The organism is Acidaminococcus sp. HCP3S3_G9_1, assembly GCF_052122455.1.
Classification (GTDB): Bacteria; Bacillota; Negativicutes; order Acidaminococcales; family Acidaminococcaceae; genus Acidaminococcus.
Window position 1 is genome coordinate 56,513 of sequence record NZ_JBQKCH010000006.1, and the last position, 57,521, is coordinate 114,033.

62 protein-coding genes and 1 pseudogene (2 of these 63 running past the window's edge) are annotated in these 57,521 nt (G+C 55.0%); 56 read left to right on the forward strand and 7 right to left on the reverse strand.

Features of this window, described 5'->3' with window-relative positions; genetic code table 11:
- The 33 genes from fusA to ACTQY1_RS05550 form a co-directional block, all read left to right on the forward strand.
- Positions 1-607 carry the 3' portion of an elongation factor G gene (fusA, locus tag ACTQY1_RS05390; RefSeq protein ID WP_441373899.1) on the forward strand. 1,481 nt of this gene lie to the left of the window's left edge, so only the last 607 of its 2,088 coding nucleotides appear in the window; the start codon falls outside the window, past its left edge; its stop codon occupies positions 605-607.
- Between the two features lie 29 nt (positions 608-636).
- The gene (gene tuf, locus ACTQY1_RS05395) at positions 637-1,830 is read left to right on the forward strand and encodes an elongation factor Tu (RefSeq protein ID WP_154487621.1); all 1,194 of its coding nucleotides are present in this window, start codon (positions 637-639) and stop codon (positions 1,828-1,830) included.
- Positions 1,831-2,010: 180 nt separating this feature from the next.
- A complete protein-coding gene (gene rpsJ / locus ACTQY1_RS05400; protein ID WP_012939263.1) occupies positions 2,011-2,322 on the forward strand; it encodes a 30S ribosomal protein S10 in 312 nt (103 codons plus the stop codon).
- Between the two features lie 12 nt (positions 2,323-2,334).
- Positions 2,335-2,994, forward strand: coding sequence for a 50S ribosomal protein L3 (gene rplC, locus ACTQY1_RS05405; RefSeq protein WP_012939262.1), 660 nt, complete (start codon positions 2,335-2,337; stop codon positions 2,992-2,994).
- Positions 2,995-3,019: 25 nt separating this feature from the next.
- The gene (gene rplD / locus ACTQY1_RS05410; protein ID WP_022486701.1) at positions 3,020-3,649 is read left to right on the forward strand and encodes a 50S ribosomal protein L4; all 630 of its coding nucleotides are present in this window, start codon (positions 3,020-3,022) and stop codon (positions 3,647-3,649) included.
- Positions 3,649-3,939: a 50S ribosomal protein L23 gene (gene rplW / locus ACTQY1_RS05415; protein WP_012939260.1), complete on the forward strand. Its 291-nt coding sequence runs from the start codon at positions 3,649-3,651 to the stop codon at positions 3,937-3,939. Before rplD ends, rplW begins: the two co-directional genes overlap by 1 nt.
- A gap of 21 nt (positions 3,940-3,960) precedes the next feature.
- Positions 3,961-4,791, forward strand: coding sequence for a 50S ribosomal protein L2 (gene rplB / locus ACTQY1_RS05420; protein ID WP_022486700.1), 831 nt, complete (start codon positions 3,961-3,963; stop codon positions 4,789-4,791).
- Positions 4,792-4,819: 28 nt separating this feature from the next.
- On the forward strand, positions 4,820-5,098 hold the full coding sequence (gene rpsS, locus ACTQY1_RS05425; RefSeq protein ID WP_022486699.1) for a 30S ribosomal protein S19: 279 nt from the start codon (positions 4,820-4,822) through the stop codon (positions 5,096-5,098).
- Between the two features lie 23 nt (positions 5,099-5,121).
- Positions 5,122-5,457 (forward strand): 50S ribosomal protein L22, encoded by a 336-nt coding sequence (gene rplV / locus ACTQY1_RS05430; RefSeq protein ID WP_022486698.1) that lies wholly within the window; start codon positions 5,122-5,124, stop codon positions 5,455-5,457.
- 28 nt (positions 5,458-5,485) lie between these two features.
- Positions 5,486-6,163, forward strand: coding sequence for a 30S ribosomal protein S3 (rpsC, locus tag ACTQY1_RS05435; protein ID WP_022486697.1), 678 nt, complete (start codon positions 5,486-5,488; stop codon positions 6,161-6,163).
- Positions 6,163-6,621 (forward strand): 50S ribosomal protein L16, encoded by a 459-nt coding sequence (rplP, locus tag ACTQY1_RS05440; RefSeq protein WP_022486696.1) that lies wholly within the window; start codon positions 6,163-6,165, stop codon positions 6,619-6,621. Before rpsC ends, rplP begins: the two co-directional genes overlap by 1 nt.
- Positions 6,621-6,815 carry a 50S ribosomal protein L29 gene (rpmC, locus tag ACTQY1_RS05445; protein WP_022486695.1) on the forward strand — a complete coding sequence of 65 codons (195 nt, stop codon included), beginning with the start codon at positions 6,621-6,623 and terminating at the stop codon, positions 6,813-6,815. Before rplP ends, rpmC begins: the two co-directional genes overlap by 1 nt.
- 36 nt (positions 6,816-6,851) lie before the next feature.
- A complete protein-coding gene (gene rpsQ, locus ACTQY1_RS05450) occupies positions 6,852-7,112 on the forward strand; it encodes a 30S ribosomal protein S17 (protein WP_012939253.1) in 261 nt (86 codons plus the stop codon).
- A gap of 39 nt (positions 7,113-7,151) precedes the next feature.
- Complete coding sequence (gene rplN / locus ACTQY1_RS05455; protein ID WP_012939252.1) at positions 7,152-7,520, forward strand: 50S ribosomal protein L14; 369 nt, start codon at positions 7,152-7,154, stop codon at positions 7,518-7,520.
- Positions 7,521-7,541: 21 nt separating this feature from the next.
- Positions 7,542-7,871 (forward strand): 50S ribosomal protein L24, encoded by a 330-nt coding sequence (gene rplX / locus ACTQY1_RS05460; RefSeq protein WP_012939251.1) that lies wholly within the window; start codon positions 7,542-7,544, stop codon positions 7,869-7,871.
- Between the two features lie 23 nt (positions 7,872-7,894).
- Complete coding sequence (gene rplE, locus ACTQY1_RS05465; RefSeq protein WP_022486694.1) at positions 7,895-8,437, forward strand: 50S ribosomal protein L5; 543 nt, start codon at positions 7,895-7,897, stop codon at positions 8,435-8,437.
- 12 nt (positions 8,438-8,449) lie between these two features.
- A complete protein-coding gene (locus ACTQY1_RS05470; protein ID WP_012939249.1) occupies positions 8,450-8,635 on the forward strand; it encodes a type Z 30S ribosomal protein S14 in 186 nt (61 codons plus the stop codon).
- Between the two features lie 30 nt (positions 8,636-8,665).
- The gene (gene rpsH, locus ACTQY1_RS05475) at positions 8,666-9,064 is read left to right on the forward strand and encodes a 30S ribosomal protein S8 (RefSeq protein ID WP_012939248.1); all 399 of its coding nucleotides are present in this window, start codon (positions 8,666-8,668) and stop codon (positions 9,062-9,064) included.
- 29 nt (positions 9,065-9,093) lie between these two features.
- Complete coding sequence (rplF, locus tag ACTQY1_RS05480) at positions 9,094-9,642, forward strand: 50S ribosomal protein L6 (RefSeq protein WP_012939247.1); 549 nt, start codon at positions 9,094-9,096, stop codon at positions 9,640-9,642.
- A 25-nt stretch (positions 9,643-9,667) separates the two neighbouring features.
- Positions 9,668-10,030, forward strand: coding sequence for a 50S ribosomal protein L18 (rplR, locus tag ACTQY1_RS05485; RefSeq protein WP_012939246.1), 363 nt, complete (start codon positions 9,668-9,670; stop codon positions 10,028-10,030).
- Positions 10,031-10,048: 18 nt separating this feature from the next.
- Positions 10,049-10,549, forward strand: coding sequence for a 30S ribosomal protein S5 (rpsE, locus tag ACTQY1_RS05490; protein ID WP_022486692.1), 501 nt, complete (start codon positions 10,049-10,051; stop codon positions 10,547-10,549).
- 12 nt (positions 10,550-10,561) lie between these two features.
- Positions 10,562-10,747 carry a 50S ribosomal protein L30 gene (rpmD, locus tag ACTQY1_RS05495; protein WP_154488505.1) on the forward strand — a complete coding sequence of 62 codons (186 nt, stop codon included), beginning with the start codon at positions 10,562-10,564 and terminating at the stop codon, positions 10,745-10,747.
- A 15-nt stretch (positions 10,748-10,762) separates the two neighbouring features.
- Positions 10,763-11,203 carry a 50S ribosomal protein L15 gene (gene rplO / locus ACTQY1_RS05500; protein WP_022486690.1) on the forward strand — a complete coding sequence of 147 codons (441 nt, stop codon included), beginning with the start codon at positions 10,763-10,765 and terminating at the stop codon, positions 11,201-11,203.
- Entirely contained in the window at positions 11,204-12,460 is a 1,257-nt protein-coding gene (gene secY / locus ACTQY1_RS05505; RefSeq protein ID WP_154488473.1) for a preprotein translocase subunit SecY, read from the forward strand. It abuts the gene before it with no gap.
- Between the two features lie 11 nt (positions 12,461-12,471).
- On the forward strand, positions 12,472-13,116 hold the full coding sequence (locus tag ACTQY1_RS05510; protein WP_441373900.1) for an adenylate kinase: 645 nt from the start codon (positions 12,472-12,474) through the stop codon (positions 13,114-13,116).
- A gap of 12 nt (positions 13,117-13,128) precedes the next feature.
- Positions 13,129-13,347: a translation initiation factor IF-1 gene (infA, locus tag ACTQY1_RS05515; RefSeq protein WP_009015367.1), complete on the forward strand. Its 219-nt coding sequence runs from the start codon at positions 13,129-13,131 to the stop codon at positions 13,345-13,347.
- A 29-nt stretch (positions 13,348-13,376) separates the two neighbouring features.
- Entirely contained in the window at positions 13,377-13,490 is a 114-nt protein-coding gene (rpmJ, locus tag ACTQY1_RS05520; protein ID WP_009015366.1) for a 50S ribosomal protein L36, read from the forward strand.
- A 16-nt stretch (positions 13,491-13,506) separates the two neighbouring features.
- Complete coding sequence (rpsM, locus tag ACTQY1_RS05525; RefSeq protein ID WP_012939240.1) at positions 13,507-13,872, forward strand: 30S ribosomal protein S13; 366 nt, start codon at positions 13,507-13,509, stop codon at positions 13,870-13,872.
- Between the two features lie 25 nt (positions 13,873-13,897).
- Positions 13,898-14,290 (forward strand): 30S ribosomal protein S11, encoded by a 393-nt coding sequence (gene rpsK / locus ACTQY1_RS05530; RefSeq protein ID WP_022486687.1) that lies wholly within the window; start codon positions 13,898-13,900, stop codon positions 14,288-14,290.
- Positions 14,291-14,308: 18 nt separating this feature from the next.
- Complete coding sequence (rpsD, locus tag ACTQY1_RS05535; RefSeq protein WP_022486686.1) at positions 14,309-14,902, forward strand: 30S ribosomal protein S4; 594 nt, start codon at positions 14,309-14,311, stop codon at positions 14,900-14,902.
- 64 nt (positions 14,903-14,966) lie between these two features.
- A complete protein-coding gene (locus ACTQY1_RS05540; protein WP_022486685.1) occupies positions 14,967-15,938 on the forward strand; it encodes a DNA-directed RNA polymerase subunit alpha in 972 nt (323 codons plus the stop codon).
- A gap of 14 nt (positions 15,939-15,952) precedes the next feature.
- Complete coding sequence (rplQ, locus tag ACTQY1_RS05545) at positions 15,953-16,291, forward strand: 50S ribosomal protein L17 (protein WP_012939236.1); 339 nt, start codon at positions 15,953-15,955, stop codon at positions 16,289-16,291.
- Between the two features lie 204 nt (positions 16,292-16,495).
- Entirely contained in the window at positions 16,496-17,266 is a 771-nt protein-coding gene (locus ACTQY1_RS05550; protein WP_441373901.1) for a hypothetical protein, read from the forward strand.
- Positions 17,267-17,298: 32 nt separating this feature from the next.
- Here the strand turns inward: ACTQY1_RS05550 and ACTQY1_RS05555 are convergent.
- The 6 genes and pseudogenes from ACTQY1_RS05555 to asrA form a co-directional block, all read right to left on the reverse strand.
- Positions 17,299-18,465: pseudogene (locus tag ACTQY1_RS05555) on the reverse strand (TonB-dependent receptor plug domain-containing protein); the annotation flags it as partial.
- Positions 18,417-18,560, reverse strand: coding sequence for a hypothetical protein (locus tag ACTQY1_RS05560; RefSeq protein ID WP_022486682.1), 144 nt, complete (start codon positions 18,558-18,560; stop codon positions 18,417-18,419). The gene ACTQY1_RS05560 and the pseudogene ACTQY1_RS05555, both read right to left, overlap by 49 nt.
- A 13-nt stretch (positions 18,561-18,573) precedes the next feature.
- A complete protein-coding gene (gene yfcE, locus ACTQY1_RS05565; protein WP_441373902.1) occupies positions 18,574-19,092 on the reverse strand; it encodes a phosphodiesterase in 519 nt (172 codons plus the stop codon).
- Positions 19,093-19,250: 158 nt separating this feature from the next.
- The gene (gene asrC, locus ACTQY1_RS05570) at positions 19,251-20,228 is read right to left on the reverse strand and encodes a sulfite reductase subunit C (protein ID WP_022486680.1); all 978 of its coding nucleotides are present in this window, start codon (positions 20,226-20,228) and stop codon (positions 19,251-19,253) included.
- 10 nt (positions 20,229-20,238) lie between these two features.
- Complete coding sequence (gene asrB, locus ACTQY1_RS05575; protein WP_022486679.1) at positions 20,239-21,054, reverse strand: anaerobic sulfite reductase subunit AsrB; 816 nt, start codon at positions 21,052-21,054, stop codon at positions 20,239-20,241.
- Positions 21,044-22,063, reverse strand: a complete 1,020-nt coding sequence (gene asrA / locus ACTQY1_RS05580; protein ID WP_441373903.1) for an anaerobic sulfite reductase subunit AsrA — start codon at positions 22,061-22,063, stop codon at positions 21,044-21,046. The genes asrB and asrA overlap by 11 nt, the downstream gene beginning before the upstream one ends.
- 259 nt (positions 22,064-22,322) lie before the next feature.
- Between asrA and ACTQY1_RS05585 the strand changes: the two genes are divergently transcribed.
- Together ACTQY1_RS05585 and ACTQY1_RS05590 are read left to right on the forward strand one after the other, a co-directional pair.
- Complete coding sequence (locus tag ACTQY1_RS05585) at positions 22,323-23,879, forward strand: ABC-F family ATP-binding cassette domain-containing protein (protein ID WP_441373904.1); 1,557 nt, start codon at positions 22,323-22,325, stop codon at positions 23,877-23,879.
- A 76-nt stretch (positions 23,880-23,955) separates the two neighbouring features.
- Positions 23,956-25,212, forward strand: a complete 1,257-nt coding sequence (locus ACTQY1_RS05590; RefSeq protein ID WP_441373905.1) for a [Fe-Fe] hydrogenase large subunit C-terminal domain-containing protein — start codon at positions 23,956-23,958, stop codon at positions 25,210-25,212.
- A 36-nt stretch (positions 25,213-25,248) separates the two neighbouring features.
- On the opposite strand, the gene ACTQY1_RS05595 is transcribed toward ACTQY1_RS05590, so the two are convergent.
- Positions 25,249-26,244: a hypothetical protein gene (locus tag ACTQY1_RS05595; RefSeq protein WP_441373906.1), complete on the reverse strand. Its 996-nt coding sequence runs from the start codon at positions 26,242-26,244 to the stop codon at positions 25,249-25,251.
- Between the two features lie 468 nt (positions 26,245-26,712).
- Here ACTQY1_RS05595 and ACTQY1_RS05600 point away from each other — a divergent pair, with 468 nt between their 5' ends.
- From ACTQY1_RS05600 to pxpB, 21 genes are all read left to right on the forward strand, one after another.
- On the forward strand, positions 26,713-28,170 hold the full coding sequence (locus ACTQY1_RS05600; RefSeq protein WP_022488189.1) for an aminotransferase class I/II-fold pyridoxal phosphate-dependent enzyme: 1,458 nt from the start codon (positions 26,713-26,715) through the stop codon (positions 28,168-28,170).
- A 16-nt stretch (positions 28,171-28,186) separates the two neighbouring features.
- A complete protein-coding gene (gene speE / locus ACTQY1_RS05605) occupies positions 28,187-29,068 on the forward strand; it encodes a polyamine aminopropyltransferase (RefSeq protein WP_022488190.1) in 882 nt (293 codons plus the stop codon).
- Positions 29,055-29,909, forward strand: coding sequence for an agmatinase (gene speB / locus ACTQY1_RS05610; RefSeq protein WP_154488480.1), 855 nt, complete (start codon positions 29,055-29,057; stop codon positions 29,907-29,909). The genes speE and speB overlap by 14 nt, the downstream gene beginning before the upstream one ends.
- A 262-nt stretch (positions 29,910-30,171) precedes the next feature.
- Positions 30,172-31,431, forward strand: a complete 1,260-nt coding sequence (locus tag ACTQY1_RS05615; RefSeq protein WP_154488481.1) for a saccharopine dehydrogenase family protein — start codon at positions 30,172-30,174, stop codon at positions 31,429-31,431.
- Complete coding sequence (locus tag ACTQY1_RS05620) at positions 31,431-32,645, forward strand: carboxynorspermidine decarboxylase (RefSeq protein ID WP_154488482.1); 1,215 nt, start codon at positions 31,431-31,433, stop codon at positions 32,643-32,645. The genes ACTQY1_RS05615 and ACTQY1_RS05620 overlap by 1 nt, the downstream gene beginning before the upstream one ends.
- A 174-nt stretch (positions 32,646-32,819) precedes the next feature.
- Positions 32,820-33,722 (forward strand): phosphate ABC transporter substrate-binding protein, encoded by a 903-nt coding sequence (locus tag ACTQY1_RS05625; protein WP_022488194.1) that lies wholly within the window; start codon positions 32,820-32,822, stop codon positions 33,720-33,722.
- Positions 33,715-34,644 carry a phosphate ABC transporter permease subunit PstC gene (gene pstC, locus ACTQY1_RS05630; protein WP_353844367.1) on the forward strand — a complete coding sequence of 310 codons (930 nt, stop codon included), beginning with the start codon at positions 33,715-33,717 and terminating at the stop codon, positions 34,642-34,644. The genes ACTQY1_RS05625 and pstC overlap by 8 nt, the downstream gene beginning before the upstream one ends.
- Positions 34,645-34,646: 2 nt before the next feature.
- On the forward strand, positions 34,647-35,519 hold the full coding sequence (pstA, locus tag ACTQY1_RS05635; RefSeq protein ID WP_022488196.1) for a phosphate ABC transporter permease PstA: 873 nt from the start codon (positions 34,647-34,649) through the stop codon (positions 35,517-35,519).
- Positions 35,512-36,297: a phosphate ABC transporter ATP-binding protein PstB gene (gene pstB, locus ACTQY1_RS05640; protein ID WP_441373907.1), complete on the forward strand. Its 786-nt coding sequence runs from the start codon at positions 35,512-35,514 to the stop codon at positions 36,295-36,297. Before pstA ends, pstB begins: the two co-directional genes overlap by 8 nt.
- A 13-nt stretch (positions 36,298-36,310) precedes the next feature.
- The gene (phoU, locus tag ACTQY1_RS05645; RefSeq protein WP_288310986.1) at positions 36,311-36,979 is read left to right on the forward strand and encodes a phosphate signaling complex protein PhoU; all 669 of its coding nucleotides are present in this window, start codon (positions 36,311-36,313) and stop codon (positions 36,977-36,979) included.
- Positions 36,980-37,298: 319 nt separating this feature from the next.
- Positions 37,299-38,378 (forward strand): LysR family transcriptional regulator, encoded by a 1,080-nt coding sequence (locus ACTQY1_RS05650; protein ID WP_441373908.1) that lies wholly within the window; start codon positions 37,299-37,301, stop codon positions 38,376-38,378.
- A gap of 170 nt (positions 38,379-38,548) precedes the next feature.
- On the forward strand, positions 38,549-39,481 hold the full coding sequence (locus tag ACTQY1_RS05655) for a LysR family transcriptional regulator (protein ID WP_441373909.1): 933 nt from the start codon (positions 38,549-38,551) through the stop codon (positions 39,479-39,481).
- 382 nt (positions 39,482-39,863) lie between these two features.
- On the forward strand, positions 39,864-40,385 hold the full coding sequence (locus ACTQY1_RS05660) for a 3H domain-containing protein (protein WP_441373910.1): 522 nt from the start codon (positions 39,864-39,866) through the stop codon (positions 40,383-40,385).
- Between the two features lie 346 nt (positions 40,386-40,731).
- A complete protein-coding gene (locus ACTQY1_RS05665) occupies positions 40,732-46,149 on the forward strand; it encodes an ESPR-type extended signal peptide-containing protein (RefSeq protein ID WP_441373911.1) in 5,418 nt (1,805 codons plus the stop codon).
- Positions 46,150-46,500: 351 nt separating this feature from the next.
- The gene (locus ACTQY1_RS05670) at positions 46,501-48,741 is read left to right on the forward strand and encodes a YadA-like family protein (RefSeq protein WP_441373912.1); all 2,241 of its coding nucleotides are present in this window, start codon (positions 46,501-46,503) and stop codon (positions 48,739-48,741) included.
- 807 nt (positions 48,742-49,548) lie between these two features.
- Positions 49,549-52,659, forward strand: a complete 3,111-nt coding sequence (locus ACTQY1_RS05675) for an autotransporter outer membrane beta-barrel domain-containing protein (protein ID WP_441369045.1) — start codon at positions 49,549-49,551, stop codon at positions 52,657-52,659.
- Positions 52,660-53,174: 515 nt separating this feature from the next.
- On the forward strand, positions 53,175-54,350 hold the full coding sequence (locus ACTQY1_RS05680; RefSeq protein WP_154488495.1) for an NRAMP family divalent metal transporter: 1,176 nt from the start codon (positions 53,175-53,177) through the stop codon (positions 54,348-54,350).
- Between the two features lie 145 nt (positions 54,351-54,495).
- On the forward strand, positions 54,496-55,263 hold the full coding sequence (locus ACTQY1_RS05685) for a LamB/YcsF family protein (protein WP_154488496.1): 768 nt from the start codon (positions 54,496-54,498) through the stop codon (positions 55,261-55,263).
- 24 nt (positions 55,264-55,287) lie between these two features.
- Positions 55,288-56,076, forward strand: coding sequence for a putative hydro-lyase (locus tag ACTQY1_RS05690; protein ID WP_195839646.1), 789 nt, complete (start codon positions 55,288-55,290; stop codon positions 56,074-56,076).
- 77 nt (positions 56,077-56,153) lie between these two features.
- A complete protein-coding gene (locus ACTQY1_RS05695) occupies positions 56,154-57,344 on the forward strand; it encodes an NRAMP family divalent metal transporter (protein ID WP_022487588.1) in 1,191 nt (396 codons plus the stop codon).
- A 15-nt stretch (positions 57,345-57,359) separates the two neighbouring features.
- A protein-coding gene (pxpB, locus tag ACTQY1_RS05700; RefSeq protein WP_441369046.1) for a 5-oxoprolinase subunit PxpB crosses the window boundary here: on the forward strand, positions 57,360-57,521 show its beginning. The gene runs 609 nt beyond the window's last position; only the first 162 of its 771 coding nucleotides appear in the window; it begins with the start codon at positions 57,360-57,362; its stop codon lies off the right edge, out of view.

Sequence of the window (57,521 nt, forward strand, 5' to 3'; positions counted from 1 at the left end):
ATTCGTACGGCAGTCCGGTGGTAAAGGGCAGTACGGCGATTGCTGGCTGAAACTGACTCCGCTGCAGCCGGGCGAAGGCTTCAAGTTCGAAAACAAGATCGTTGGCGGTGCCATTCCCAAGGAATACATCGCTCCTGTTGAAGCCGGTGTCAAGGAAGCTATGGAAAACGGTGTCATCGCCGGGTATCCCATGGTGGATATCGGAGTTACCGTGTTCGACGGCTCCTACCACGAAGTCGACTCCTCTGAAATGGCATTTAAGATTGCCGGTTCCATGGGCTTCAAGAATGGTGCCCTGAAAGCAAACCCTGTTCTGCTGGAACCGTACATGAAAGTGGAAGTCACCATCCCTGAAGAGTACATGGGCGACGTTATCGGCGACCTGAACTCCCGCCGGGGCCGCATCGAAGGCATGGAAGCAAGAAGCGGTGCACAGGTTATCACGGCTTATGTTCCCCTGTCCGAAATGTTCGGGTATGCAACGGACCTGCGTTCCAAGACCCAGGGCCGCGGCAACTACTCCATGGAAGTAGACCATTACGAAGAAGTTCCCAAGAACATCGCGGAAGCGATCATTGCCAAAAATAAGGGAACCGCACAGGACTAATGTCCTGGCATCACTAGGAGGATATCACAATGGCTAAAGAGAAATTTGAAAGAACCAAACCCCATGTTAACATTGGTACCATTGGTCACGTCGATCACGGCAAGACAACCCTGACTGCGGCTATCACCAAAGTCCTGTCCGAAACTCCGGGCTGCAAAGCCACTTTCGAAGCTTATGCCGATATCGATAAGGCTCCGGAAGAAAGAGAACGTGGGATTACCATCAACACCGCTCACGTTGAATACGAAACCGAAACCAGACACTATGCACACGTTGACTGCCCGGGGCACGCTGACTATGTAAAGAACATGATCACCGGTGCTGCTCAGATGGACGGTGCCATCCTGGTTGTTTCCGCTGCTGACGGCCCCATGCCTCAGACCCGTGAACACATCCTGCTGGCCCGCCAGGTTGGCGTACCTGCCATCGTAGTGTTCCTGAACAAATCCGACCAAGTTGACGATCCTGAACTGATCGAACTGGTTGAAATGGAAGTCCGTGACCTGCTGAGCCAGTACGGCTATCCTGGAGACGAAGTGCCCATCGTTGTGGGTTCCGCTCTGAAAGCCCTGGAAGGGGACAAAGAACAGGAAGACAACATCCGGAAACTGATGAAGGCTGTTGACGAATACATTCCTACTCCTGTCCATGACCTGGCAAAACCCTTCCTGATGCCTATCGAAGACGTGTTCACCATCACTGGCCGTGGTACTGTAGCTACCGGCCGTGTGGAACGTGGCGTGATCAAAGTTGGGGACACTGTTGAAATCGTTGGTCTGTCCGACGAAAAGAAACAGTCCGTAGCTACCGGTCTGGAAATGTTCCGGAAGACCCTGGATCAGGCTGAAGCCGGTGACAACATCGGCTGCCTGCTGCGTGGTATCGACCGTACCGAAATCGAAAGAGGTCAGGTACTGGCCAAACCGGGCACCATCCATCCTCATACCAAATTCAAAGGCCAGGTTTACGTACTGACCAAAGAAGAAGGCGGCCGTCATACTCCGTTCTTCAACGGCTACCGTCCGCAGTTCTACTTCCGTACCACCGACGTTACCGGTGTTGCTCACCTGCCTGAAGGCACCGAAATGGTTATGCCTGGGGACAACGTGGTGATGGATGTTGAACTGATCACCCCGATCGCCATCGAACAAGGTCTGCGTTTCGCTATCCGCGAAGGCGGCCATACCGTTGGTGCCGGTGTTGTTACCGAAATCGAAGGCTAATCCTTCCGATTCAATCTAAAGAAAGCCCATATGAGGGGCTAGGCCAAAGCCCCTCATATTCTTATGCTTTACAGGGCCCGCGATGAGGCAGAAGATGGCTTCTGGCCCGCTGGCAAAGAAGGGAACTTCTGCTGAGTATGTCCGTTCTTGGAAACGTGGCGAATGGAGGAATTAAAAACAATGGCAAAGACTCAAAAAATCCGTATACGCCTGAAAGCGTATGACTACAAAGCACTGGATCAGAGTGCTTCCAAAATCGTAGAAACGGCGAAACGTACCGGTGCTCAGGTTTCCGGCCCGATTCCCCTGCCTACGGAAAAAAACATCTATACGATTCTGCGTTCCCCTCATGTAAACAAAGACTCTCGTGAACAGTTCGAAATGCGGACCCACAAGAGACTGGTTGACATCCTGGAACCTACAGCTAAGACGATCGATGCACTGACTCGCTTGGATCTTCCTGCTGGTGTAGATATCGAGATCAAAGCGTAAGGAGGTGCGATGATGGCTAAAGGAATCTTAGGCAAAAAATTAGGTATGACCCAAATTTTTGAAGCTGACGGTACTTTGGTTCCCGTAACTGTTGTGGAAGCGGGTCCCTGCGTCGTGCTGCAGAACAAAACGGAAGAAAAAGACGGCTACAATGCTGTTCAGCTGGGTTTTGGGGATATCAAAGAAAAACAAGTCAACAAACCCATGAAGGGCTTCTTCGACAAAGCTGGTGTGGCTCCTGTAAAGGTTGTCCGCGAAGTTCGTCTGGATGCTCCTTCTGAATATAAAGTCGGTGACAAGATTGCTGCTGACATTTTCGCAGCCGGCGATCTGGTTGACGCTGTCGGCGTTTCCCGCGGTAAAGGGTTCGCTGGTACGATCAAACGCCACAACTTCGCACGTGGTCCTATGAAACACGGTTCCAAATCTCATCGTGAACCTGGTTCCAATGGTCCTATGCATTCCGGTCCTGGCGGCCGTGTTATCAAAGGCAAGAAACTGCCTGGCCGTATGGGCGGGATTAGCGCGACTGTGCAGCGCTTGACGATCGCAAAAGTGGATAAGGACCGCAACCTGATCATGGTGAAAGGTTCTGTACCTGGTGCCGCTGGTACCTTCCTGCTGCTGAGAGACACGGTTCGTCCCGATGTCGTGAAAGCAGAACAAAAATAAGGTTTAACGAAAGGAGGGCGTTTCAATGCCGAAAGTAGCAGTTTACGATATGACCGGCAAACAGACCGGTGAAGAAATAGAATTGATGGATTACGTCTTTGGCGTAGAATTCAACGAAGCCGTTGTCCATCAGGCTGTTGTTATGCAGCAAGCCAACGAACGTCAGGGCACTCATGCAACCAAGACCCGCGGTATGGTACGGGGCGGTGGCAGAAAACCCTGGAAACAGAAAGGTACTGGCCGGGCTCGTGCCGGTTCCGTCCGTTCTCCTCTGTGGGTAGGCGGTGGTACCGTCTTCGGTCCTGCTCCCCGGAGCCATGCAAAAGATATGCCCCGGAAGGCCCGTCGTCTGGCCATCCGCTGCGCACTGAGCGCAAAAGTCGCTGAAGGTGCTCTGGTTGTGGTTGACAACTTGACCTTCGATGCTCCCAAGACCAAAGATGCAGTTGCTCTGCTGAATGGCTTCGAAGCTGTCGACAAAAAAGCCCTGATCATCACTGACGGGGAAAACGAAAACGTAGAAAAATCTTCCCGCAACATCGAAAAAGTAAAGGCCCTGTCCAATGACTGCCTGAACGTTTACGATATCCTGAATGCGGAAAAAGTACTGCTGGCAAAAGATGCCGTAGCAAGAATTGAGGAGGTGCTCGCATAATGGCTGCCAATCCTCGCGACATTATCATCAGACCCATTGTGACCGAAAAGACTTCTGACATGATGAAGGACAACAAATACACTTTCCAGGTGGCAATGGGCGCAAACAAGACTGAAATCCGCCAGGCCATTGAAGCCATCTTCAATGTGAAGGTTGTGAATGTCAACACCATCCGCGTTCTGGGCAAAACCAAGCGTATGGGCAAATATGAAGGCAAGCGTTCCGATTACAAGAAAGCAATTGTAAAACTGGCTGAAGGTAATACAATTCCGCTCTTCGAAGGAATGTAATTCGTCTAAGGAGGTCAAACAATGGCTATTAAAAGCTTTAATCCGTATTCTCCTTCCAGACGCAGCATGACTGTGTCCACCTTTGAAGAGATCACTACGGACAAGCCCCATCGCCCTTTAGTTGTTAAACTGAACCAGCATGCCGGCCGGAACAACACCGGTAAAATGACGGTTCGTCATCAGGGCGGCGGTCACAAAAGACAGTATCGTATCATCGATTTCAAACGGAATAAAGACAACATCCCCGCAAAAGTTGCGACCATCGAATATGATCCCAACCGGAGCGCCAACATTGCTCTGCTGAACTATGCAGACGGTGAAAAACGCTACATCCTGGCTCCTCAGGGCCTGAAGGTGGGCGACGTTGTTGTCAGCGGTCCCGAAGCCGATATCAAAGTGGGCAACGCACTGCCCCTGCAGAACATCCCTCTGGGTACCATGGTCCACAATGTGGAACTGAAGATCGGCAAAGGCGGCCAGATGGGCCGGAGCGCCGGTGCTGCCATCCAGCTGATGGCCAAAGAAGGCAGCTATGCCCTGCTGCGTATGCCTTCCGGCGAACTGCGTCAGGTACACATCAACTGCCGTGCCACCATCGGTCAGATCGGCAACCTGGATCATGAAAACCTGACTCTGGGTAAAGCAGGCCGTTCCCGCTGGCTGGGTGTCCGTCCCGCCAACCGTGGTGTGGCAATGAACCCGAACGACCATCCTCATGGCGGCGGTGAAGGTCACTCCCCTGTTGGTCGTAAGCGTCCTGTTACTCCCTGGGGCAAGAGTGCTTTTGGTACCCGTACCCGGAAGAACAAGAAGGCTTCTTCCAAACTGATCCTGAAACGCAGAACGAAATAACAGAGTTTGTTGAAAGGAGGCATACAGAGTGTCCAGATCCGTTAAAAAAGGACCTTATGTCCAAGCTAGTCTGCTGAAGAAAATTGAAGCGCTGAACGCTGCCCAGGATAAGAAAGTCGTTAAAACCTGGTCCCGCAGCTCCACGATTCTCCCTGAATTCCTGGGTCACACCATTGCTGTCCATGATGGCCGCAAACATGTGCCTGTGTATATCACCGAAGATATGGTCGGCCATAAATTAGGCGAATTCGCTCCTACCCGTCTGTTCAAGGGCCATGGCGATAAAGCCGCTGCCGTAACGAAATAATCAGGGGAAGGAGGATAAAATAGATGCAAGAAGCTAAAGCTGTTGCCAAATACATCCGTATCGCACCTCGCAAACTGCGCATCGTGATCAACCTGATCCGGGGCAAGTCTGTGAACGAAGCCTTTGCAATCCTCAAGTTTACCCCGAAAGTTGGTTCTGAGGTTATTGAAAAAGTTCTTCGCTCCGCTGTTGCGAACGCTGAACACAACTTTGACATGAACGCTGACAATCTGGTCGTTTCCAACGCTTTCGTTGACCAGGGTCCCACCATGAAGAGAATCCATCCGCGGTCCCGTGGACAGGCCTTCAAGATCCTGAAACGTTCCAGCCATGTCACCGTGGCTGTTTCCGAAAAATAATCATCCTGACAGAAGGAGGGAATGAATAGTGGGTCAAAAAGTTAATCCACATGGTTTCAGAGTGGGCGTAATCGATGATTGGGATTCCAAATGGTTCGCCGACAAGGACTATCAAAAGAATCTGTTGGAAGACATCAAGATTCGTGATTTCATTAAAGATAAACAATTCCAGGCTGGTATCTCTCGGGTTACCATCGAAAGAACGGAACAGAAGATGCGGATCAGCATCTACACCGCTAAACCTGGTATCGTCATCGGCCGTCAGGGCAGCAACATCGAACTGCTGAAAAAAGACCTGGCCAAAATGACCGACAGCAAGCTGGACATCAACATCATCGAGGTTAAACAACCGGATATGGATGCCACCCTGGTTGCTGAAAACGTTGCTTCCCAGCTGGAACGCCGGATCGCTTTCCGCCGTGCCATGAAGCAGTGCGTGGGCCGTACCATGCGTCTGGGTGCCAAAGGGATCAAGATCCAGTGCGCCGGCCGTCTGGGCGGGGCTGAAATCGCCCGTACCGAAAGCTATCGTGATGGCAGCATTCCTCTGCATACCCTGCGTGCCAACATCGACTATGGGACTGCTGAAGCTCATACCACTTATGGCCGGATCGGCGTAAAGGTATGGATCTACAAAGGCGAAGTCCTGCCGACCAAGGCCGTGAAGAAGGAAGCTCCTGAAGCGCAAGAAGGAGGGGCGAAATAATGTTATTACCGAAGAGAGTACAGCATCGTAAACAGCATAGAGGCCGCATGAAAGGCCGTGCAATGCGGGGCAACAGAGTGGCTCATGGTCAGTTCGGCCTGGTGGCCCTGGAACCGTCCTGGATCACCAACCGGCAGATCGAAGCCGCCCGTATCGCCATGACCCGTTACATCAAACGTGGCGGTCAGGTATGGATCCAGATTTTCCCTGACAAGCCTGTAACTGCCAAAGCTGCTGGCAGCCGTATGGGTAGTGGTAAAGGTTCTCCTGAATACTGGGTAGCCGTGGTTAAACCTGGCCGGGTTCTGTTCGAAATGGCAGGCGTTACTGAAGATATCGCTAAGGAAGCTATGCGTCTGGCCGGCAACAAGCTGCCGATCAAGACCCGCTTCGTTACGAAGGAACAGCTGGATGCCGAAGTCACCGCGCGTGAAAATGGAGTAGGTGGTGAAGCTTAATGAAAACTAACGAAATCAGAGAAATGTCTGTTGAAGAGCTGGAATCCAAGCTGGCAGGCTTAAAAGATGAACTTTTTAATTTGCGTTTTCAAATGGCAACCGGACAACTGGACAATCCGATGAAGATCAGAGAAGTCAAGAAATCCATTGCCCAGATCAAAACGATCCAGCGGGAACGCGAAGTGAACGCTTAATCCGGGTTAGACCCTAAGCGAAGGAGGAAACATTCCGTGGCTGAAGAGAGAAACTTGCGTGTTACGCGTACTGGTAAAGTCGTAAGCGACAAGATGCAGAAAACCGTTGTGGTCGCTATTGAACGTCTGGTTCAACACCCTCTTTACAAAAAAGGCGTAATGCATACCATTAAACTGAAGGCTCATGACGAAAACAATGATGCTCATACTGGGGATATCGTGAAGATTGCTCAGACCCGGCCCCTGTCCAAAGACAAATGCTGGCGCGTCGTTGAAATCGTAGAACGGGCAAAATAAGATAGACTGCTGAGCATAGCTTGGCAAGGGAGGTAAACCATGATTCAACAGCAGACTGTGCTGAATGTTGGGGACAATACCGGCGCCAAAAAGATTATGTGCATCCGTGTGCTGGGCGGTTCCTATCGGAGATACGCCAACATCGGTGACATCATTGTGGCTTCTGTCAAAGATGCTACACCCGGTGGCGTTGTCCAAAAAGGTGATGTAGTGAAGGCCGTTGTGGTGCGTTCCGTAAAAGGCACCCGCCGTCCGGATGGTTCTTACATCCGTTTCGACGAAAACGCTGCGGTTCTGATCAAAGACGATAAGACCCCTCAGGGCACTCGTATTTTTGGGCCTGTTGCCCGGGAACTCCGTGATAAAGACTTCATGAAGATCATTTCCCTGGCACCGGAAGTGCTCTAAGAACAAGGAGGTGTTGCAGAAATGGCTGAAGCCGTGAAATTGCACGTGAAAAAAGGCGATACCGTGGTGGTATTGGCTGGTAAAGATAAAGGCAAGGAAGGCAAAGTGACCGCTGCTTTCCCGAAGAAATCCAAGGTGACTGTGGAAGGCGTGAACCAGGTAAAACGGCACACGAAACCTTCTCAGAGCAACCCTCAGGGTGGGATCATTACCAAGGAAGCTCCTATCAGCGTTTCCAACGTAATGCTGGTATGCCCGTCCTGCAAGAAACCGACCCGTATCAAAAAAGTGGCCGCTGGCAATGGTTTTGTCAGAGCCTGCAAAAAATGCGGGGAAGTCATCGATAAATAATCTTCGGGAAAGGAGGAAAACAGATGGCAACGAGACTGCAAGACAAATACAATTCCGAAGCTGTGAAAGGCTTAATGGAAAAATTCAATTACAAGAACGTCAACGAAATTCCGAAACTGGAAAAAGTTGTTTTGAATATTGGCTGCGGTGAAGCAGTGACCAACAGCAAGGCTATTGAATCTGCTGTGGCTGACATGACCATGATCGCCGGTCAGAAACCCATCATCACCAAGGCAAAGAAATCCATCGCTGCATTCAAACTCCGTGAAGGCATGCCCATCGGTGTGAAAGTCACCCTGCGTGGCAGCCGGATGTATGAATTCCTGGATAAATTCATGAACATTGCCCTGCCCCGGGTACGTGACTTCAGAGGGGTCAACCCCAAGTCCTTCGACGGCCGTGGCAACTATTCCATCGGCCTGAAAGAACAGCTGATTTTCCCTGAAATCGACTATGATAAAGTCGACAAAGTCCGCGGCATGGATGTTATCATCGTAACGACTGCTAAAACCGATGAAGAAGGCAGAGAACTGCTGAAGCTTCTGGGTATGCCGTTTGGGGCATAAGGAGGGAAAACCGTGGCAAAGACCGCATTGATTGAAAAATGGAAAGCGGAACCGAAGTTCAAGGTCCGCAAATATAATCGCTGCAAAATCTGTGGCAGACCGCATGCTTACATGCGCAAATTCGGCATTTGCCGTATCTGCTTCCGGAAGTATGCTTACGAAGGCGCTATTCCCGGCGTAACGAAAGCAAGCTGGTAAGAGCGGAAAAAGGAAGGAGGGCTTTTATAAATGACCATGACTGATCCGATTGCCGATATGCTTACGAGAATCCGTAATGCCAATTCGGTTCATCACGATAAAGTTGAAATCCCCTGCTCCAAAATCAAAACTGCCATTGCAGAGATTTTGAAGAGCGAAGGATTCATTAAAGATTTCGAAGTCGTAGCCGGTGAACACCAGAATGTGATCCGTGTACAGCTGAAATACGGTCCCAACAAGGAAAAAGTTATTTCCGGCATTAAGCGTATCTCCAAACCCGGTTTGAGAGTCTACACCCAGAAAGACCAGCTGCCTCGCGTACTGGGCGGCCTGGGCATCGCCGTAATCTCCACTTCCAAGGGCATGATGACCGACAAGGCTGCCCGGAAAGCTGGATTGGGCGGCGAAGTAGTGGCTTACGTTTGGTAAGATATTCCCTAGACCGGAGGTGCTTATAAGTGTCAAGAATTGGAAAAGCTCCGATTACCGTCCCTGATAAAGTTACGGTAACGGTGGAAGATAACCTGGTCTCCGTTAAGGGACCGAAAGGCGAACTGAGCCGTCAAATCAGCAAAGAACTGACCGTGGCCCTGAATGATGGGGTGATCACCGTGACCCGTCCTTCCGACGACAAGGTGCACCGCAGCCTCCACGGCCTGTCCCGTACCCTGATCAACAACATGATCATCGGCGTTACGGAAGGGTATTCCAAACACCTGGAAATCCAGGGTGTTGGGTACCGTGTAGCCAAGAAGGGCAAAGCCCTGAGCTTCACCCTGGGCTTCTCCCATCCCTGCGTGATGGATCCTCCCGAAGGCATTTCCTTCGACTGCCCGAACTCCACGGAAATCATCGTTTCCGGTATCGACAAGGAAAAAGTTGGTGCTGTGGCTGCTGAAATCCGCAGCCTGCGTGCTCCCGAACCCTACAAAGGCAAAGGGATCCGCTATGTAGGCGAACATATCATCCGCAAGGTTGGTAAAGCCGGCGCCAAAGGCAAGAAATAATTTCTAATAGGAAGGAGTGAATCTCTTGCTGAACAAGAAAGATAAAAACGCAGCACGTCAGAAACGTCACCTGCGTATGCGCAGAAATATTGTGGGAACGGCTGAAAAACCCCGTTTCAATGTATATCGCAGCCTGAGCAACATCTACGCTCAGATCATCAACGATGAAACTGGTGAAACTCTGGTTTCCGCCAGCACCGTGGAAAAGGCCAACAAAGCCAACTACGGCGGCAACATCGAAGCTGCTAAAGCTGTCGGCACTGAAATCGCCAAAAAAGCTCTGGAAAAGGGCATCAAGACTGTTGTATTCGACCGCGGTGGTTACCTGTATCACGGCCGTGTAGCAGCCCTGGCTGAAGCGGCTCGCGAAGCTGGTCTGGAATTTTAACAGAGGGAGGACAAAAGAGTGGCTAATTACGAAAAACAAGATGATGGCTTCAAAGAAAGAGTAGTCTTCATCAACCGCGTAGCTAAGGTCGTAAAAGGCGGACGTCGTTTCTCCTTCTCTGCTTTGGTTGTTGTTGGTGATGAAAACGGCAAGGTTGGCATGGGCCTGGGCAAAGCTGCCGAAGTTCCCGAAGCAATCCGCAAGGGTGTGGATGATGCCAAAAAGAACCTGATCACCGTTCCTCTGAAAGGCACCACCATTCCTCACGAAGTAATCGGTGTGTTCGGTGCAGGCCGCGTCCTGCTGAAACCGGCTATGGAAGGTACCGGGGTTATCGCCGGCGGTGCTGTCCGTGCCGTCCTGGAACTGGCTGGCGTTCGGGACATCCTGACCAAATCTCAGGGTACTTCCAACCCCAACAATGTGGTCCGGGCAACTCTGCAGGGTCTGAAATCCCTGAAGAACGCCAAAGAAGTTGCTGCTCTGCGCGGCAAAACTGTTGAAGAACTGTTAGGCTAAGGAGGTAGCATGATGGCACAGGTAAAAATCACGCTGACCCGTAGCTTAATCGGGTATCCCAAAGACCAACGCGCTACTGTCAAGGCTCTGGGTCTGACCAAGATCCGTACCAGCGTTGTGAAAGAAGACTCTCCTGCTCTGCGCGGTATGATCCACAAAGTGGAACATATGGTCAAAGTAGAAGAAGTGAAGGCGTAATAAGGAGGTCTGCAAATGTATTTGCATGAATTGGCTCCCGCTGCCGGCTCCAAAAAAGCTCGCGTCCGTGTAGGCCGCGGTCTTGGTTCCGGCCTGGGCAAAACATCCGGCAAAGGCCAAAAAGGTCAGAAATCCCGTAGCGGCGGGGTGAAACGTCCTGGGTTCGAAGGTGGCCAAAAGCCGTTGTACCTGCGTCTGCCGAAACGCGGTTTCTACAATAAATTCGGCAAACATTACACTGAGATCAATGTGGAAGTATTCAACTGCTTTGACGACGGTGCTGTAATCGATCCTGTAGCCCTGATCGAAGCCGGCCTGGTGAAAAACATCCGTGACGGCATTCGTGTCCTGGGCAATGGCGAACTGACCAAAAAGGTCACGGTAAGAGCCATGGGCTTCAGCAAAACTGCTCAATCCAAGATCGAAGCTGCCGGCGGTAAGGTAGAGGTGATCTAATTGGCATCAGCCCTTGATAACCTGTTAAAGGCTACGGAACTCCGAAAGAAAGTATTATTTACCCTTGCGATGTTCATAGTATTCAGGGCTGGTACGCAAATTCCCGTTCCGGGGGTTAACGCAGCCATGATCGAACGGCTTTTCACCAGTGGAAACCTGTTCGGTCTTCTGGATCTGTTCTCCGGCGGTGCTCTCAGCAAATTCTCCATATTTGCCATGAGCATTACTCCTTACATCAATGCGTCAATTATTACGCAGCTGCTGACAGTGGTGATCCCGACTTTGGAAGAATGGTCCAAAGAGGGAGCGGAAGGAGCAAAAAAAATCAACAAAATCAACCGCTATGCGGCGGTGGGCCTGGGCGCCATTCAGGCAATCGGGATGGCATATGGCTTGCGGGCGGCAGTCAACAACCCTGACTTCTTCTCCTTTGCCATGATCGTCATCACCCTTACCGCAGGCTCTCTGCTGCTGATGTGGATTGGGGAACAGATTACGGCCAAAGGGATCGGGAACGGGATTTCTCTGATCATCTTTGCCGGGATCATTTCCCGACTGCCCAACGGGCTGGCTGTGATCGGCCGGTACCTGCAGGCAGGAACTATCAACGTCTTCAACGTATTGATCTTCGCTGTGCTGGCTGTACTGATGGTGATGTTCGTGGTGGCCATTACGGTTTCCTACCGGAAAGTCCCCGTCCAGTACGCAAAGCGGATCGTAGGTCGGAAGATGTACGGCGGACACACCACCTACATTCCCCTGAAGGTGAATCAGGCCGGTGTTATGCCCATCATCTTCGCTTCTTCCGTATTGATGTTTCCTGTGACCATTGCGCAGTTCATCAAGATCCCCTGGATCCAGAAAGTGGCCGGCTATTTAGCATGGGGCACACCGTTGCAGACCTCGCTGTACATCCTGCTCATCCTGTTCTTCACTTACTTCTATACCGCAGTAAGCCTGAACATCCCGGATATGTCCGACAACATCAAGAAATACGGCGGCTTCATCCCCGGGCTGCGGCCTGGCAAACCGACCACGGACTATCTGGACAAGGTGATGAACCGGATCACCCTGGCGGGTGCTGTTTTTCTGGCGTTCATTGCTATTATGCCCAACATGATCGTCTGGCTCACAGGAATTTCCGGAGTATACTTCGGCGGAACGGCTTTGTTGATCGTAGTTGGCGTAGCGCTTGACACAATGAAACAGGTAGAGTCCATGACCCTCATGCGGCACTACCAGGGTTTCATGAAATAAGGAGAGAGAACATGCATATTCTTTTAATGGGACCTCCTGGCGCAGGCAAGGGGACCCAAGCGGAAAAATTAGTTGCCGATTTCCCCATTCCCCATATTTCTACGGGAGATATGTTCCGTGCGGCTGTGAAAAATGGGACGGAATTGGGGAAAGAAGCCAAGAAATATATGGACGCCGGCGGTTTGGTTCCGGACAGTGTCACGATCGGCATTGTGAAGGAACGTCTGAGCCAGCCGGACTGTGCCAAAGGATTCATCCTGGACGGTTTTCCCCGTACCAAAGATCAGGCAGAAGCCCTGGACGACATCCTGAAGAATCTCGGGATCTCCCTGACTGCTGCGGTCAACATCAGCGTGCCTGATGAAGACCTGGTAGCCCGGGTTACCGGCCGGCGGATCTGCAAAAACTGTGGTGCCACCTATCATGTGGTGTACAATCCTCCCAAACAGGAAAAGGTATGCGACAAATGCGGTGGGGAACTTTACCAGCGGGATGATGACAAAGAAACCACTGTGAAAAAACGTTTGGAAGCGTACCATAGCCAAACTGCTCCTCTCATTGCGTATTACAAGGCGGAAGGCGTGTACAGGGAAATTGACGGCACTCAGCCCATCGACAAGGTGTATGCTGATGTGGTCGCTGCTGTAAAAGGGTAAGGAGGCATAAGCGTGTCAAAACAAGATGCGATCGAAGTAGAAGGTACTGTCTTGGAATCTTTACCCAATGCGATGTTCCGGGTAAAACTGGAAAACGATCATGAAATCCTGGCACATATTTCCGGAAAAATACGTATGAACTTTATTAAGATCCTCCCAGGGGATAAGGTGACCGTAGAGCTGACGCCCTATGATCTGAACCGGGGTCGGATTACTTATCGGTTCAAATAAGAGGATTGGCAAGAGGAGGTTCAAGCAACATGAAAGTAAGACCGTCTGTAAAACGCATTTGCGAAAAATGCAAGATCATCAAACGCAAAGGCCGCGTCATGGTCATTTGCGAAAACCCGAAACATAAACAGAGACAAGGATAAGAAGGAGGTGCTTTGAATGGCTCGTATCGCCGGTGTAGATTTACCTAGAGATAAACGTATCGAATACGCTCTGCCGTACATTTACGGGATCGGTCTGACCCTGTCCCGGGAAATCCTGGCTAAAACCGGGATCAACCCTGACACCCGTGTCCGGGATCTGACGGAAGCGGAAATTGCCAAGCTGCGTGAAATCCTGGATCATGAATACAAAGTGGAAGGGGACCTTCGCCGTGAAGAATCCCTGAACATTAAACGCCTGGTGGAAATCGGCTGCTACCGCGGCCGGAGACATCGTGCAGGCCTGCCTGTACGGGGTCAGAACACCAAGAACAATGCTCGTACCCGCAAAGGCCCGAAAAAAGTGGCCGGCGCTAAGAAGTAAGTCTGTCTAAGGAGGGATTAGACGAGTGGCTGGTAAAAAAGTTGTCCGTGCCAAACGGAAAGTAAGCAAGAACATTGAAGCTGGTGTAGCACATATCCGCTCCACCTTTAATAACACGATCGTAACGATTTCCGATCTGAACGGGGCTGTCCTGAGCTGGGCTTCTGCCGGCGGTCAGGGCTTCCGCGGTTCCCGGAAAAGCACTCCTTTTGCAGCTCAGATGGCTGCTGAATCCGCTGCCAAAGCCGCTATGGAACATGGTCTGAAACGGATCGAAGTATTCGTCAAGGGCCCCGGCGCTGGCCGTGAAGCTGCTATCCGCGCTCTGCAGGCTGCAGGCCTGGAAGTGGAATCCATCAAAGATGTGACTCCCATTCCTCACAACGGCTGCCGTCCGCCGAAACGCAGAAGAGTATAATTGGAGGTGAAAGACTAGATGGCTATTGATAAGACTCCTGTTCTGAAAAGATGCAGATCTCTGGGCATGTCTCCGGCTTTCGTTGGGGTTATGAAAGAATCCAACCGGCAGCCGAAACGCCAGTTCAAAAAGAAGAGCGAATATGGTATGCAGCTGGCTGAAAAACAGAAAGCCAAGTTCATCTATGGCGTTCTGGAAAAACAGTTCCGCGGCTACTATGAAAAAGCCAAGAAAATGGAAGGCATCGCTGGTGCCAACCTGCTGATCCTGCTGGAACGCAGACTGGACAACGTGGTATACCGCATGGGCCTGGCCCATACCCGCCGTCAGGCTCGCCAGCTGGTGACCCATGGCCACATTGCCGTAAACGGCAAGCGCCTGGACATCCCCTCTGCTCTGGTTAAAGCCGGGGATGTAGTCTCCGTAATGGAAAACAGCCGCAGCTCTGCCTACTTCAAAGGCATGGCTGAAGTCCTGGGCAAGACCTCCGTTCCTGCCTGGATCTCCGTGGACGCTCAAAACCTCAGCGGAAAGGTTGACCGTCTGCCGGTTCGGGAAGACATCGACGTACCTGTTGAAGAACAGATGATCGTCGAATTGTACTCCAAGTAATCCGATACTGTTCTCCACTTACTTATACCGCGTATTGTGGTAATGCGCGAAAGGAGGCTTCCGCATGAAGGAAATCGAAAAACCTAGCCTGGTTGTCGACGAAATTTCTCCTGACGGACGTTATGGCAAGTTCGTCTGGGAACCTTTGGAACGTGGATACGGTATTACTTTAGGTAACAGTCTGCGTCGTGTACTGCTTTCTTCCTTGTCCGGCATGGCTGTGACGGGCATCAAAATCGATGGAGTCCTCCATGAGTTCTCTACCATTGAGGGAGTCAGAGAAGACGTTGCGGATATCGTATTAAACATCAAAGCCCTGTGCTTCAAAGTGGGTCTGGATGACCAGACCTCCTTTGAACCCAAGACGTTCTACATCAAGAAGGCTGGCGAAGGCGAAGTGACCGGCGCCGACGTGATCACCGATCAGGACACGGAAGTTCTGAATCCGGAGCTGCACATTGCAACCCTGGACAAGAACGGATCCCTGAACATGGAAATCTACGTTGACGTGGGCCGTGGCTACGTCCAGGCGGAGAAGAACAAATCCAAGGATCAGCCCATCGGCTTCATCCCTGTGGATTCCATCTACTCCCCCATCACCCGTGTGAAATTCGGTGTCACCGATACCCGGGTGGGCAACGTGACCAACTACGACCGGCTGACCCTTGAAGTATGGACCGACGGGAGCCTGGGGCCGGATGAAGCTGTGACTTCTGCAGCCGAAATCCTGATCAAGTATCTGGCTCTGTTCAAGACCACCAATGTGCCCCGCATCCAGGGGGACGAAGATGGTACCAAGACCAGCGATGAAGGCACCAAGTCTTCTGTGCTGCAGATGTCCATCGATGATCTGGATCTGACTGTCCGTTCCAACAACTGCTTGAGACGGGCCGGCATCAATACGGTAGAAGATATCATCAACAAGACGGAAGACGAGCTGATTTGCGTCCGCAACCTGGGCAGCAAATCCTTGGAAGAAGTCAAGAACAAAATCGAAGAATTGGGATTGCACCTGCGCAATTCTGACGAAGAATAGGAGGAAGACGAAAGATGTCCTACAGAAAATTCAACCGGAACACCAGCAACCGGAAAGCTATGTTCCGCAGCGTCTTGACCGCCTTCTTCAAAAACGAGAGAATCGAAACCACTGAAACGAAAGCCAAAGAAATCAGCGGTCTGGCTGATAAAATGATCACCCTGGCTAAAAAAGGTGATCTGAGCGCTCGTCGTCAGGTTCTGGCATTCCTCGTGGATGAAGATGCCACCAAGAAGCTGTTTGATGTAATCGCCCCCAAATACGCTGACCGCAACGGCGGTTATACCCGTATTTACAAAACGGCTCCCCGCCGCGGTGATGCTGCTGAAATGGCAATCCTGGAACTGATCTGAGTTCTGTAAAAAAGAGGCTGTTGCGCATGCAACAGCCTCTTTTTTGTCACTGGTCAACGGTCACTGGCCGATGGAAAGAACCCGTGGCTGACGGGTTCTTTTTTATTGTATCCGGATTTCACCTTATGATATACTGAGGCTGCCGGATTCATGTTTTCTCGGCAGACTGGTAAAAAATCAGAAAAAACAGAAAGGGTGAGATCCATGAAACTGCTGCAAGGCATCCGTACGCTGGTGCTGGGGGGAATCCTGACTATGGCCGGGGCTTCCGGAGCTCTGGCGGAATACACCAGCTGGCAGGATACGGACTATGATTTCAGCCAGGTGAAGACGGTGTACCTGTCGGATATGGATATGAGCGGCTACCATCTCCAGAGTGGTACCAAGGCCCAGAAAATGCTCCAGGACTACCGGAAAAAAGCCGGAAAGGCCAAGGGGGTGAAAGTGGTGCTGGCCCCGGAGATCCAGTTCCGGGCTCTATTGCCGGGAGAAGGGGAAGAAAAAGAACCCCTGGTTTCTGCTGGAAAAACAGAGAAATCAGGGGAAAAAGACGGGAAAAGTCAGGTTCAGACAACAGACGGGGAAAGAAAGGCAGTGACCATCCCCCAGGCGGCCCTGGACGCAGGGGCCCAGTTGTACATCCTGGCCGCCCTGGACAACTGCCAGGTGGATTCCTACCTGGTGCCCGCCCATACGGAATGGAAGACCCGGGAAATCGATGACAGCTACCGGGATGACAAGGGCAACTGGCATACCTATTACCGGACTGTGACCTATCCGGAATACATCCCGGATTATTACGTGCCCTATGCCAGTGTCACCGTCCGGTTCCTGTGGTTCGACACCAGAACCGGGAAACTGGTGGCCTCCAGCGAAGATGCCCGGGTACGGGACAGTGAAAACGATCCCCTGGGAGTGTACAACCGGATCATCGACCGGTTCTTCAAGAATCTGAAGGAAACGGTGAAAAAGTAAAAGGGGCTGTTGCATGCGCAACAGACCCTTTTTCACAATCGATACGTTACTCCCAGAAGGGCCGTGCGGCCGTAGGCGGGGCAGTCGCCCAGGGTCCGGGAGCCCACGTCTTCGTAACTTTCATCCAGCAGGTTCCTGAGCTTCAGCCAGGTGCTCCAGTGCTGGTTGAATCTGTAATTGACATTGGCGTCCAGGGTGAAGGCATTGCCGGTGTACCATCCCTTGTCCCGGCCCCAGGCGGCCTGGAACAGCAGGCTGTTGGTCCACCGTTTGTCCCGGTAGGTGAGGGCCGCCTTGACGGTATGGGGCGCCACTTCATCGGTGTATTGGGGATCGATGCCGCTGCCGTAGGTGGTGTCCGTACGGGTCCAGGCGTAGGAGGCGGTGAGGCCGTATTTCGAACTGAACTGGTCCTCCCAGGTGAGCTGGATCCCGTCCTTGTTCTGGCTTTCCAGATTTTTGGGTGTCCAGGTCCCTGCTGCCCTGTACCACACAATGGGATTGTTGATGTGGGATACAAAGGCATTGGCCCCCAGGGTGCTGTGGCTGCTGAGCCGGTACCGGATGCCTCCGTTCCATTTAAAGCCGGTTTCCGGCTGGAGGTGCTCATTTCCCCGGATCTTCCAGGCTCCGTCTGAATCCCGGTTGTAATTGTTGTAGTACAGTTCATCCAGGGTAGGGACGGAATAGATCCGCTGGAGGGATCCGTAAAAGGTCAGTCTGTCGTCCGGCCGGTATTCCAGGGAGTCTCCGTGCACGTATTCATTGTGGAACCGGGTGTTGTGATTGAACAGGGAAGTGCTCTGGAGGGACAGCTTGCCGTACCGGGTCTTGGTGGTCACATAGCCGGACAGATTGCTGATGCCCTGGTTGTAGTTCTTGGCAAAGTTATGGGCATCCAGCAGGTTCTGCTCCGTATCCAGGGAGGTGTGCTGCCAGGTGATCCCGGCCGTGACGGTGGAATGCTTTCCCACTTTCCAGCCGTCCCGCCAGTCCAGTCCGTTGGTGTAAGACTTCCACCGGCTGTAGCTGGGGAGTTCATCCTGCTCTTCCGTTCCTGCGGGGTAGTAAGAATCAGCCTGGTTGTAGTTGTGATACAGGGAAATCCAGCCGGGAGCCGCTGTGTCCTCTTTGTAGTTGTAGGTCAGATTCACATTGTTGGCCAGCTTTTCCGGGCGTGGGAGATTTTGGCGGCATCCTCCCGGGCCAGAGCCGGCAAAGGCCGGAACCCGGAAGAAACCATTCCCAGCACCGCCAGGAAAAGAGAAAAGGAAATTTTTCTGGAAGGAGTCATGATCCTGGTCCTCCTATTCCAAGGCTTTCCAGAGGGGCCGGTCCTCCTCCAGCACCATATAGCTTTGGGGAGTGCCGGCTTTGGGCAGGGAAACGGAGCCCGGGTTCCAGTACCGGTTGTCCTGGCCCCAGGGCTCGTTGGCGGGGATGTGGGTGTGGCCGTGGAGAAGGATGTCTCCGGGCTGGAGGAGAGGCGGGTGCTGGAGGTTGTACCGGTGGCCGTGGGTGACGAAGATCAGGTGATGGTTCCATTCCAGCAGGGCATAGTCCGCCAGCACCGGGAACTGGAGGACCATCTGGTCCACTTCCGCCTCGCAGTTGCCCCGGACGCAGAAGATCCGGTCCTTCAGGCCGTTCAGGAGGGCGATCACTTCTTTGGGGGCATAGCCTTCCGGCAGGTCGTTCCGGGGCCCGTGGTACAGCAGGTCGCCCAAAAGAAGCAGTCGGTCGGCCCCTTCGGCACGGAACCGTTCCAGCAGCTGCCGGGTGAACAAGGCGGACCCATGGATATCAGAAGCAATGAGCCATTTCATGAGTATCAGTCCTTTCATGGGTCCATTATAACAAAAAAGGAGCTGTGAAAAAATAATTCACAACTCCTATATTTGCCAGCGACAGCTGGCTTCCATCAGCTAGAGACTAGTGACTAGAGACTAGTGACAGGGTGTGAAAAGCATTTTCACACCCTTTATTACTTCAACCCCCAGTACCGGATCCCGTTCCAGTAGAGAGGTTTGTACACTTCCGCTTTTTCCGGCAGGTGCACGTCCCGGAGGATGTACCGGAGGAATTCTTCCGGACCGGTCCGGTCCACCATGTAGCCGATGTGTTCCTTGCCCCCGGGAGCTTCCGGGTCGATGTACTTCCGGGCGTAGTCATACACATTGCTGACAATCTTCACAACGCTGTCCGCATCCGCCCATTTGATGAAGTCCACACCCATCCGGGGGTTCTTCTTGCCGCTGCGGCCCAAAAGGGTGATCCGGAAATACTGGGTCCTGCTCCGGGTCCAGGCCCGATTGGGGCAGGCATGGGCGCAGACTCCGCAGCCGATGCATTTTTCCACGTTCCGCACCGGGCGGAATTTGTCCATGTGCAGGGCTTCCACGGAAAGCTGTTTGCATTTCTTCACACAGGCGCCGCAGCTGATGCACCGGGAGGGATCGAACTGGGGCTCGGTCATGCCGATGATCCCGAAATCGTGCATCCGCACTTTGCAGCAGTCGTTGGGGCAGCCGGTAAGGGCCACCTTCACATGGAGGTCGTTGGGGAAGATGGCCTTTTCGATCCGTTTGGCCAGGGCGGTGGTGTCGTAGTTCCCGAAGGGGCACACCCGGTTCCCCACACAGGCCATGATGTTCCGGGTCCCGGAAGCGGGATAGCCGGTGCCGGGGGCTTCCTGGTTGATGTCCAGTTCCTCGATGATGGGCTGGAGAGCCTTGTTCACTTCGGGAACCTTTTCAAAGGGGATCCCCAGGATCTCGAAGCCCTGGCGGATGGTCAGATGGACCTGGCCGTTGCCGTAGGTTTCCGCGATTTCCTGGATCTTCCCCAGTACATCGGCGGTGAGATGGCCGCCGGGCACCCGCACCCGGGAAGAGGTGATGCCCCGGTGCTTGGTCACCCGGTAGGCGTTCTTTTTCAGTTTTCCACAATCCATATCCAGCATGGGACGCCTCCTAGTCAATGAAGGACCGGACCTGGGTGTATTTGAACACCGGTCCATCCTGGCACACGTAGATTTCGCCGATCCGGCAGTGGCCGCATTTGCCCACGCCGCAGCACATTTTCCGGGATTCAGAGACCCAGATCTTTTCTTCGTCGAAGCCCAGGCCCAGCAGGGTCTTGATGGAGAATTTGATCATCATGGGAGGACCCACCACCACGGCAATGGCGTTGTCCGGATCCTGGAGGTTCATTTCCGGGATGTACTGGGTCACCAGGCCCACATGGCCGTCATAGTCCGGGTCGTCGTCCGCCTTGTCCACGGTGTAGATCAGGTTCATGCCGCTTTGTTTCCACCGTTTCAGGTCTTCCCGGAACAGGATGTCGTGGGGGGATTTGAAGCCCACGATCACCGTCAGCCGTTCGCATTCGTCCATATGGTCCGCAAAGTAGTCGATGACCCCGTGGATGGGGGACAGGCCGGACCCACCAGCCACCAGGATGATCTCCTTGCCTTTGAACATGTTCACGTCGAACCCGTTGCCGTAGGGGCCCCGGAGGAAGAAATGGTCCCCCACGTAGTTTTCGAAGATTTCGTTGGTGAGGCTGCCCACTTTCCGGATGGTGAAATCCAGGGAATGGTCGGTGATGCCGCTGACGGAAATGGGAGCCTCCCCGTATTTGGGGATGGAGATCTCAAAGAACTGGCCCGGTTTTACCGGATGTTCCTTGCCCCGGTCATAGGCCATCCGGAAGGTGTATTCCAGGTCCGCATGCTTGATCACTTCCAGGATCTCGGAGCGGAAGGGCAGGTAGGTGTTATCTTTCATCTTTCGTGACCTCCTTCATGCCGTCCGCCAGTTTGTCGATGCAGCGGACAAAGGAAATGTATTCCGGGCAGATGGCATCGCACCGGCCGCAGCCCACGCACATCTGGTATCCGGCCCGTTTCTTGAAGTCCAGGACCTTGTGGAGCACCTTGAAGCGCATCCGTTCCCCGCCCTTCTGGCGGAACTTCAGGCCCCCGGCCACGTCGGTGTAGCCGTCGATCATGCAGGAAGCCTGGACCCGGCGCCGTTCCCCGGCTTTGCCGTTTTCCGTGTAGAAAAGATCCTGCATGGACCAGCAGGTGCAGGTGGGGCACACCAGGGTGCACCGGCCGCATTTGATGCACCGTTTGTCGTATTCGTCCCAGATGGTACTCTGGGCCACGGCACTGGTTAGGTTCTCCGGCACCGTGACGGTGAAGTCGTTGGCTTCCACGGCGTCAGGGACCACATCCCCGCAGGAGGTGCCGGCCTTTTCCAGGGCGGCGGCCAGGAAGCTGTCGGCGGCGTCAGCCTGGTAGCCCTCTTCCCGGCGGTTCAGGGCTGCGTCCCAGCCGGCGGTACGGTTGGTGCCCATGCTGACGCAAAAACAGCCCTCAAAGGAATGGTCACAACCCATGAGGACGAATTTGATCTTGTCCCGGCGGGACCGGTAGTAGGAATCTTCCGGTCCGTTCTGGAGGAAGATGTAGTCGAACCGCTGTACCGCAGCCAGGTCACAGCTCCGGAGCAGGACGATCTTGCCCCGGTCCGGATCCTTGGCTTCCGTGACCGTTTCTTCCGTAAAGTACAGCAGGGTCTGGCAGACCGGCAGCACCGCTTCCTTCCAGGAATAGTCGGACCGCTGGTCCCAGATCACTTCTTCCGGCGCGGTCACCGTCCCGTAGCGGATCACATCCGTTTCAGAAAAGCGGCCGGTCCCTTCAAACCGTTTGGGAGCGTAGATGTCATACTCCCGGCTCCAGTCGGCGAATACCTGACGGAGGCCTTCTTGTGTCAGTTGATAACCCATGTTTTTCTCCTCTTGCAGCGCAGTTATAAGGGTCATGGGTCCGCCGCCCGTGCGGCAGACCCTTAGCGGGGACATTGTAACATACAGTCTGTACAGATGTCTGTTGTTTCTGCAACCATTGGAATCATTGAACGGGAAGAGGATTTTATGGTATACTTAACCGATTATAGAAGGATTGCCTATGGCAATCCGAGTCTCGGGCCTTACGTCTCGAGACTCGGGACCTGAGACTCGAGACCAAAGCAAAAGGAGTTCTTGCATGAGTGTTTTGGATGTTGCCCATCTTTCCCACAGCTATGGGGGACGGGAAATTTTCGACGATGTTTCTTTCCGCCTGGAAAAGGGGGAACATGTGGCTCTGGTGGGGGCCAACGGGGAGGGAAAATCCACCTTTATGTCCATCATCACCGGGAAACTGACCCCCGATGAGGGGAAGGTGACCTGGGCCCGGCGGACCAAAGTGGGCTACCTGGACCAGCATTCCGCCCTGGAGCCCGGGAAGACCATCCGGGAAACTCTCCGCACCGCCTTCCAGGAACTGGTGGAACAGGAACAGGAAATGCTGGCAGACTACGACAAAATGGAAAGCGCTTCCCCGGAAGAAATGGAACGGCTTATGGAGGAAGTGGGGGAAATCCAGGAACGGCTGGAAGCGGCGGACTACTACAACCTGGATGCCAAAATCGAAGAAGTGGCCGGAGGCCTGGGGCTCCGGGACATCGGCCTGGAACACAAGGTGGACGAACTGTCCGGGGGCCAGCGGACCAAGGTGCTGCTCACCAAGCTGCTGCTGGAGAACCCTGACATCCTGCTGCTGGACGAACCCACCAACTACCTGGATGCGGAGCACATCCAGTGGCTTACCCGGTATCTCCAGGACTACGAAAACGCCTTCATCCTGATTTCCCACGATGTACCTTTCCTCAATGCAGTGACCAACATCATCTGGCATGTGGACAACCTGAAGCTGGACCGGTATACCGGGAACTACGAGAAGTTCGAGGAGATGGCGGCCCTGAAGCGGCGCCAGGAAGAGGCGGCCTACGAACGGCAGCAGGCGGAGATCAAAAAGGAACAGGACTTCATCGCCCGGAACAAGGCCCGGGTGGCCACCCGGGGCATGGCCAACAGCCGGCAGAAGAAACTGGACAAAATGGAGCTCCTCACCAAACGGGCGGAAAAGCCCAAGCCTCATTTCCGGTTCCTGGAAGACCGGACCCCGTCCCGGTTCGTGCTTACTGCCAGCAATCTGGTGCTGGGGTATGATGTGCCTCTCACCAAACAGGTGGACCTGAAGCTGGAACGGGGCCAGAAAATCGCCATCCGGGGTACCAACGGCCTGGGAAAATCCACCCTGCTGAAGACCCTGCTGGGGATGATCCCGCCGGTGGCCGGCAGTGTGGAACAGGGAGATTTCGTGTCCGTAGGGTATTTCGAACAGGAAAGTGCCAAAGGGAACCAGAACACTGCCCTGGAGGAACTGTGGCAGGAATACCCGGGGATGACCAATTCGGAAGTCCGGGCTGCCCTGGCCGCCTGCGGCCTCACCAACGACCACATCACCACCAAAATGACGGCTCTTTCCGGGGGTGAAGCGGCCAAGGTGCGGCTGTGCAAGATCATGCAGCGGCCGGCCAACCTGCTGGTGCTGGACGAACCCACCAACCATCTGGATGTGGAAGCCAAGGAAGAGCTCCGGCGGGCCCTCCGGGAATACAAGGGAACCCTGCTCCTGGTGTCCCACGAACCGGAATTCTACGAAGACTGGGTGGACCAAGTGTGGAACATCGAGGGATGGTCCACGAAGATTGTGTGAATTGTCAATTGTCAATGGTCAATAGTCAATGGCCGAAGGAAGCCAGCACTGCTGGCCATGAATAAGGGGAGAAAAAATGGAAGACAGCAAAGCGAAAAACCTGACTTTGGATGAACTGTATCACAAGATGCTGAAACGGGCGGCGGAAGGGAAGAATGTGGAAGACATCGACAACGCCGATCCCAAGATGATCGAATGCCTGGCCCATCCGGAAGAAACCAGCCTGGTGTGGCGGGTGAAGCCCTGCACCTGTTCGGAAGACAAGCAGGCGGACTGTGTGAAGGTCTGCCAGTGGGATGCCATGCATCCCAGTGCTGACGGGGTCCAGATCGATCCGGACAAATGCGTGGGCTGCCAGGCCTGTGTGGATGCCTGCAAACTGGAATCCCTGAAGACCAAAAAGGACATCATCCCCGTGGTGGAAGAACTGAAGAAGGGAGATACCCCCATCTACGCCCTGGTGGCTCCCGCCTTCTCCGGCCAGTTCGGCCCGGAAGTCACCGCCGGCAAACTGCGGACGGCCCTGAAGCTGCTGGGCTTTTCCGGGATGCTGGAAGTGGCGGTGTTCGCCGATATCCTGACCCTGAAGGAAGCCCTGGAGTTCGACAAGAACGTCAATAAAGAAGGGGACTTCCAGCTCACCAGCTGTTGCTGCCCCATGTGGATCGCCATGATCCGCCGGCTGTACCACCAGCTGATGCCCAATGTGCCCGGTTCCGTATCTCCCATGATCGCCGGGGGCCGGACGGTGAAGGTGCTCCATCCGGAAGCGAAGACCGTGTTCATCGGGCCCTGCATGGCCAAGAAGGCGGAAATGAAGGAACCGGATCTGAAGGGAGCCATCGACTATGTGCTCACCTATGAAGAGCTCCGGGATCTGTTCTCCACCACCCAGCTGGATCTGACTTCCCTGGAAGAAGACAATGTGCCTCACGCCTCCAAGGCGGGGATCCGCTACGCTTACGCCGGCGGGGTGGCGGCAGCTGTGGACGCCACCGTGAAGAAGCTGAACCCTCACCGGAAGATCGAAATGAAGATCCGCCGGGCGGACAGTGTGCCTGAATGCCGGGCCATGATCGACAGCATCCTGAAGGGGAACCACGAAGGGAACTTCTTTGAAGGCATGGGCTGCAAAGGCGGCTGCGTAGGCGGCCCCAAAGCCCTGGTGAACCGGGAGGAAGGCAAGAAGAACGTACAGGCCTACAGTGATGAGTCCCAGTACAAGACTCCTGCGGAAAACCCCTACGTAATCGAGCTGCTGAAAAAGCTGGGCTTTGCCACGGTGGAAGAGTTCCTGGCCAAGAGCGATCTGTACGACCGGAAGTTTGACTGATCAAAAGGAGCTGTGAAAAAATGATTTCTCATTTTTTCACAGCTCCTTTTCCTTTTTCTCCTTCCCAAGCCCCGGCACCGTATCCACATTGGGTCCGTGGACCGTGTGGCCGGCGCCGGCAGGGGCATGGGGTGCGTCCGCCAGGCTTGGCTGGGGATGGGGACCGTGGTAGGACAGGTTGTTTTCCAGGATCCCGTCCGGATTGGTGGCCACATGGGGCTGGACATAGGTGGTGCCTCCCCCGGGGGTGGAACGGATATAGCCGTTTACGTGGTGGACGGGAACCGGGGGATCGCCTGTGGGAGCGTATCCGTCCCCAGTGCCGTGGAAACCGTCCGTTCCGTGGAACCCGTCTGGAGCCATATGGCCTCCATGGCCGGCGTCGGTAAAGGCGGCTCCGTCGAAGGCCCCTAAAATCTTCAGGAACGGCAGCAGGAAGGAAATCACCACCAGGGGCAGGCCGAACAGCACCGTAAGAGCGTTGCGGCTTTCATACCCTTTCCGGTAGGCCATCCAGAGAAACAGATGGACCAGGAGCACCGGCAGCCCGGCGGCCAGGAGAATGGCCAGGTAGGCCAAAAAGTGCCGGAGCTGCCAGGACAGGGCAAACAGGTGGTTCAGGGTCACCAGCTTGTAGCAGGCTTCCACCAGTTTCCAGCCCAGGTGCATGTGATCGGCGAAGAGATAATAGTACACCAGGTACACCAGGAAGCCGCTGGCCAACAGCTGGGCGTTCTGGATCACGTACCGGATCCGGAGGATGAAGAACACGATGCCGATGATGAGAAAGATAATGGCCGCCGGTGGAAATATCCGGGACAGGAACAGCATGGCTCCCGCAAAGGCCAGCATGGTCCAAAGCATGGAGGCGGTTTCCACCAAAAGGAAAAGCCCCCAGCCTGCCATGGCGGCGGTCATATGCCCCCGGCCTGCCCAGCCCAACGTGTAATATCCCAGTCCCCACAGTGCCAGCATACTCCCCCAGTGCCAGGGGCTCCGTATCTGGCTCCGTACCCATTCTGCCCTTGTCATTTCAACAGCTCCCTTTGAAAAAGTCTGTCCCCATGGTAGCACGGGGAGGAGGGGAAAACAAGATGAAATTGACAACGGGGTGGGGGTATGTTAAAATTTTTACGGTTTGAAGATTCGTTCATGGATTTTCAGAAATTTCACGGACCACTGGACAGGGGTCCTGCCCTTTCGGGGCAGCTGTCCGGTCAAGGCCATACGGACAGCCGGGTCCACTGCCGAACTGGCGGCAACTGGTTTGCAGCCTTATTGATTGAACTTTTGGGTTCAACTTTTATAAGTTGGTTACTTCATAACCGCAATGCGTCTGTGCGCAGACTTGTGAAACGGTCAATAAGAGTCGTTCGTAACGGGGGATCCCCTGATAGAAGCAAACCGAAATACCGGATGAGACCTTAAAACGCAAGCTGCAAGGGGGCAGCTTGCGTTTTTTTGTACAGAAGTAAAAAATGAACTGGGGAGGGAAAAAGCTTGGAAAAGCAATATCGGTTGAAACAGGATCGGGCGCCCATCTACGAAGCTCTGGAAAAGTTCCGGAAAATGCGGGTGGTGCCCTTTGACGTACCCGGCCACAAACGGGGCCGGGGCAACCCGGAACTGACGGAGTTCCTGGGCGAAAAATGTGTGGGGGTGGATGTGAACAGCATGAAGCCCCTGGACAACCTGTGCCATCCGGTGTCGGTGATCCGGGAGGCGGAACAGCTGGCCGCTGACGCCTTCGGAGCCAGCCAGGCCTTCCTGATGGTGGGGGGCACCACCAGTGCCGTCCAGTCCATGATCCTGTCCGCCTGCAAACGGGGCGACAAGATCATTCTGCCCCGGAACGTCCACAAAAGCATGATCAACGCCCTGGTGCTCTGCGGAGCCATTCCTGTATACGTGAACCCGGACGTGGACAAGCGGCTGGGGATCAGCCTGGGGATGAAGCGGGATGCAGTGGCCAAGGCCATCCGGGAGAACCCGGACGCGGTGGCTGTGGTGGTGAACAACCCCACTTATTACGGAGTGTGCAGTGACCTCCGGGCCATTGTAAAGATGGCCCACGATGCCGGGATGCTGTGCCTGGCCGATGAAGCCCACGGCACCCATTTCTACTTCGGCAGCGGGCTGCCTGTTTCCGCCATGGCCGCCGGGGCCGACATGGCCGCCATTTCCATGCACAAAAGCGGGGGCAGCCTGACCCAGTCCAGCTTCCTGCTCACCGGTCCCAAGGTCCACGCCGGCTATGTGCGCCAGATCATCAACCTGACCCAGACCACCTCCGGCAGCTACCTGCTCATGTCCAGCCTGGACATCAGCCGCCGGCGGCTGGCTCTCCACGGACGGGAAATCTTCCACAAAGTGGTGGACATGGCGGAATACGCCCGGCAGGAAATCAACAACATCGGAGGCTACTATGCCTTTGGCCGGGAACTGATGAACGGAGATTCCGTGTTCGACTTCGACAACACCAAACTGAGCATCCACACCCTGGATATCGGTCTGGCCGGCATCGAAGTGTACGACATCCTCCGGGATGATTATGACATCCAGATCGAATTCGGGGATATCGGCAACATCCTGGCCTACCTGTCCATGGGGGACCGGATCCAGGATCTGGAACGGCTGGTCAGCGCCCTGGCGGAAATCCGCCGCCGGTATCAGAAGGATCCCACCGGCATGCTCACCCAGGAATATGTGGAACCGGTGGTGGTCACCAGTCCCCAGGAAGCTTTCTATGCCGAGAAGGTGAGCCTGCCTCTGGAGCAGTGTGAGGGCCGGGTGTGCAGCGAATTCGTCATGTGCTATCCTCCGGGGATCCCGCTTCTGGCCCCTGGGGAAAAAATCACCAAAACCGTGCTGGAACATATCCGGTACGCCAAAGAAAAGGGCTGCAGCATGACCGGTTCGGAAGATCCGGAACTGCTCCACCTGAATGTATTAGCATAAGAGGGGGATACAACCAATGGAAATGTGGTTCAGTGAATTCCATACCCCGGATGTAAAACACAGCCTCCGGGTCAACCGTCACCTGTTCTCCAAACAGAGCGACTTCCAGCGGATCGATATTTTCGAGACGCCGGAATTCGGCCGGGTGCTCACCCTGGACGGGAACGTGATGCTGACGGAACGGGATGAATTCATCTACGACGAAATGATGACCCATGTGCCCATGGCCGTCCACAAGGGCATCAAGGACATCCTGGTAATCGGCGCCGGGGACGGGGGCGTGGTCCGGGAACTGACCCGGTACGACCGGGTGGAGAAAATCGACCTGGTGGAAATGGATCCCATGGTGGTGGAAGCCTGCCGGAACTATCTGCCCGGGAACGCCTGCCGGATGGACGACCGTCGGGTGCACATCTACTTTGAAAACGCCCTGAAATTCATCCGCCACCGGGAAAATTCCTACGACCTGATCATTGTGGATTCCGTGGATCCTTTCGGTCCCTCCGAAGGGTTCTTCACCCGGGAATTCTACGGCAGCTGCTACAATGCCCTCCGGGAAGACGGGATCATGGTGAACCAGCAGGGGAGCCCCTTCTACAAGGAAGACGCCATTGCCATGCAGCGGAGCCACCAGCGGATCGTCAGCACCTTCCCCATCAGCAAGGTATACCAGGCCCACATCCCCACCTATGCGGCAGGGTACTGGACCTTCGGCTTTGCCAGCAAGAAGTACCATCCCATCAACGACCTGGACGCTCCCGCCTGGGAAGCCCTGAACATGCACACCCGGTACTACACCACCCGGCTCCATGTGGGAGCTTTCTGGCTGCCGGCTTTCCTGGAGGAAATGCTCAAAGAAGTGGAAACGGAAGAAGGCTGCAAAAATGCTGACAAATAATGTGGAAACCTTCCTGGCCTGCGACGCTCCTTACGAAAAGGCCAAAATCGTCCTGTTCGGAGCCCCCTTTGATTCCACCACCAGCTATCGGCCCGGCACCCGGTTCGGGTCTTCCGCTATCCGCCACGAAAGCTTCGGCCTGGAAACCTACAGTCCCTACCAGGACAAGGATCTGACGGACTATGCAGTGTTCGACAGCGGGGACCTGGAACTGTGCTTTGGCAGTTCGGAAATGGCCCTGAAGGACATTGAGGACCGGACTGCCACTATCCTCCAGGACGGGAAGCTGCCCTTTATGATCGGAGGCGAACACCTGGTGACCCTGGGCGCCTTCCGGGCAGTGCTGAAAAAGTACCCGGACCTCCAGATCGTCCACTTTGATGCCCACACGGACCTGCGGGATGACTACCTGGGGGCGAAACTGAGCCATGCCTGTGTGATCCGTCGGTGCCACGACCTGATCGGGGACGGGAAAATCCACCAGTTCTGCATCCGCAGCGGGGAACGGGAAGAATGGCAGTTCGCCCATGCCCACACGGACCTGCATCCCTTCAGTTTCGGAGGGCTGGAACAGCTGGTCCGGGATCTGGAAAAGAGCCAGGCTCCGGTGTATTTCACCATCGACCTGGACTGCCTGGATCCTTCCGTGTTCCCGGGCACCGGGACCCCGGAAGCCGGGGGCATCACCTTCATGCAGCTGCTGAACGCCCTGCGGCTGGTGGCCAGGACCAATGTGGTGGCTGCCGATGTGAACGAACTGGCCCCCATGCTGGATGCCAGCGGAGCCTCCACAGCCGTGGCCTGCAAAGTGGTCCGGGAACTGCTGCTGGCGCTGTTGTAAAGGTATGCTGCAAAAGCAGCATACCAGCTGTAGAGCCGCACAGCGGCTCAAGTCTGAAGTCTGGAGTCTGGAGCCGAAGGATAAATTTGCAGGCAAATTTATGAATGTGTAAATCGGATCCGGTTTTACAAATTACTGAGGACCCGGCCATAAAGACGGGTCCTATCCTGGGGCTTCAGACTTCCGACTCCAGACTTCCGACTCAGGTCTGCTGCTTGTGCAGCAGACCTCTTAGACACAATATTCCAAGGAGGAAAATATCATGAGCAGAGTCCTTGTTATCGGCTGCGGCGGAGTTGCTTCTGTAGCCATCCAGAAATGCTGTCAGGTCAGCGATGTGTTCACCGAGCTGTGCATTGCCAGCCGGACCAAATCCAAATGCGATGCCCTGGCGGAAAAACTGAAAGGGAAGACCGCCACCAAAGTCACCACCGCCCAGGTGGATGCGGACCATGTGGACCAGGTGATCGCCCTGATCAAAAGCTACCAGCCGGACCTGGTGATGAACATTGCCCTGCCTTATCAGGATCTGACCATTATGGATGCCTGCCTGGCCTGCGGGGTGAACTATATGGACACCGCCAACTACGAACCGGAAGACACGGACGATCCCAAATGGCGGGCCATCTACGAAAAACGCTGCAAGGAAGAAGGATTCTCCGCCTACTTCGACTACAGCTGGCAGTGGGCCTACAAAGAAAAATTCGAAAAGGCCGGCCTTACCGCCCTGCTGGGCTGCGGCTTCGATCCGGGGGTGACCCAGGCTTACTGCGCCTATGCCCAGAAGCATGAATTCGATACCATCGACACCATCGACATCCTGGACTGCAACGGCGGGGACCACGGGTACGCCTTTGCCACCAACTTCAACCCGGAAGTGAACCTGCGGGAAGTGTCCGCTCCCGGCAGCTACTGGGAAAACGGCCACTGGGTGGAAATCCCGGCCATGAGCATCAAACGGGAATACAACTTCGACCAGGTGGGAGAAAAGGACATGTACCTGCTCCACCACGAAGAAATCGAAAGCCTGGCCAAGAACATCCCCGGGGTGAAACGGATCCGGTTCTTCATGACCTTCGGCCAGAGCTATCTGGATCATATGCGCTGTCTGGAGGATGTGGGCATGCTGTCCACCACCCCCATCAACTTTGAAGGCCACGAAATCGTTCCCATCAAATTCCTCAAGGCCCTGCTGCCGGATCCGGCCAGCCTGGGTCCCCGGACCAAGGGCAAGACCAACATCGGCTGCATCTTCACCGGGAAGAAAGACGGGAAGGAAAAGACCTACTACATCTACAATGTGTGCGACCATCAGGCCTGCTACCGGGAAGTGGGCAGCCAGGCCATCAGCTACACCACCGGCGTGCCGGCCATGTGCGGCGCCCTGATGCTGCTTACTGGGAAATGGACCACTCCCGGGGTCCACACGGTGGAAGAATTCGATCCGGATCCCTTCCTGGATGCCCTGGACAAGCACGGCCTGCCCCGGAGCGAATCCCATGATCCGGCCCTGGTGAAATAATGGACTGGAACAAGGTGCGGGAAGAGCGGCCCGCCTTTGCAGGGCTCCGGGGGAAGACTCCGGAAGCCGCCTTCGGAGGGCTGACCACTCCCTGTTACATCCTGGACAAGGCAGCCCTCCGCCGGAACGGGGAGATCCTGAAAGGGGTCCAGGACCGGACCGGCTGCCGGATCCTCCTGGCCCAGAAGGCTTTTTCCAACTACGACCTGTACCCGGTGCTGGAGCCCTACCTGGCCGGCACCGAAGCCAGCGGCCTTTATGAGGCCAAACTGGGCCGGGAAGCCATGCCCGGGAAGGAAGTCCATGTGTTCTGCGGGGCCTACCGGGAAGACCAGATGGAAGAAGTGTGCCAGGTGGCGGACCATATTGTGTTCAATTCCCCCCGGCAGCTGAAGACCTGGGGCCCCATGGCCAAAAAGGCCGGGAAAAGCGTGGGGCTCCGGATCAACCCGGAATGTTCTACCCAGGAAGGCCATGCCATCTATGATCCCTGTGCCCCCGGCAGCCGGATGGGCACCACCCGGGCCCAGTGGGATGCTTGGATGACCCCGGATCTGGTGGAGCTTCTGGACGGGATCCACTTCCACACTCTGTGCGAACAGGATGCCCAGGACCTGAAAAAGACCCTGGATGCTGTGGAAGAAAAGTTCGGGGATGTGCTGCCCCACATGAAATGGGTGAACATGGGGGGCGGCCACCACATCACCCGGCCAGGGTACCATATTCCCCTGCTGGAGGAATGCATCCGCAGGGCCCAGAAGGCCTGGGACGTTACCGTGTACCTGGAACCGGGAGAAGCCTGTGCCCTGAACGCCGGGTACCTGGCCACCCGGGTGCTGGATGTGGTGGAAAACGGAGAGGTGAAGATCGCCATATTGGACACCAGCGCCGCCTGCCATATGCCGGATGTGCTGGAAATGCCTTACCGGCCGCCCCTTTACGGAGCCGGGGAACCGGGAGAGCGGCCTGTGACCTGGCGGCTGGGCAGCGGTACCTGCCTGGCCGGGGACGTGGCCGGAGACTACAGCTTCGACGGGGAACTGGAAGTGGGGGACCTGCTGCTCTTCGGAGACATGGCCATTTACACCACCTGCAAGAACAACACCTTCAACGGCATGCCCCTGCCGGATATCGACGTGCTGGAAGAGGACGGGACGGTGAAGGTGCTGAAACGGTTCGGCTATGAAGATTTCAAGATGAGGTTGGGAAGGTAAAGGGCGGCGCCCTTTGCCTGTCAATTGACGAGAGTGTTGCAAAAGCGACACTCTCTTTTTTTACAATTCTTTACAAAACCCTGCTCTTACTTTTTACATGGCTCTGGTATCTTATAGCCATAGACAAAAGCAATACTACTGTCATCATGGATTTTCTGTAAGGGAGCGATGAAGATGATCTTGAAAAACAAATGGAAAAAACTGGCTGTGACAGTCCTGGCTGGGATGATGGTCATGGGCGCTTTGGGGTGCGGCGGCCAGAAGGCTGCTGACACCAAGAAGCCGGCTGCGGTCAGCGGAAACATCACCGGGTCCGGTTCTTCCGCCCTGCTGCCTCTGGTCAAGGATGCTGCCGAAAGCTTCAAGAAGCAGCATAAGGAAGTGAGCATCAGCCTGAACGCCGGCGGTTCCGGCATGGGCCTGAAACAGGTGTCCGACGGGTCCGTGGATATGGGGAACTCCGACGTACCGGCGGCTTCCAAACTGCCCAAAGACAAGGCTGACAAACTGGAAGACCACAAGATCTGCGTTATGACTGTGGCCACCATCGTGAACAAGGATGTGGCTGAAAAAGTCAAGAGCCTGACCAAACAGCAGCTTACCGACATCTTCACCGCCAAAGTCACCAACTGGAAAGAAGTGGGCGGCCCGGATGAACCCATTACCCTGGTAACCCGGCCCAAGACCTCCGGTACCCGTGCCCTGTTCGCCAAATACGCCATGGGCGGTGCGGAAGAAGCTTCCAACAAATCTCTGGAAACCGATAACTCCGGCCTGCTGGTACAGAGCGTAGCCCAGAACAAAGGGGCCATCGGTTATGTGGCTCTGCCTTACCTGACCAAGAATGACACCGTAGCCACCATCTCCATCGACGGTGTGGCTCCCACCCTGGAAAACACCTACTCCGGCAAATACAATGTGTGGGGTTATGAACACATCTACACCAGCAAGAATCCGAAAGCTGCCGTCAAAGCCTTCCTGGATTACATCCTGTCCGCCGACTACGGCAAACGGATCGAAGAACTGGGTTATGGTGTGAGCAGCAAGATGCAGGTTAAAGATACCGCTCATGATTAATGAAAAAGGTTTACAAAAGCTGGTACAGGTTCACCGCAAAGAGTCCTTGTCACAGACTGTAATCACGGCCTGCGGCATTGCAGCGGCCCTGCTGCCTTTCCTGATGGCCGCTTTCCTTCTCGTGAAGGGAAGCGGCACCTTTTGGGATTTCGGCCACAGTATTACGGAATTCCTGTTTTCCGCCCAGTGGAAACCCAGTGATACCATGGAGGGCGGCGGCCAGGTAGGGGCGGCCATGTTCATCAGCGGCTCCCTGGTCACCTGCTTCCTGTCCCTGGTATTTGCCCTGCCGGTGAGCCTGGCAGCGGCCATCTACATGTCGGAAATGGCATCTCCGGCGGTACAGCGGCTGATCCGCCCAGTGGTGGAAATGTTCACCGGGATCCCTTCTGTTATTTACGGCTGGGTGGGCCTTACCGTACTGGTGCCCTTCCTCCGGAAAATCTTCCCCATGCCCTTCGGGTTCTCGGTACTGGCCGCGTCCCTGGTGCTGGCGGTGATGATCTTCCCGGTGATCACCACCATGGCCGCTGACGCCATGCTGGCGGTACCCAAGAGCTGGCGGGATGCTTCCTACGGTCTGGGAGCCACCCGGTGGGAAACCATCCGGAACGTGATCCTCCCGGCTGCCCAGCGGGGCATCTTCACCGGCGTGGTGCTGGGCCTGGCCCGTGCCCTGGGGGAAGCCCTGGCCGTGGCCATGGTCATCGGCCAGATGAAACGGTTCCCCACGTCCCTGTTCCTGCCGGCGTCCACCATGACCACGGTGATCGCCAACGACATGGGAGGTGCCATGGAAGGCGGGGAATACAGTGCAGCCCTGTGGACGTTGGGTCTGCTGCTGTTTGTGATTTCGTTCATCCTGATCTTTATCATCCATACCTTTGGTAAAGATCCCCTGAAACTGAAAGAGGAGGACTGACCATGGGAGACATTGCCAAGAAAAAGACCATGGACCGGTTCATGAGCCTGCTGTTCACCGCCGGCGCAGCCGGGTCCGCAGTCCTGCTCTTCGCCTTTATCCTGGATGTGGTGGGACAGGGCCTGGGAGCCCTCAGCACGGATATCCTGCTGAGCCTCCGGGACATGTTCTTCAACACCCTGTACCTGGTGTTCCTGGCCCTGGTGATCAGTGCCCTGTGGGGCATTCCCGCCGGGATCTACCTGGCGGAATACGCCCAGGACGGGAAACTGACCAACTGGGTGCGGATGGCGGTGGAGACCCTGTCTTCCCTGCCTTCCATCGTAGTCGGCTTGTTCGGCTACCTGGTGTTCATCGTCATGACCGGTTCCCAGTGGAACCTGATGGCCGGCGCCCTGTCCGTTTCCATCCTGACCCTGCCCCTTATGGTGTCGGTGACGGAAAACGCCCTGAAGGACCTGCCCCCTGAATACACCCTGGGCAGCCTGGGACTGGGGGCTTCCAAATGGCAGACCATCTGGAACGTGCTGCTGCCGGCCTGCCTGCCCCGGATCATGACCGGCCTGATCCTGGCAGCGGGCCGTGGCTTCGGGGAAGCCGCCGCTTTGATGTTCACCGCCGGGATGTCCACGGACATCGATTGGGGCAACTGGGACTTCAGCTCCACCACCTGCCCTTTGAACCCCTTCCGTCCCGGGGAAACCCTGGCCCTCCATGTGTGGGTCATGCGGACAGAAGCCCTGAGCCCGGATGCGGGGAAGATCGCCGGGGTCACTTCCGCCATCCTGATGCTGGTGGTGGTGCTGTTCAACGTACTGGCCCGGTACATCAGCTGGAGACTGGAAAAGAAGATGGAGGGAACTGCCGATGAGTGAGCAAGGAAACGGACCTGTTTCTCCGGAAACACTGGTCTTCGATATCCAGCACCTGAACCTGTTCTACGGGAAGCACCAGGCCCTGAAGGATATCAATATGAATGTGAAGCGCAATGAAATCACCGCCCTGATCGGGCCTTCCGGGTGCGGCAAAAGTACCCTGCTGAAGACCCTGAACCGGATGAACGACTGGGTATCCGGCTGCCGGGTGGAAGGGAAGATCCTGTTCGAAGGAAAGGATATTTTCAAGGAAGTGGATCCTCTGGCCCTCCGGTACCGGGTGGGCATGGTGTTCCAGCAGCCTTCTCCTTTCCCCAAGAGCATTTTTGACAACGTGGCCTACGGTCCCCGTGTCCAGGGCATCACCAACAAGGCCCAGCTGACGGAGATCGTGGAAAAGAGCCTGCGCCAGGCGGCCATCTGGGATGAACTGAAGGACCGTCTGGACAAAAGCGCCCTGGGCCTGTCCGGCGGACAGCAGCAGCGGCTGTGCATCGCCCGTACCCTGGCTGCCCAGCCTTCGGTGATCCTTATGGACGAACCCACCTCCGCCCTGGACCCCATTTCCACCCAGAAAATCGAAGACCTGGCCCTGGAACTGAAAAAGGATTACACCATCGTCATCGTTACCCACAACATGCAGCAGGCCAGCCGTATTTCCGACAAGACCGCCTTCTTCTACCTGGGAGAACTGGTGGAAATGAACGATACGGAAACCCTGTTCACCAATCCTTCCGAACCTCGGACGGAATCTTACATCACCGGCCGGTTCGGCTGAGAGAGGAGCCATTATGAGAGATGCCTATGTAAAGACCCTGGTGGAAATCCAGGACGATGTGCGGGTGCTGATCACCAGCCTGGAAAAGACCCTGGAAGAGACCAAGACGGCCCTGTTCAGCCAGGACCTGGACAAAGCCCGGATGGTCCGGGACGGGGACGACAAGTTCGACGAACAGATCCGGGGAATCATGCGGAAAGACCTGACCGTCCAGGTGCTCCAGTCTCCGGTGGCTTCCGACTGGCGGAGCCTGATGGGGACCTTCCGGGTGCTCAGCGAACTGGAACGGATTGCGGACCACTGCTCTGACATGGCCCTGTACATTGCCCGGATCCTGGAGCGGAATCCGGTGGTGAAGCCTCCTGAAGGGTTCAAAGAGATGTACGAGGACATGCAGTCCCTTTTGGAAGAAAGCTTCCGGTGCTACCTGGAAGGGGACGACGAAAAGGCCCGGTACATCGGGGACAAGGACGACATCGTGGATGCGGATTTCGAACGGCTGCTGCCCAGACTCACCGACGAGATCAAGAAAAATCCTGATGACGTGGCCTCCTACGTGGACTACGTGCTGCTCCTGAAATACATGGAACGGACCGCCGACCACGGCACCAACATCGGCAACTGGGTGCTGTACATGAAGAAGAACCTCCTGAAGGGGGACAATGGATTTACCATGGACTGAGGAAAAAGGGGAGTGTGGAACGTGGAAAAACGCACGTTCCACACTCCCTTTTTATCAGCTGTCAATAGTCAGCGGTCAGCGGCCGGTGGTAGGCCTCTACCTGCCTTCCTTTCGGCTGGAGGAGGGGGAAGCCTGGGGGGTGGAAGGCCCTTGTGGCAGGGCTTCCTGGCCCCGCTGCTCCTTGTGGGAGACGGCACCCTGGGCGGGCTGGTCCCCCTGTGGCTGCTGCGGAAGAAGGATATTGCCCCGTATCTCTAAGGGGCTATGGTATAATGAGAACCATACGGACGGAAGAAATCGAAAGAAAGCAGGAAAAACCATGACTTTACAACAATTGCGCTATATTGTGGCCATTGCCGAAGCCGGAACCTTCAGCGGAGCGGCCAAAACCCTGTTCATCACCCAGCCCAGTCTCACCAAGATGGTACGGGAACTGGAACGGGAAATGGGCATCCAGATCTTTGAACGGACCAACAAGGGAGTCCACCTGTCCCGGGACGGGGAAATCTTCCTGGGCTATGCCCGGCAGGTGCTGGAACAGGCAGATCTCCTGGAATCCCGGTACAAGAAACAGGCCGGGGGCAAGCAGGAATTCACCGTGTCCACCCAGCACTATTCCTTTGCGGTGAACGCCTTTGTGGATCTGATCAAACAGTACGGGGGCGATACCTACGATTTCAGCCTCCAGGAGACCCAGACCTACACCATCATCGACGATGTGGCCCACATGCGCAGTGAAATCGGCATCCTGTACTACAATGCTTTCAACAAAGCCGTCCTCCAGAAAATCTTCAAGGCCAACGACCTGGTGTTCCGGGAACTGTTCGTGGCCCGGCCCCATGTGTTCCTCAACGCTTCCCATCCCCTGGCGGGACGGGACAGCGTTTCCATGGAAGAACTGGCTCCCTATCCCTACCTGTCCTACATCCAGGGAGACCACAACGCCTTCTATTTCTCGGAAGAGATCTTCAGCACCCTGGTCCGCAGCAAGAACATCCGGGTCACCGACCGGGCCACTTTGTTCAACCTGCTCATCGGTCTCAATGGATACACCGTGTGCAGCGGGGTCATCGACCAGAAGCTGAACGGAGCCAGCATCATCGCCGTGCCCCTCCAGAAAGAAGGGGATATGCACATCGGCCTCCTGACCCATAAACAGACCCATCTCAGCCGCCTGGGCAAGGCCTATGTGGAGGCCCTGGAGCGGTATATCGCCGGGCAGGTGGGGGAGGAGACAGTGAAGAGTGCAGAGGGAAGAGGAGGACGGCGAACCCTGAGAAACCATTGCGGGTCCGCAGGGGCTCCACGCCGGGAGGCCCGCACCAGGCAACAGCCGGATCTGCACGGATCCGTAGGGGCCTCACGCCGGGAGGCCCGCCTCATCATAGCCAATATGTAAAGATATATTGAAAAATAATCCATACATCAATATGGATACATGTAACAAAATACATGGATTTTGCCATATTATCAGTTTTATTGTATAATACCTTTTATAGAACTATAAGAGAAACCAATACTCCTTATGAGGAAAATAAAAGGGAGACACAGCACAAGGTGGGAGACGCAATGGAACTGAAAGAACAGCGGTATGTGTGTACGCTGGCGGAATACGGAAACCTGACCCGGGCGGCGGACCGACTGTATATTTCCCAGCCGGCTCTGAGCATCTACATCAGCAATCTGGAAAAACATCTGGGGACCCCTCTTTTCGACCGGGAAGGCAAAAAATTCGAACTGACCAAAGCCGGGGAACGGTATGTCCTTCATGCCCGGAAAATCCTGGAAGAATCCAACCAGTTCAATGAAGAACTGAACATGATACTCAGTGACGAAGTGGGACGGCTTCGGCTGGGGATTTCCCTGCTCCGGGGCCCCTGGCTGCTGCCCCGGGTACTGAAGGCCTTCGGAGAAAAATGGCCCCATGTGGAACTGACCCTGCGTCAGGGGAACATCATGTTCCTGAATGAACTGCTGAACAACCATGAACTGGACATGATCATCGTCAACGGAGAAAACTGGGACCGGACCATGGAGTTCCGGGAACTGTTCGAGGAGGAATTCCTGGTGGCTGTGCCCCAGGGCCATCCTCTCAACAGCCAGGCGGTGTTCCGGGAAGGCCATCCCTACGGGATCCTGGAGCCGGAAGCCCTGAACGGCCAGGTGCTTCTGTCCACCACCCAGGAACAATCTTCCCGGGACCTCCAGGACAGGATTTTCCGGAAGTACCAGATCCATCCCAGCCAGATCTATACCATCCGGAGCATCGAACTGATCCTCCAGATGGTGGCGGAAGGGTTCGGTATCACCCTGGTCCGGGAAGCCTATACAAAAACCTTCCGGTATTCCAAACCGGTGAACCTGTACCAGCTGGATGTGCCGGAACACCGGCGGAAGGTGGTGGCCGCCTTCCACCGCCGGGAAAAAGTGCCCCGGTACATGGAGGACATGATGGAAATGCTGAAAAAGAGAGGGCTGGAAATCATGGCCGGAAGACTGTAACGGAAAAGAACCTTTTTAGTTTTTAAATATGACTCTTAATAAAAATATATTTCGAAAAAATCCATTTTACTGCTATCCTTTAGTTGGGTAAAGGGGGCAGTGAAATGGATTTTTTTGCATTTCAGATGAGGACGAATGTCTAGTCATGTGAACCTGGAACAGGAAAAGAGATGGTCAGTAGATGGCACGGAACCAGACATGGATATTTACATAATTATTAAATAAAAAGTATAAAAACTAAATGAAATGTATCAAAAACCATGGTATAATTTGAAATGTTTTTATGCAAGAAATACTTGTTCTTAATTTAGAAACAACTTTATGCATGCAGGTATCTTTGCCAGGAGAAATCCTTTTAGCAGGAAGTAAGGAAGGGGAAAACATGGACAATCAGACGAGAAGAGAAAAACTGTATGAAATGCTGGAAACTGCGGAAGCACCATTGACCGGGGTGGCCCTGTCCAAAGCCCTGAACGTGACCCGGCAGATCATTGTGGGAGACGTGGCCTTGCTCCGGAGCAGCGGGAAAAAAATCATTTCCACCGCCCGGGGATACCAGCTGGCATGGGAGGTCCCGGAAAAAGGCTTTCACCAAGAACTGCCCTGCCAGAGCCAAAGTATGGATGAAGCAGAACTGGAAGCGGAACTGAATGTGGTAGTAGACAATGGGGGCATCGTCCATGGCCTGGTCCTGTCCCATGAGGTCTACGGGGTGATCCGGGTGTCCATGAAACTGTACAGCCGGCGGGATGTGCGGCAGTATATGGACCGGATTAGAGAGGAAAAGGGGCCCCTGATTGTGGCACTGACCCAGGGACGGCACGTACTCCAGGTGGAAACCCGGAATGACGAGGACATGGATGCTCTGGAAGAGGGCTTAAAAGAGATGGGTGTACTGGCATAGGAAACGCGGGACTGTTGCGCAGGCAATGGTCCTGCTTTTTTATATAAAAAATCAAATAATTCCATTTATTATCTTTATGCTTATTGATTCAGCTGCAGACCGACCTGCAACAACTGTTTTTTCGGCACAAGACAAATCTGGGATAAATCATTATAAAGAAATATTACTGTAAGGACAAATTATATGTAATTTTCAAAATAACTGTCTGCTGATAGCATGAAAATGAAGATTGAACTTTTTCTCAGGACATTTGGGATATTTTGCACTTGTCTGATGATAATTTTTATCATTGGATAAATACTAGCAAGCAATTAATTTTTAGAACCGGAAGGGAAGGACAGATTGTATGAACAGAATCTACAAAGTTATCTGGAGTAAGGTTCGGAATGCCTATGTGGTGGTATCTGAATTGGCCAAAAGCCAGGGAAAGGACAAAAGTGAAAAAAATGGCTGTGCTGGCAGAAATGGTTTGAAAGCAGGCCTGCTGGCTTTCTGCATGGCAGGCGGCCTGATGGTGGGAGAAATCCAGCCTGTATGGGCAGCTTCCGTGGATGCCGGGACTACGTCTAATGGGGACGCCAATACTTTGGCAGTGGGGAGCGGATCTTCTGCTACTGGAAAGGGAGCCCTGGCCGTGGGCGGCGGCAGCCAGGCTTCTGGAGACACAGCAGTGGCTCTGGCCTGGGGAAGCCAGGCGCTGTCCGACTATGCCATAGCCATCGGTCATTCGGCCCATGTGGGGGGCAGTTATACGTACGCCCAGGATGGCAGTACCTCCGGTATCCGGGGGACGGCCCAGAATGCCATTGCCATTGGCAACACCGCTGTTGCCAATGGGAAGGACGATGTAGTCATCGGGGCCAACAATACAGCTGAGACGCCCACGGCTTCCTATGTGGAAACCAATAAAACCGGAGCTTATGCCCAGGGCGGCCGGGTCATTGTGGGCCATGACAACAGTATCAATGGGCGTTCCGGCAATTCCACCGCCATCGGATCCGCCAATACCATCAATGCGGTCCATGGAATTGCCCTCGGCCAGAATGTCCAGGTCGGGCAGAAATCTGGGGCTACAGGAACAAAAGCTGATAAGACGTCAGTGATGCTGGAGTATGAAAACAGCATGGGTATCGGTGTGAATGCCAAGTCGTTGTCCAGCAACTCCATTGCTTTGGGAAATGGGGCAGTCGCCGGAAATGAGCGGACCACCGATATCGATACGGATTGGAATGGCAAGGGTGCCATTGCCATTGGAGAAACAGCGCAGGCAACGGGATATTATGCCCTGGGCCTGGGGGCAGAGAGCCAATCTACAGGCGACAGAACGGTCGTATTGGGCCATGGAACTCAGGCTTCGGCGCAGTTGGCCACAGCTCTTGGTTCAGAAGCTACTGCCAGTGGGGCCCGCAGTACCGTTGTAGGGGAAGAAGCCAGCGCTACGGCTACCCGGGCCATTGCAGTAGGCGCCAAAGCAAAAGCAGCTGGGCGTTTTGCAGTAGCGATAGGCGAAGAAGCAGATGGCAGTGGTGAAAATGGAACGGCTGTGGGCCCGGAAGCCAAAGCACAGGGAAAAAACAGTGTGGCTGCCGGTTATCAGGCGGCGGCTCTTTCCGAAGGGGAAATTGCCATTGGCACCAGTGCCGGTAATGGCGATAACCGGAGCAATGTAAACAATGCCGTTTCCATCGGTACCAGTGCCCATTCCCGGGAAGCCGGCGGTGTGGCTTTGGGGAATGCAGCCCTGGCCAATCTGGGGAAATCCGTGGCTATTGGTGACAGTGCCAAGGCCAACAATGCGGACAGCATCGCCATCGGCAGCGGAGCTACAGCTAATGGCAGTGTCGGCAGCATAGCCCTTGGCAGTAACTCCTCTGTAGGCCGTGCTGCTGGTGCGGCGGGTGGTCCCCGCTGGAGTACTTCGGCAGCTATAGGCGGCCGCTGGTATACTTGGGCATCGGCCAAAAACTCTACGGAAAGCACAGGGGGCACCTGGACCAGTACCATCGACCCTAAGTCTACCGTATGGCAAAGCAATCTGGGCGCTGTTTCCATTGGTACCGACGGCCTGAGCGGCACCACCTACACCCGCCAGCTGACGGGCCTGGCCGCTGGTACCCAGGATACGGATGCGGTGAACGTGGCCCAGTGGAAAAACACCATGCTGGCCACCATCGGGGATGCCAAGGAAGACAGCAGCAATACCCGTTACGGCTCAGATGGTGTGGCCCGGAACGTAACCCGTCTGGTCGATGAATATCTGACTTTGACCGGTGCTGCTGACAACGGCACGACTCTGACCAAAGGCCAGCTGACCACCGATGCCAATATCGGTACCATTGTAGGCGACAATAAGATCACCTTCCGACTGGCCAAAGATCTGAAGAGCCTGGATTCCGTCACTGCTGGGAACACAAAGATGGAATCGGCTGGTATTACCATTACCAATAGCGATAGCAAGAAGAGCATTACATTGGACGGAACCAATGGCCGGGCTATTATCGGTGGCGTGACTGTTGGACATGTAAATGATGGGGATTTAGAGACTTCAACTCATACTGTAGTACCGGCGGGGAACTATGCGTACAATTTGACCAACACCACTTGGAATCCGTCTACTTATGTATCAGGTCGGGCTGCTACGGAAGATCAGCTGTACAGTTTGGGCACCCAAGTGGCCGGTGACATCAATACTATAAATCAAGTGCTTGGTGACGGCAGTTTTGGGCTTTCCGCAGATGATGATGCAAGTACATCTACAAATCTGGGCAGTACGATTAAGGTAAAGGGCGACGGCCAGAATATTGCGACCAAAGTAGATGGTACAGATCTCCAAATCGAACTGAACAAAGATCTGAACCTGGGAGCCAACGGTTCCGTGACCATGGGGAATACCCTGCTCAACGGGTCCGGACTGACACTCAGCGGTGCCGATGAAAACAGCAAGATCCAGATTTCCCAGGGGAATGTTTCCATGGGTGGGCAGCAGATCCACAACGTGGCCAATGGGACGGAAAATACAGATGCAGTAAATCTGTCCCAGCTGAACGAAGTGAAAAATATGGCTGGCAAGCAGACTGCCATTACCGTGGAAGGGGGAACGAAAGCTGGGACGGATACCTATACCGGAACCAATCTCCAGCTGAAATCCTCTACGGATTCCAATGGTCTGACCACCTACGACCTGAAACTCAATGATAACCTGAACATCGGCGGTGCCGGGAAAGACGGCGCTCCGGGCCAGGATGGCCATATGGGCATCAACGGGGCCGACGGGAACTCCGGCGTGGCCATCGACGGCAAAGACGGCATTTCCATCAAGGGAGAAAACGGCAAAGATGGCGTCACCATCAAAGGCATCGACGGGAAAGACGGCGTCGATGGTGCCGAAGGCCATATCGGTCTCAACGGGAAAGACGGCATTACGGATATCTGGACGACGGCAGGTACACCTGGCCTGAACGGCAAGGATGGGGAAACCATGACCCGGATTGTTTACAAAGATCCGAAGGGTGATACCCACGAAGCTGCCACCCTGGATGACGGCCTGAAATTCGGCGGCGACTTTGGCACGGCTTCTGCTGTGAAACTGAACAAGCAGGTCAACGTCAAGGGCAATGCCAAGAATGAAGCCGACCTCACGGATGGGAACATCGGTGTGGTATCCAGCCAGGACAGCGACAACGGTCAGCTGCTGGTGAAATTGAACAAGGATCTGAACCTGGGAGCCAACGGTTCCGTGACCATGGGGAATACCCTGCTCAACGGGTCTGGACTGACACTCAGCGGTGCCGATGAAAACAGCAAGATCCAGATTTCTCAGGGGAATGTTTCCATGGGTGGGCAGCAGATCCACAACGTGGCCAATGGGACGGCAAATACAGATGCAGTAAATCTGTCTCAGCTGAATGAAATCAAAAATGCCGGTGTCAACGGCGGCTTTGGGTTGGCTGCCGATGATGGGAACTCTGTGAAGAAAAACCTGGGAGAAACGGTCACTGTCAAAGGAGACGGAACCAACATCTCTACCAAAGTGGACAATGGTGCCATTCAAGTGGAATTGAATAAAGACATCCATCTGGGTATGGATGGCAGCGTAACAGCCGGCGAAACTACTATCAACAAAGATGGAGTGGATACCAACCAAGTCAAAGTCGGTGACATCACCATTACCAAAGACGGCATCAATGGTGGCCAGCAGCAGATCACCAACATGGGCAGCGGCATCCACGGGCAGGTCTACGACACCAGTACGGCCGGCCAGGAAAACTGGAACAATGCCGCCAGTGTTGGGGATGTGCATACCATCATCGGAGAAGAAGCCGGCAAAGTAGCAGACGCAGTGAAAGCCAAAAGCGGCAAGAACATCACCGTGGATGCCGACAACAAAGTGAACCTGAATGACGATATTACTCTGGGGGATGCTGATGATGCGTCCAAACAGGTGAAAATCGACGGGAACAAGGCCCAGATCATCCTGGGGGGCAAAACAGTCCTGGGGAATCAGAATGGCGGCGGAGCCAACCCGGATGCTGGCAGCTATCTGACCGGTCTGGACAACAAGAACTGGGATGCTTCCAATATCCAGTCCGGACGGGCCGCTACGGAAGACCAGCTGAAAGTGGTGGATGACAAAATCTCCGGCGGACGGAAGTTTACCGGGGACGACGGCCAGCAGCTGACCGTGGGCCTGGGCCAGGATCTGAGTCTCACCGGCGGTGCCCAGGCGGACAATCTGTCCGACGGGAACATCGGCGTGGTGAAGAACGGAGACAGCGGTCTGTCTGTGAAACTGGCCAAAGACCTTACCGGGCTTACCAGTGTCACCACCGGCAATACTACCATGACCAGCGACGGAATCACCATCAAGAGCAGTGACAGCAGCAAAGGCGGGGACATCAAGCTGGCCACAGGAGACATTTCCATGGGCGGAAGCCAGATCCACGATGTGGCACCGGGTACCCAGGGAACCGATGCGGTGAACAAGAACCAGTTGGATTCTGCCGTGAACCAGGTGGGCCGGTCCATCACCAAACTGGACGCCCGGGTAGACCGGGTGGGGGCTAATGCAGCAGCCCTGGCGGCTCTCCATCCTCTGGATTTCGATCCAGACGACAAACTGGACTTTGCAGTGGGTGCCGGCAGTTACAGCGGCGCCAATGCAGTGTCCCTGGGGGCTTTCTACCGGCCCAACGAGGATGTGATGTTCAGCCTGGGAGGCAGCGTCGGCGGCGGTGAAAACATGGTGAATGTGGGGGCCACCTTCAAATTGGGCCAGCACAACCATGTATCCAACAGCCGGGTGGCCATGGCCAAGGAAATCCGGAGTTTGAAGGAATTGGTGGCCAAACAGGATGGGGAAATGCAGCAGCTGAAGACCCTGATGAACCAGATGGCCGGCAGGACGGTGCTGAAAGTGGACAAAGACACCCTGTTCCCGGATATCCCTGAAAACCACTGGGCCTATGACTACGTGACCAAACTGGCCAAAGCGGGAATCGTGGAAGGGTATCCGGATGGAGAATTCAAAGGGGACCGGATGATGACCCGGTATGAATTCGCAGCCCTGGTCTATCGGGCCATTATGGCCGGAGCCGGGTCCAATCCGGCTTTGGATCAGGATGGTACCCTGGGCAGATTGGTGAAGGAGTTCGACGGGGAATTGAAATACATCCGCATCGACGTGATCGAAAAAGACAAACACGGCAATCCCAGTATCGAAAGAGTACGGACCGTGGAAGACAGCAAAAAACATTATGGGAAGTAATGTGAAGAGGGCTGTTGCCCATGCAACAGCCCTCTTCACATGGATAATCCAGGTACCCTGCTGAAAATGGCAGGGTATTTCTTATGGGACAGGAGGACAGAGAGGTTTTCCAGGGGACAGGCAAGGACCATACAGCTACAAGACAGAAGGGAAACAGAAAGGAAAAGAAAAAAGCGGGAGTTGTTGATGATATAGATAGATGAAATATAAAATTGGACTAATGTAAAGATATTTTATTTATATTATATACATATTGTAAATAAAATGACATATTGATAGGATTATACCACCAAATAGGCAAGGATTCATGGGGAAAAAGGAGAGCATATGAACAAATTTGTATCAGGTGGTATGAAACTGTCAGGAACGGCAAAAAGGAAAGGACAAAAAGAAGTACGGGGTGCTGTTTTGACTCTGCTGGTCCTGGCCGCTTTGGGCAACTGCGCCTATGGGGCGGACAGTGCAGCAGGATCCGGCAATGGTGTGGCTGTGGGCACAGGAAGCAGCGCTCCCAAAGCAGAGAATGTGGCCCTTGGCAAAGGGGCCGGCATTTCCTATTCCAACGGAGCCAGCAATGCTACCGGGGATATTGCGGTGGGAAACGGAGCCAACATCAACAACTACGCCAGCCAGGGCGGCAGCATCGCCATTGGCAAAAATGCCAGGATCGAAAATATGGCCGGAGGAGGAGAAGCCAGTTTTGCCTTTGGCCAGACAACCTACAGCGGAAGCTGGTGGTCTTCCGCACGGATCCCGGCCGATCCCACAAAGGTCGTGGGGAGCATTGCCATGGGGGACAATACCTTTGCCCGTACCGGCAGCATCATGATTGGGTCCCACAATTACAAGGGAGAACTGGGAGATACTACCGTGGACAGTGCTTCCACCCGGACCAGTGCCCTAAATGTATATGCCACCACCATCGGGGCCAACAGCTTCAGCAACGGGGCGTTCACCACCAGCACCGGTGTGTACAACATCATTTCCAGTGAATACAACGGGGGCCGTACGGCCAATCCGGTGAAGAACCTGGGGGCCACCATCAACGGAGCTCTGAACAGCGTTGAATCCATGGGAGGAAACTATTATGCAGGGATTGCCAATACCATCAGCGGGGTAGCCAACCGGGCGGTCAATTCCAACGGGGCGCTGATTTATGGGGCCGGGAACGAAATCACCAATTCAGTGACAAGTCTGGACGGTGTTCCCACGGACAGCGGAGATTCCGCCAAAGCCTTTGCGGACAAACTTCGGACGGCCATTGCCGCCTCCGACAGCGGCGGGGCCACCCTGGCCATCGGGGGCGGGAACAAGGCGGATTACACCCAGAAAACAGCCATTATCGGGGTGGGGAACCAGGTGACCGGGACCAGCGGAGCCGTCAGTACGAACAATATGATTTCCGGATACAAAAATACCGCTTCCAATGTCCAGCATGTGTCCGTGATCGGGTCCGGCAATACGGTGGAAGATACGGATACGGCTTTGTTGCTGGGGGATAACCGTACTCTTTCTTCCGCCATCAACAGTATTGTGATTGGTTCGGCGGACAATGTGACTGCTACGGACCAGCAGAATGTGGTGGTCCTGGGCCACAATGCCAATGCGACAGTGAAAGGGGGCGTGGCCCTGGGGAGCGGGTCCCTGGCTTCGGTGGAAGCGGGAGAAGCCGGCTATGATCCTTCCACTAAACAGGCCTCCACAGATACTTCCTCCACCTGGGTGGCAACAGGAGCCGCCGTGGCCGTAGGCAGCGGAACGGAACTGACCCGGCAGATCACCAGTGTGGCCGCCGGGACCCGGGACACCGATGCGGTGAACGTGGCTCAGTTGAAAAAAATCAGTACGGATGTGGAGAAAAATACGGGAGACATCAGGAATCTTACCGGGGACGTCCAGAACATGGGAAGCCGCATTACCAAACTGGACGCCCGGGTGGACCGGGCATGGGCCAATGCGGCAGCCCTGGCGGCTCTCCATCCTCTGGATTTCGATCCGGACGACAAACTGGATTTCGCCGTGGGTGCCGGCAGTTACAGCGGCGCCAACGCCGTGGCCCTGGGGGCCTTCTACCGGCCCAACGAGGATGTAATGCTCAGCTTGGGAGGCAGCACCGGCGGCGGTGAAAATATGGTGAACGTGGGCGCTACCTTCAAACTGGGCCAGCACAACCATGTGTCCAACAGCCGGGTGGCCATGGCCAAGGAAATCAAGGACCTGCGGAAAGAAGTGGAAAACCTCCGGGGAGCCCTGGTGGATGTATCCGCCGGCCGGAAGCTGGATCCCACCCTGACCAAACTGTTCCCGGATGTGGAAAAGAACCACTGGGCCTATGAGGAAATCGCCCAGCTGTACGGAAACGGCATGGTGGAAGGGTATCCGGACGGAGAATTCAAAGGGGACCGGATGATGAGCCGGTACGAATTCGCCATGGTGGTCTACCGGGAAATGCAGAAGGGCGCCCGGCTCAGTGAACGGCTCCTGAATGAGTTCGAACCGGAACTGGAACGGATCCGGGTGGACACCATTGCCAAAGACAAAAACGGCAATCCCACCATCCAGCGGGTCCGGGTGATCAAAGGAAGAGGATGACAGGGAGTGTGAAAAGCGGCAAAGCCGCTTTTCCGTCTCACGCCAAAGGAGACCATCTGCCGCAGGCAGATGCTTTTGAAGAGAGACGCAGCCCTACGCTGCTAACCCACCACCAGCCTATCGGCTGGTCCCCCGCCCTTGCAAAGGGCGGAGATACCTGTGGAGAACGCCAAAAAATGCCGGGCGGCGACCCCCGCCCTTACGAAGGGCGGAGATACGCTCGGGGCTTCGCCACATTGCTTTCGTGACACGTGGGCCGTGCCCTAGTGTCACTATCCGCCCTTTGCAAGGGCGGGGGACCGTTGCGCTTGCGCAATGGTGGTGGGTTAGCAGCGTTAGCTGCGTCTTTATTCAAAGGAACTCGGTCACGGGTTCCTTCCATAACGACTCACGATGAACGATCAACGAATCCTCTCCTTTTAAATTTTCAATATCATTCTTAACAAAAACCTAACATAAAAAAGTTCTCCTTCGCTCCTGCGCTTTACCTGGATAAAAGGCAGCACGGGGCCGGAGGGCTTTTTTGTTTTTCTGGATACAGCCCTGGGACAGGTGCATGGACTTGTTCCATTAACCAAAGTTTATGGCCCGGTTAAGTTTCCTATAATGGGAAAATCCTGTAGTTACTGGTATAGTGAAGATGCGGAAAAGGAACGGATTGCAGTGGGGTGGAAAAATCCGGGAACAAGGACTTTTTACACCACTGAATGGATAATAATTCCTTTTGAGAAAGAAAATAAAATCAATATGAATCATTGAAAAACAGACCGAACAGGGAATCCGAAGTTGGACAGGGGGCGTGTTGGTATGACGGGCGTGGAAAGAAAAATCGTTTTTGCACTGGCATCCATGGCGGTGTGGGGGGTGGCCCTGCCTGCAGCGGCAGAGACACATGATAAGATCGGGATTTCGGTAACCAGGGATACGGTGATGGCAGATGAAACCAAAAGTCCATTCACTGCCTATGCAGAGCCGTTGGAGATAGGGCTGAAGAATATCATAGGCATACAAGTGTCCCAGGGGGCTGCCTTGGATCTGGGAAAGCAAAGTGAAACGATTACAACGGCTGGTGGATCCATTGATGGAGATGGTAAATGGGATATCATCAGTTTGGAAGTCAAGGACCAGGGAAGCAGTCTGCTGGGCGGTGCGCAGACCACTATCCAGGCAATCCAGGAAACGGATGGTACCCATAATGTGATTGGATTGGAAGCCCAGGCCGGTACAGCCGTAACGCTGGGAGAACAGGCTTCCATCACAGCAACAGTGAATCCCGAACTGGTTACTACAGGCTCCAGTGGCCCATACAAAAACACGCGCAGCTATGGAATGATTGTCAATGGATCGGTTGTTGAACTGGGACCTGATGCCACGGTAGAATCGTCTAATGGATATGATGCCACAGGTGTCCTTACCCAAAATGAGGGAGGGAAAACGACCCTGGGAGACTCAGCACGGATTCAGGTATCCAGCCCTGCTGGTTTTGTGACTGGGATATTTACAAAAGATAAGGGAACCACTATCTTGGGCCGCAATGTGGTTGTTGCAGCCGATGCGTCGGTGGCTGCTTACGGGATAAATACCGGCAGCCAGGGGAAAACAGTGGCAGGAGATGGACTTTCCGTTACGGCAGACAACAAAGGAGATGGTTTTACATATGCCATTTTTACCAGTGACAACGGAAATGCTGAAATCGGCGATGATGCTTCTCTGACAGCCACAAACAGAAATGGAGGAAGTATTGCCGGCATTGACACCGAATCCGGGGGCACTGCCTCAGTCGGAAACCGTGCATCCATTACCGTGTCCAACACCGGGGGGAATGCTATAGGGATTTCCAGTTATGGAGGTACCACCCTGACGGGAACCGATACTTCCATTACCGTAAACAGTCTGGAAGGAATGGGGATTTATACCGATAGTGGAACCACCTCTCTGGAAAGCGGCTCCATCGCTGTAAATGGTAAAGGCGGAATGGGGATTGTCAGCTATAATAACGGATATACTGTTGCAGGTGACCATACCTCCATTACCGTAACCGGGGAAAAATCAGAAGATCTGGGAGGCAGCAAAGGCATTTACAGTTTTTACGATGGCATCACCAGTCTGGGAAATAACGCCTCCATTACCGTAACCGGCAGCGAAGGAACAGGGATTGTCAGTGAAGAAGGCGGGAAAACGATTGTTGGTGAAAATGCTTCTGTTACGGTAAAAGGGGAAAACGGCGTGGGTATTTCCAGCCTTTCCCAGGGAATCACCAGCCTGTTGGACAATGCCACCGTTGCGGCGGAAGGCCGTGGTGTAGAAAGCAAAACATCCGGCGCCGTTATCTTTGCAGGCAGCGCCAACATTATGGGGGGCCAGTACTCCCTGTTCAGCCAGGACACGGACAGTATTATCGACCTGACGGCCGCCGGCACCCGGAAAACCATCCAGGGGAACATGCTGGCCAGCAATGGGGGCACGATTCGTGCCGTGCTGGATACGGGGGATTCCTTCTTTACCGGGGCTTCTGGTGTGGAGGGAGAGGGCAGTGAACTGGAACTGGACCTGGCCAACGGGGCCCGGTGGAATATGACCGGGGACAGTTCTGTCACCCATCTTACCCTCGACAGCGGGGCTATGGTCAACATGGCGGCCAATCCGGCGTATCAGCAGCTGTCGGCTGACACTTTCAGAGGCAGCAACGGGATCTTCTACATGAAAACAGACCTGGACAGCCAGATCGACGGGGACAAGGTGCACCTGAAAGAGGCGGAAGATGGTGCTTCCGGGAAAATCCAGGTTTATGACGCCAGTTTTGCCCGGGGGAAGGAAGTCACCGGGACCCGGCATCTGCTGCTGGTCACCGATGACCGCGGCAGGGCTTCCTTTACCGGTGAAAACCTGAATCGGGGCGGCCTGTGGGATGTGACGCCCACCATCCAGAACGGGTCCTATGTGCGGAACTCCATGGGGGTGACGGATGCCCAGGACACGGAATGGTACCTGACCAAACTGGAAAAGACCGTAAATGCGGACACCCGTCCGGTGCTCAACAGCGGGGACAGTGTGTACGGGTTCTACCGGTTGAGCCTGGATACCCTCCGCCAGCGCCGGGGGAACCTGCGGCAGCGGAAGTTCCAGAGTGACGATGCAGATGGTCTGTGGGCCCGGAATCGGGGCGGCCGGTTCAGCGGACCGGGATTTACCAGTCGGTACAACCTGTTCCAGCTGGGGTACGATGTGCACCACAACCCAGGAAGCGTGTACGGATTCTTCGGGGAACGGGGAATCGCCTCCCCGGATTACCAAACCGGCAGCGGCCGGGAACATACCCTGGCCGGAGGCCTCTACGGCACCTGGTACGGCAGCCATGGCAGCTACACCGATGTGGTGGCCCGGGTGGGCCGGGACGACAGCCACATCAGCACCTGGGGGCCTTATCCGGACAAGGCGGATTACCGGACCCGGGAACAGAGCCTGAGCGTGGAATACGGGAAGACCCTGTACCTGGACAAGGATAAAGAACTGTTCCTGGAACCCCAGAGCCAGCTGGTGCTGGGCCACTTGAGCAGCACCCGGTACACCACCAGCCGGGGTACGGACGTGTACCGGGAAGGGTACAACAGCGCCATCGGACGGCTGGGGATCCTGATCGGCAAGAGCCACAAGGAGGGAAAGCATCCCTTTGATTATTACGGAAAGGTATCCTGGCTCCACGAATTCGGCGGGGCCCAGACGGTGGCCATGGCGGCCCGGAACGGGGAAACCCTGGAAACGGCCGTGGACCACGGGGACAGCTGGTGGGAAGCCGGGTTTGGAGGAACCTACCGGTTCAGTCCCAAGATCCAGGGATACGCAGATGTAAGCCGGACCTTCAGCAGCCAGATCCGCACCAAATGGCAGGTGAATGCCGGGGTGAGCTGGCAGTTCTGAATGGGATCGAGCAGAGGGAAGAGTTTGGAGGGAATCCGGGACGGGTTCCTGAAAACGTATGAAATCCGCAGGCCGGGAAGGGCGGGCCTGTGGCACGCCCCTACGCCGTTGGTACCGGAGGTTGGGGATATGGGTCAGGAGGACGGATTTTTCGACAATCCCGTTTCTGTGATTTTCCATTGGTCCGCTGACCCCAACGCTGTAGGGGATTGCCGCAGGCGGGCCCTTCCCGGCCTCCGGGTTTTATGGTCAAAAGCAGATGCGGGAGCATCTGCTATCCTTACTGGTTAACGACAAACGATGAACTTTCAGACCGGCCGGTGCCGGTCTGACTTCTTTTTTTACATAAATCAAATTATCCATAAATTCTAATGAATACAGGTTAAGCTTTCGGTTATAATAAAGGCGTGCACTTTATTACGCTGGAATGGGAAAGGGGGACCGCAGGAAGGCAGCAGTTCAAGTTTTTGTATCAGAATTTACAGAATTGAATGACGGAACGGAGGAGTACAATCATGAAAGAATCCAACTGGAGTGTACTGCTGGGGGCGGCCTTCCTGATGGCCACCTCGGCCATCGGACCGGGATTCCTGACCCAGACCACGGTGTTCACCGGCAAACTGGGGGCCAGCTTCGGCTTTGTGATCCTGGCCACCATCCTGATCCACGCCATTACCCAACTGAACGTGTGGCGGATCATCGCGGCGTCCAAAAAGCCCGGCCAGGACATTGCCAACGCCCTTTTGCCCGGGCTGGGGTATTTTGTTTCCGCCCTGGTGGTGGCCGGGGGTCTGGCCTTCAACATCGGAAACGTTGGGGGCGCTGGCCTGGGCCTCAATGTGCTCCTGGGAGTTTCCCCAGTAACCGGGGCTCTCATCAGCACGGTGATCGCCGTGTTCATTTTCCTCAATAAAAGTGCCGGGGCCCTGATGGACCGGTTTGCCCAGATTGTGGGAGGTCTGATGGTGCTTCTGACCATTTACGTGGCCATCACTTCCCATCCTCCCGTGGGCCTGGCCATTGCCAAAACCGTCATGCCGGATACGGTGGATGTGATGTCCATCGTCACCCTGGTAGGGGGCAGTGTAGGGGGCTACATCACCTTTGCCGGGGGGCACCGGCTGCTGGATGCAGGGATCACCGGGGTGGAAAACATGAAGGAAGTGAACAAAAGCTCCGCCATGGGGATTGGCATCACCAGCCTGATGCGGGTGCTGCTGTTTTTGGCCACCCTGGGGGTCATTTCCCAGGGGCTGACCCTGGACCCGGCCAACCCGCCGGCTTCTGTGTTCAAACTGGCCGCCGGTGACCTGGGGTACAAGATCTTCGGGCTGGTGATGTGGTCTGCGGCCATCACTTCCGTGGTGGGCTGCGCCTACACTTCCGTTTCCTTCATCCGGACCTTCAGCCCGGTGCTGGAAAAATACCACCGGTACCTGATCATCGGTTTCATCCTGTTCTCCTCCTTCATCTTCTCCTTCATCGGCAAACCGGTGACGGTGCTGGTGGTGGTGGGGGCCCTGAACGGCCTGATCCTGCCTATTGTGCTGGGCTCTCTGCTGCTGGCGGCCAAGAAGGAAAAAATCGTGGGGGCTTACAAACATTCTTCTTTCCTGTTCTACACCGGCTGGCTGGTGTTCGCCGTGATGCTGTACATGAGTCTCCAGACCATCCTGAAGATGCTGGGGTGAAATTTTGTGAATGTATTACAAATTTGACACAATAGAGGTGTGTATACAGTATAAGGTGAAGAAATTGTGACAGAGTTAATCGGAAACAAAAATCATGGTAATATCGTTAATGTTCGTAGCGTAGCATAAAGAAAGGAGTAGTAATATGAAAATCGATTTGAATTCTGACCTGGGAGAAAGCTTCGGCGCTTACAAAATCGGGATGGATGACAAGGTCCTGCCTCTGGTGACTTCGGCCAACATTGCCTGCGGGTTCCATGCCGGGGATCCTTCCGTAATGAAGAAAACCGTGGATCTGGCAGTGAAAAGCGGCTGTGCCCTGGGGGCTCATCCCGGGTATCCGGATCTGGTCGGATTCGGCCGGCGGAAAATGGCCGTTTCCCCGGCGGATGTGTACGCCATGGTGGTGTACCAGGTGGGGGCTCTCAGCGCCTTTGCCAAAGCGGCAGGTACCCGGCTCCAGCATGTGAAACCCCATGGGGCCATGTACAATATGGCGGCCAAGGATCCGGCCCTGGCGGAAGCCATTGCCCAGGCCATTTATGATGTGGATCCGGAAATCATCCTGTTTGCCCTGGCTGGCAGCGAAAGCGTCAAGGCAGCGGAAAAAGTCGGTTTGAAAGTGGCTTCTGAAGTGTTTGCAGACCGGAGCTATCAGGAAGACGGTTCTCTGACTCCCCGGACCCAGCCCGGTGCCATGATCACCGATGAAGAGGCCTCCATCGCCCAGGTGCTGTCCATGGTGCTGAAGGGCCAGGTGACCACTCTCAGTGGCAAGGTGATCCCGGTGAAGGCGGATACCATCTGCGTCCATGGGGACGGGGAAAAGGCCCTGCTGTTTACCCAGAAGATCCGGAAAGCCCTCCAGGAAAACGGGGTGGAGATTGCTGCCGCCGGCAGCTTCCTGAAATAATTTCATGCAAAGGAGAATCTGCTTATGGATTACAGCCAAATGAATCCCAGTGAAGTCCGGAAACTGATCCGGGAAGGGAAAATCACCAGCTTCACCAGCGGCATGTGCAACGGGTATGCCCAGGCCAACCTGGTGGTGCTGCCCAGGGAACTGGCCTTTGATTTCCTCCTGTTCACCACCCGGAATCCCAAGCCCTGTCCGGTGCTGGACGTAACGGAAGTGGGGAGCCCGGTGCCCAAAGCGGTGGCCCCGGATGCGGACCTGCGGTATGACATCCCCAAATACCGGATCTACCGGCACGGGGAACTGACCGACGAAGTGACGGACCTGAGCGGGTACTGGCGGGATGACCTGGTGGCCTTCCTGCTGGGGTGCAGCTTCTCCTTTGAAGGGCCCATGCTGGATGCGGGGCTGGATGTGCGGCACATTACGGAAAACCACAATGTGCCCATGTACATCACCAACATTCCCTGCACTCCGGCCGGGGTGTTCCATGGGCCCATGGTGGTTTCCATGCGTCCCATGACTCCCAAAGCGGCCATCCGGGCCATCCAGGTGACCAGCCGGATGCCCAATGTCCATGGGGCTCCCATCCATTTCGGCGACCCGGCGGCCATCGGCATCCAGGACATCAGCAAACCGGATTTTGGAGATCCCTCCACCATCCGGGAAGGGGAAGTGCCGGTGTTCTGGCCCTGCGGGGTGACGCCCCAGGCGGTGGCCATGGCGGTGAAGCCGGAATTCATGATCACCCATGCGCCGGGACACATGTTCATCACCGACGTGAAGAATGCGGATCTGAGCGTGCTGTAAAAAAGAGAAAAAGCAGCCGGACCGTTTCCAAAAGCCCAGAAAAACCATAACAGGATCCAAATGAGGGGGAAGTTGTTATGAAAAAAGAATCCAACATCAGCGTGCTGCTGGGGGCAGCCTTTCTGATGGCCACATCCGCCATCGGGCCGGGCTTCCTGACCCAGACCACTGTCTTTACCGGCCAGTTGGGAGCCAGCTTCGGCTTCGCCATCCTGGCCATGATCATCATCGATGCCATTGCCCAGCTGAATGTGTGGCGGGTGATTGCCGTAGCCAAAAAGCCCGGCCAGGACATTGCCAACATGGTGCTGCCCGGCCTGGGATATCTGGTGTCCGCCTTTGTGGTGTTCGGGGGCCTGGCCTTCAACATCGGCAATCTTGGGGGTGCCGGCCTGGGGCTCAATGTGCTGTTCGGGATCTCTCCCATTGTGGGGGCTCTCATCAGCGCGGCCATTGCCATCTTCATCTTTTCCAGCAAAGAGGCGGGAACCCTGATGGACAAGTTCGCCCAGATTGCCGGAGGCGTCATGGTACTGCTCACTGTCTATGTGGCGGTGACCTCCCATCCTCCAGTGGGGGAAGCGGTGGCCAGGACCTTTATGCCTGAGCACATCGATCTGATGTCCATCGTCACCCTGGTGGGAGGCAGCGTAGGCGGATACATCACCTTCGCCGGCGGCCACCGGCTGCTGGATGCGGGAATCTGCGGAGAAGACAAGCTGGACCAGGTGAACCGGAGCTCTCTGACTGGCATCGGCATCACCAGTGTTATGCGGGTATTCCTGTTCCTGGCGGCCCTGGGGGTCATCAGCCAGGGCTTTACCCTGGATCCTTCCAACCCGCCGGCTTCCGTGTTCAAGCTGGCTGTGGGGGAAGTGGGGTACAAGATCTTCGGCGTGGTCATGTGGTCCGCGGCCATTACCTCGGTCATCGGCTGCGCCTATACTTCCGTTTCCTTCATCCGTACCTTCAGTGAAGGACTGAACAAAAACTACCGGTATCTGATCATTGGATTCATCATCTTTTCCGCTGCTGTGTTCGCTTTCATCGGCAAACCGGTGAAGGTACTGATCCTGGCCGGGGCCCTCAACGGGCTGATCCTGCCTCTGGTACTGGGAGCACTGCTCCTGGCATCCCGGAAAAAGGCCATTGTGGGGGATTATCAGCATCCCCGGTTCCTGTCGGTCACCGGCTGGATCATCTTCGCTGTGATGCTTTGCCTGGCAGTGGAAACAGCAGGCAAATTACTCCCCAAACTGTTGGGATAAAAAGGTGGAATAACCATGGAAAAAGCAACAGCATATCTGCAGGCTGCCCAGATCCGCCCGGTGGGAGAAGGGGCCCTGATGGTCTCCTTCGGCAATACCATCGACCCGGAGATCCTCCGGTGTGCCCGGGCTCTGGTGACGGAACTGGAACAGCATCCTTTCCCGGGACTCCTGGAA

Coding starts and splice junctions, on each gene's coding strand:
- tuf (WP_154487621.1), top strand. CDS start 637: ATGGCTAAAGAGAAATTTGAAAGAACCAAACCCCATGTTAACATTGGT.
- rpsJ (WP_012939263.1), top strand. CDS start 2,011: ATGGCAAAGACTCAAAAAATCCGTATACGCCTGAAAGCGTATGACTAC.
- rplC (WP_012939262.1), top strand. CDS start 2,335: ATGGCTAAAGGAATCTTAGGCAAAAAATTAGGTATGACCCAAATTTTT.
- rplD (WP_022486701.1), top strand. CDS start 3,020: ATGCCGAAAGTAGCAGTTTACGATATGACCGGCAAACAGACCGGTGAA.
- rplW (WP_012939260.1), top strand. CDS start 3,649: ATGGCTGCCAATCCTCGCGACATTATCATCAGACCCATTGTGACCGAA.
- rplB (WP_022486700.1), top strand. CDS start 3,961: ATGGCTATTAAAAGCTTTAATCCGTATTCTCCTTCCAGACGCAGCATG.
- rplV (WP_022486698.1), top strand. CDS start 5,122: ATGCAAGAAGCTAAAGCTGTTGCCAAATACATCCGTATCGCACCTCGC.
- rplP (WP_022486696.1), top strand. CDS start 6,163: ATGTTATTACCGAAGAGAGTACAGCATCGTAAACAGCATAGAGGCCGC.
- rpmC (WP_022486695.1), top strand. CDS start 6,621: ATGAAAACTAACGAAATCAGAGAAATGTCTGTTGAAGAGCTGGAATCC.
- rplN (WP_012939252.1), top strand. CDS start 7,152: ATGATTCAACAGCAGACTGTGCTGAATGTTGGGGACAATACCGGCGCC.
- rplX (WP_012939251.1), top strand. CDS start 7,542: ATGGCTGAAGCCGTGAAATTGCACGTGAAAAAAGGCGATACCGTGGTG.
- rplE (WP_022486694.1), top strand. CDS start 7,895: ATGGCAACGAGACTGCAAGACAAATACAATTCCGAAGCTGTGAAAGGC.
- rpsH (WP_012939248.1), top strand. CDS start 8,666: ATGACCATGACTGATCCGATTGCCGATATGCTTACGAGAATCCGTAAT.
- rpmD (WP_154488505.1), top strand. CDS start 10,562: ATGGCACAGGTAAAAATCACGCTGACCCGTAGCTTAATCGGGTATCCC.
- rplO (WP_022486690.1), top strand. CDS start 10,763: ATGTATTTGCATGAATTGGCTCCCGCTGCCGGCTCCAAAAAAGCTCGC.
- ACTQY1_RS05510 (WP_441373900.1), top strand. CDS start 12,472: ATGCATATTCTTTTAATGGGACCTCCTGGCGCAGGCAAGGGGACCCAA.
- rpmJ (WP_009015366.1), top strand. CDS start 13,377: ATGAAAGTAAGACCGTCTGTAAAACGCATTTGCGAAAAATGCAAGATC.
- rpsM (WP_012939240.1), top strand. CDS start 13,507: ATGGCTCGTATCGCCGGTGTAGATTTACCTAGAGATAAACGTATCGAA.
- rpsD (WP_022486686.1), top strand. CDS start 14,309: ATGGCTATTGATAAGACTCCTGTTCTGAAAAGATGCAGATCTCTGGGC.
- ACTQY1_RS05540 (WP_022486685.1), top strand. CDS start 14,967: ATGAAGGAAATCGAAAAACCTAGCCTGGTTGTCGACGAAATTTCTCCT.
- rplQ (WP_012939236.1), top strand. CDS start 15,953: ATGTCCTACAGAAAATTCAACCGGAACACCAGCAACCGGAAAGCTATG.
- ACTQY1_RS05550 (WP_441373901.1), top strand. CDS start 16,496: ATGAAACTGCTGCAAGGCATCCGTACGCTGGTGCTGGGGGGAATCCTG.
- ACTQY1_RS05560 (WP_022486682.1), bottom strand. CDS start 18,560: ATGACTCCTTCCAGAAAAATTTCCTTTTCTCTTTTCCTGGCGGTGCTG.
- yfcE (WP_441373902.1), bottom strand. CDS start 19,092: ATGAAATGGCTCATTGCTTCTGATATCCATGGGTCCGCCTTGTTCACC.
- asrC (WP_022486680.1), bottom strand. CDS start 20,228: ATGCTGGATATGGATTGTGGAAAACTGAAAAAGAACGCCTACCGGGTG.
- asrB (WP_022486679.1), bottom strand. CDS start 21,054: ATGAAAGATAACACCTACCTGCCCTTCCGCTCCGAGATCCTGGAAGTG.
- asrA (WP_441373903.1), bottom strand. CDS start 22,063: ATGGGTTATCAACTGACACAAGAAGGCCTCCGTCAGGTATTCGCCGAC.
- ACTQY1_RS05585 (WP_441373904.1), top strand. CDS start 22,323: ATGAGTGTTTTGGATGTTGCCCATCTTTCCCACAGCTATGGGGGACGG.
- ACTQY1_RS05590 (WP_441373905.1), top strand. CDS start 23,956: ATGGAAGACAGCAAAGCGAAAAACCTGACTTTGGATGAACTGTATCAC.
- ACTQY1_RS05595 (WP_441373906.1), bottom strand. CDS start 26,244: ATGACAAGGGCAGAATGGGTACGGAGCCAGATACGGAGCCCCTGGCAC.
- speE (WP_022488190.1), top strand. CDS start 28,187: ATGGAAATGTGGTTCAGTGAATTCCATACCCCGGATGTAAAACACAGC.
- speB (WP_154488480.1), top strand. CDS start 29,055: ATGCTGACAAATAATGTGGAAACCTTCCTGGCCTGCGACGCTCCTTAC.
- ACTQY1_RS05615 (WP_154488481.1), top strand. CDS start 30,172: ATGAGCAGAGTCCTTGTTATCGGCTGCGGCGGAGTTGCTTCTGTAGCC.
- ACTQY1_RS05620 (WP_154488482.1), top strand. CDS start 31,431: ATGGACTGGAACAAGGTGCGGGAAGAGCGGCCCGCCTTTGCAGGGCTC.
- ACTQY1_RS05625 (WP_022488194.1), top strand. CDS start 32,820: ATGATCTTGAAAAACAAATGGAAAAAACTGGCTGTGACAGTCCTGGCT.
- pstC (WP_353844367.1), top strand. CDS start 33,715: ATGATTAATGAAAAAGGTTTACAAAAGCTGGTACAGGTTCACCGCAAA.
- pstA (WP_022488196.1), top strand. CDS start 34,647: ATGGGAGACATTGCCAAGAAAAAGACCATGGACCGGTTCATGAGCCTG.
- pstB (WP_441373907.1), top strand. CDS start 35,512: ATGAGTGAGCAAGGAAACGGACCTGTTTCTCCGGAAACACTGGTCTTC.
- phoU (WP_288310986.1), top strand. CDS start 36,311: ATGAGAGATGCCTATGTAAAGACCCTGGTGGAAATCCAGGACGATGTG.
- ACTQY1_RS05650 (WP_441373908.1), top strand. CDS start 37,299: ATGACTTTACAACAATTGCGCTATATTGTGGCCATTGCCGAAGCCGGA.
- ACTQY1_RS05655 (WP_441373909.1), top strand. CDS start 38,549: ATGGAACTGAAAGAACAGCGGTATGTGTGTACGCTGGCGGAATACGGA.
- ACTQY1_RS05660 (WP_441373910.1), top strand. CDS start 39,864: ATGGACAATCAGACGAGAAGAGAAAAACTGTATGAAATGCTGGAAACT.
- ACTQY1_RS05665 (WP_441373911.1), top strand. CDS start 40,732: ATGAACAGAATCTACAAAGTTATCTGGAGTAAGGTTCGGAATGCCTAT.
- ACTQY1_RS05670 (WP_441373912.1), top strand. CDS start 46,501: ATGAAACTGTCAGGAACGGCAAAAAGGAAAGGACAAAAAGAAGTACGG.
- ACTQY1_RS05675 (WP_441369045.1), top strand. CDS start 49,549: ATGACGGGCGTGGAAAGAAAAATCGTTTTTGCACTGGCATCCATGGCG.
- ACTQY1_RS05680 (WP_154488495.1), top strand. CDS start 53,175: ATGAAAGAATCCAACTGGAGTGTACTGCTGGGGGCGGCCTTCCTGATG.
- ACTQY1_RS05685 (WP_154488496.1), top strand. CDS start 54,496: ATGAAAATCGATTTGAATTCTGACCTGGGAGAAAGCTTCGGCGCTTAC.
- ACTQY1_RS05690 (WP_195839646.1), top strand. CDS start 55,288: ATGGATTACAGCCAAATGAATCCCAGTGAAGTCCGGAAACTGATCCGG.
- ACTQY1_RS05695 (WP_022487588.1), top strand. CDS start 56,154: ATGAAAAAAGAATCCAACATCAGCGTGCTGCTGGGGGCAGCCTTTCTG.